A 57,160-nucleotide genomic window follows, 5' to 3' on the forward strand; every position below is an offset into this window, starting at 1 on the left:
GTGTTTCCGACAGCGAGGCCATGGCCAGAATGGTGACATCCTGGATGGCACAGACTTCCTGCGTGCGGCGTGCCACTTCGCGTTCCAGAAATCCATTTTGGTCGCGCAAAAAATCCGCCATCCTTTTCAGCCCGATCTGGGCCTTGACACGCGCGAGCACCAGTGGCGCGACAAACGGCTTGGTGATGTAGTCCACCGCCCCGCATTCGAAACCCTTGGTTTCGTCGTCCACATCGTTGCGTGCAGTCATGAAAATCACGGGAATGGCTGCGGTGCCTGCACTGTCCTTGAGCGCTGCACAGACCTGGTAGCCATCCATTTCAGGCATGCTGATGTCCAGGAGGATGATGTCGGGCGGGCTGGCGGATCGGGCAATCGCAAGGGCGCGCAGACCTGTGGTTGCCACCCTGATCTTGTATTGGTGGCGCAATATCCCGCTGATGAGTTCGAGATTGTCCGGCGTGTCGTCGACCACCATGATCGTCGGTTTTGCTGTTGCAACGTCAGTTCCCATGCTTGGCCTCTGGATCGTGTTTCTTCACAGAATCGATGAGATCCTGTGCCACTTCATAATCGAATTTCTCGAGCGACGATTCCAGCTTCGAATAGTTCTGTTCCAGCACCGGGTGCAGGCGATGGCGGTTGGCCCGGAGAAAATCGATGGCAAAGGGGTCGTCTTCCCGGATCAACTGTTCCAATTGCGCTGTGGCATTGCTGATGTCTTCCGCCGAAGCGGGAGGAAAACGGCCAGCGGCCTCCTGGGCGTGGGCGCGGCCGGATGTCTCGGTGTTCAGGAATCCATCGAGGGCGATGACCAGGCTGTCGAGGCTGGCGCGCACGGAAGACAACACAGGGAAGGCGTGCGCAGGGCCATGGCGCAACGCCGCCTCGAGTTCCGCAGACACCTGGAAGACGTCCGTGGCGTCGATGTTTCCGGCCACGCCCTTGAGCGTATGGGCGAGGCGCGCCGCCAATTCCATGTCGCCTTGCTGGATGGCCTGTTCGATCCGGTCGACGAAATCCGGGCGGTAGTTCGTCGCGAACTTGCGCAGGAGCTGGAGGTAAAGCTGTTCCTGCCCCATGAGGCGCCGGATGCCTTGCGTCACGTCCAGCCCGGGAATGACGGCACCCTGCAAGCCCGCGGCGCTGGACGGCGCCGCGGGGTCGGCCGTGGCATGGGACAAGGCCTTGCTGGTGTCCACCCAACGCACCAGCTTGGCCCGCAGGTCGTCGGGGTCGATGGGCTTGGCGACGAAATCGACCATGCCGGCGCGCAGGCAGCGCTCGCGGTCGGTGTCCATGGCATTGGCCGTCATGGCGACGATGGGCAGGCCGGCCAGTGCGTCGATCTTGCGGATTTCCACCGTCGCGGTGATGCCGTCCATCACGGGCATCTGCATGTCCATCAGCACGATGTCGTAGGAGGCGGCGCGAACCCGGTCCAGCGCCTCGAGGCCGTTGGAGGCGATGTCGACCTGCATGCCCATCGCGTTGAGCAGGCCCAGGCCGACTTCCTGGTTGATTTCGTTGTCCTCGACCAGCAGGGCCCTTCTTCCACGCAGCCGGTCGTCCTGCTGTTGCGGGTCTGCCGACGCGCGCAGCGCGCTGGTGCGTTCGCGGGGTTCGGGCGCGGCGCGCGGCCCCCCCAGGATGGTGGCGACGCAGTCGAAGAGCAGCGATTGGCTAATCGGCTTCAGCAGCACCTGCTCGATGCCCGTGGCCTTGGCCGTGCTGAGCACTTCTTCCCGGCCGTGGGCCGTCGCCATGACCAGGCGGGGAGGGCATTGCAGCGGCAGCGCCTGGATGGCGTGCGCGGCCTCGATGCCGTCCATGCCGGGCATCTGCCAATCCAGGAAGACGATCTCGAAGCCGCGTTGCTCGGCATCCGCAGCGGCGATGCGTTGGAGTGCCTCGCAACCCGAGGCGGCCACGGTGACATCGAAGCTCAAGGAGGCGAGCATGCCGCCCATCACCATGAGCGCGGATGCGTTGTCGTCCACCGCCAGGACCCTGCGGCCCCGCAGGTCGACCAAGGGGCTCGGTGGTGTCGAGGAGGGCTGCCGCGTCTGCACGCTGGCGGTGAACCAGAATGTCGAGCCCTTGCCGACTTCGCTGGACACGCCCACCGTGCCGCCCATGAGCTCGGCCAGGCGCTTGCTGATGGCCAGGCCCAGTCCCGTCCCGCCGAAGCGCCGCGTGGTGGAGGTATCGGCTTGCTCGAAGCTGTTGAACAAGCGCGCGATCTGCTCCGGCGACAGCCCGATCCCGGTGTCGCTGACGCTGAACCTGAGCACCACCCCGTCGTCGAATGCGCTGTCGATGCGAACGGCGATCTTCACCTCGCCGCGCTCGGTGAACTTGACCGCGTTGTTGGCGTAGTTGATCAAGATCTGGCCGAGCCGCAGGGGATCGCCGACCAGCGCATGCGGAATATCGGGTTGCACATCGAAGATCAGCTCCAGGCCCTTGGACTGCGCCTTCTCGGCGATCAGGACGGCCACGTTTTCCAGCACCCGGTCCAGATCGAGTTCTGCGTGCTCGATGTCGAGCTTGCCGGCTTCGATCTTCGAGAAGTCCAGCACGTCGTTGATGATGCCGAGCAGATGCTGCCCGGCCTGCTGGATCCGTTCGGCGTATTGGCTTTGCTTGGGATCGAGGCGCGATTGGCGCATCAGGTGCGACAACCCCAGGATGGCGTTCATCGGGGTACGGATCTCATGGCTCATGTTGGCCAGGAAGGACGATTTCGCTTCGGAGGCCGCCTTCGCCTCGTTCATGCTCTGCTCGAGCGCCTGCATGAGGACGTGCTGGCGCTCGTTGACGAGGCGGTATTCCTGCTCGGCCGCAATGCGCCGCTCCAGATCGTCCGACAGCCGCTGCGCGATCTTGTTGAATCCGTGGACCAGGTCTCCCAGTTCATCGGGCCGCTCGGCGGCGACCTGCGCGAGCGCCTGCTCGCCACCTTCCAGGCTGGCCTTCTGCAGGGCCTCCTGCAGGGTCTTCATGGGCTTGAGCAACAGCTTGTAGAGGCTGTAGGACAGGGTCGCGGCCAGCAGGACGACCAAGGTGCCGATCTCGACGATGCGCCGCACGACGAAATGGCGCAGGTCTTCGATGATGTAGGCCCGGCTTGCCACCACCTCGACCTGCGCTATTTCGACAACCGCTCCCCGGTCGACGAACTTCAACGGGAACTTGCGCACGATCTTGATCTTCTCGAGGGCCGGATCCAGGTCGTAGTCGGCAAACGCATAGATCGTGTTGTCCTTGAGCTGCCGGATGACGATGCGCACCACCGGCGGCTTGGATTCCGCCTCCAGTATTTGCTGGACCGAATCCCGGTCGAACCGCCACATCGGTTCGGCCAGGGTGGTGGCCAGGCGATCCTCCAGGTTGCTCAGTTCCATCTCCAGCCGGTCTTCGAGCCGCTCCTCGTTGTCCAGGTAGGAAAACCAGCCGAACGCCACGAGTGCGATCGCGACCAGTGCGATGAACGCACCGTTCAACCGGAGACTGATGCTGCGCCAGGCCATGTGATGCTCCTCCCGCGCCTGGTTCAGGTCCTGGCTTGCGGCTCAGGGAGCAGCGGCGGGATCTGCTGGCGATTCAGCGTCTCGCCGTAGTAGCGTTTCGTCAGCCCGGACGCGGCCATCTCCTGCAGCGTGGCGTCGAGCCGGGGAATCAGCGGGGCGAGCCGCTTGTGCAGGAGAAGGTGCAAGGGTTCGGATGCCCATGGATACGGCCAGCGCACCAGGCCGGGCACGTTGCCCGACTGGATCTGCACTTCCATGTCGAGATAGATGCCAGCCACGGCATCGATGCGGCCCCCGGCGAGCATGGCCGCCATGGACTCGAAGTTCTGCGCCTCCACCACGTTCATGGCGCGCGTGTGCTTGGACAGCAGGAAGACGCCGCGCACGATGCCGATGCGCAGCGAGGCGATGTCCGCCCTGGACAGCTTGTCGAACCCGGGCGACCTGCCGTACATGGCCACGTCGGCCTGGCAGATCGGCGTGGGAACCAGCCGCAGGTTGGCGTAGCGCTCCGCCACGTCCCGGATGCGGCCGATGTCGCCATCCAGCTGGCCTTCGTTGGCCATCTCCAGCAGCCGCAGCAGCGGAAGGCGCACGAACTCGTGGCGGATGCCCAGGCGCTCGAAGGCATGGGAAAGAACCAGTTCCTCGATCTCCGACAGCGGTGACCGGTAGTCCGCCCGCCCGATGCGCAAGGGGCCATCGGCCTGGCTTCGGGCCGGCAGCGCGGCGCCGGCAGCCAGCGCGAGCACGCCCTGGATCGCCCGGCGGCGGGGCAGGTCGATGCCTTGGCGGGCGATCGGTTGAGAGGCCTTGTTCAGCATTGCCGACTCCAGTTCATGCGGATCCGTCGTCGCGAGCGACCGGCCTTGGCAACGGCCCGATCTCTCGCACCTGGGGTGCGTGCGCGGCCGACCGATCCCGTTGCCGCTTGGCCGCAGTGTGGTCGAAATGCACAAAATAAACAATACATAAATTACAAACAAAACAAACAAAACAATCTTTTTGGCGTAGCATCGGGCCAGAGACGGTTCTGAGACACACACCATGGACGCCCCCATCCCCCCTTCCACCGATGGTCCGCATGTGCCGGTTTCGTTTTCCCTCGGGCTGTACCGCTGCGTGCGCGATCCCGCGCTGTACATGCGCCTGCTGATGCGCTTCCTGACCACGCGGCTGACCATGCCGCAGGACATCCATCGCCTGTGGTCGCAGGGGGAGCAGGAAGAGGCCAGGCGCGTGGTCCATTCGGCGATCTCCAGCCTGGGCACCATCGGGGCGCTGCCGCTGGCAGATGTCGCCAGGGCGCTGCACGTGGCGATGTCCAGCGACCCCGCTGGCGTGCCGGCCCAGTTGGATGCCTTCACCCGAGAGCACGCCCTGGCGGTCGCGGCGATCCGGCAGTACGTGGAACGCCAGGGGTGACCATGGCCGCGACACCCCTGTCACCGAGTTTTTTTCAGCCGCGGGCGCGGGCTGTCGGCAGGCAACAGCCAGTTGCCGCGACGGCAGTTCGCGCGACACCCACGGCGCCTTGCCACGCCTGAAATCGAGAGACCCCCCGTGCCATCCACTCCCGCACCCTCTTCCTATTCGACCGCCGAAGTTGCGCGGCGGCTCAAGGTCTCCGTTCCCACGATCCAGCGCTGGGTGGACGCCGGCCACCTCAAGGCCTGGAAGACCGTGGGCGGGCACCGCCGGATCGACGCCGCCAGCCTGGAGACCCTGATCAAGTGGCAAGCCGAGTTCGGCGCGCTGAGCCAGCCCTTTGCGCGGCCGCTGCGCGCCATGATCGTGGACGACAACATCGATGACCGCGAGGTCCTCAGCGCCCTGGTTTCCGCCGCCTTGCCCTCGGCCGAGATCACGACGGCAGAGAACGGGTTCGCAGCGCTTCTGGCCGTGCGGGAGACGCTGCCCGACCTCATCGTGACCGACATCGTGATGCCGCACATGAACGGGCTGGAGATGCTGCGCCATCTGCTGGAAGGCACGACCCACAAGCCGCGCCTGGCGATCGCGGTGTCCAGCTACTCCCCGGACCAACTGGCTTCGCTGGGCGGCTTGCCGCCCGAGGTCGCGTTCATTCCGAAGCCGGTGGATCCCCCGGTATTCCTCGGGATGTTGCGCAAATCGTTCAGCGCCGTGGTGACGCCGTGATGCCCTTCTTCCCACACAGGGACTGCGCCGTGCATCTGCGGTCCGCGAACCTCTTCCCGCGCAGGCCGCGAGGCCGCGCATCCTCCAGGAGCAACAACCGATGAAGACGATTGCGCGTAGCGTGCCGCACCGCCGAGACGGTGCACCCCGTCCGTCGCCGCTCGGGCCGCTGACGGTGGCGGCAGTGGCGGCCGCATTGGCATGCAGTGGCGGTGCGCTCGCCCAGACGCCACCGGATGCCGGCGCCCTGCGCAAGCAGATCGAGCAACCGCAGAACCTGCCGGTGCTTCCCGCCCAGCCGGCGCCAGCCACGCCGGGCGAGCCCGTGACGGCGGCGCCGGGCGGCACCCAGGTCCTGGTGCAGCGCTTCGAATTCACCGGCAACCGCGTGATGGCGACCGATGCGCTCGAGAAGGCCGTCGAACCCTGGAAGGGCCGTTCGCTGGATTTCGCGGGCCTGCAGGCGGCTGCCGCGGCCGTCGGCGACGCCTACCGCCAGCAAGGCTGGCTGGTGCGCACGCAGTTGCCACGCCAGGAGATCGTCGATGGCGTCGTGCGCATCGAGATCGTCGAGGCGCAGCCGGGGCGCGTGGCGGTCGAGGCCGGCGCGGCGGGCCGCGTTCCGTCGGCCCAGGTCGAGGCCGTGGTGCGTGGGCCGTTGCAGGACGGTGCGCCGTTGCGGCTTGCCGATGTCGACCGCGGCCTCATGCTGGCCGATGACCTGCCCGGTGTCGTCGTGGCGGGCCGCCTGCAAGCCGGCCGTGCCCCTGGGGAAACCGACATCGCGCTGACGGTGGCCGACGAACCCCTGGTGATGGGCGAGGCCACGGTCGACAACTTTGGCGGCCGATCGACCGGTGCGCTGCGCCTGTCCACGAACGTCGTGCTGGCCAGCCCGCTCGGCTTCGGCGACCTGGCCAGTGCCGCCTTGATCCACACCCGTGGCAGCGACTATGCGCGGGCCGGCTACACCGTGCCCTTGGGCTCGGACGGCCTGCGCGTCGGCGTCGACGGCTCGGTCTTCCGCTACCGGCTGGTGGGCGACGACTTCGACGCCTTGAATGCGCGCGGCCGCTCCTCCAGCGTCGGGCTCAATGCGGTCTATCCGCTGGTCCGCAGCCGCGAGCGCAACCTCTACCTCGGGGCCGCGCTGGAGCGCCGCAGCTTCGACAACTACGCCAACGGCGCGGCCTTCAGCCGCTACGAGGTCGATGGCCTCACGCTGAGCGCCAACGCGAACGCGTTCGACGGCTTCGGCGGCGGCGGCGCCAACGCCTTGAGCCTGGCGCTGGTCGGCACGCGCGTCGACCTGGGCGGTGCGGACGACGCGCAGCACGCCGCGGCCGACGCGGCCGGCCCGCGCGTGCGTGGCGGTTCCGGCAAGCTGCGCTTCGCCGCCAGCCGCCAACAGGTGCTGACGCCAAGCCTCTCGCTGTTCATGGCGACGTCGGGCCAGTTCACCGGCAGGAACCAGGATTCGTCGGAGAAGTTCTACCTGGGCGGCCCTTACGGGGTGCGCGCCTACCCGGTAGGCGAGGCCGGCGGCAGCAAGGGCGTGATGGCCAACATCGAGCTGCGCCAGAAGCTGAGCGACGGCCTGGTCGCCACTGCGTTCTACGACTGGGGGCAGGTGAGCACCAATGCCGACAACGGTTTCACCGGCGCCCCCGCGCGCAACCGCTACAGCCTGCAGGGCGCCGGACTGGGCGTGGCCTGGCAAGGGCCGCGCGACCTGTTGATCAAAACGACCTGGGCGCGCCGCATCGGCCGCAACCCGAACCCGACCGCCAGCGGCCAGGACCAGGACGGCTCGCTCGTGCGCAACCGCTTCTGGCTCAGCGCCAGCTTGCCCTTTTGAGCACCGCGCCGCACCGCGCAGCGCGTCTCGTCCCATCGACACAGACCAGGAAGGAGCAGACATGAACAAGGCTTTTCGCAGTGTCTGGAACGATGCGCTCCAGACCTTCGTGGCCGCGCCGGAGACGGCGCGTACAGCGGCCGGGGCATCCGCCGGCGGCAGCCTGCGGACGGCGCGCCCGCGGCTGGCGCGCGGGGCGCTGGCCGTGGCCATGGCCTTCGGCCCCCTCACGGCCTTCGCGGCGCCGCCCGCCGCCACGCAACTGCCCACGGGCGGCCAGGTGGCGGCCGGCAGCGCGCAGATCGGCACCAGCGGCGCCAGCATGACGGTCGACCAGGCCAGCCAGCGGGCCGTGCTCAACTGGCAGAGCTTCGACGTGGGCAGCAGCGCCAGCGTGAACTTCCGCCAGCCCGACGCCAGCAGCGTCACGCTCAACCGCGTGGTGGGCAGCGACCCGAGCCAGGTCTACGGCCGCATGACGGCCAACGGCCAAGTCTTCCTTGTGAACCCGGCTGGTATTTATTTTTCGCCCAGCGCCAGCGTCGATGTCGGCGGCCTGGTGGCGACGACGCATTCCATCTCCACGGCCGACTTCATGGCCGGCAAGAGCACGTTCTCGGCCAACGGGGCCACCGGCACCGTCGTCAACGAGGGCCGGCTCGGCGCGGCGCCGGGCGGCTACATCGCCCTGCTGGCGCCCGAGGTGCGCAACAGCGGCGCCGTCGTGGCGCGCCTGGGCACGGTGGCGCTGGCCGCGGGCGAGGCCTTCACGCTGCAGTTCGACGGCAACAGCCTGGCCGCGCTGACGGTGGCGCCCAGCCAGTGGCGCGCCCTCGTGGAGAACCGCCAAGCCGTGCAGGCCGAGGGCGGCCTCGTCGTCCTGAGCGCGCAGGCCCTCAACGCCTTGCAGGGCAGCGTGGTGAACAGCGGCAGCATCGACGCCAGCAGCCTGCAGAACGTGGGCGGGCGCATCGTGCTGGACGGCGGCCAGGTGGAACTGGCCGCCGGCAGCAGCCTGCGTGCCAACGGCCCGCGGGGCGGCGGCACGGTGCAGGTGGGCTCGCTGGCGGCGCAGCGCGTGGCGATGGCCGCGGACGCGCGCATCGAGGCCAACGCCACGGCCGCGGGCGACGGCGGCAACGTGACGCTGCTGACCGACCTGCACGACACGCAGGCGGCGACCACCGCGCACGGCAGCCTCCAGGCGCGCGGCGCGGGCGCGGGCCGCCACGGCGGCACCGTCGACACCTCGGGCGCCAACGTCGACTTCCAGGGCATCCGCGTGGACACCGGCACGCCCGGCGGCCGCGCCGGCACCTGGCTGGTCGACCCCTACGACCTGACCGTGGACAGCGCGGCCGCGGCCACCATCAGCAGCAACCTCGCCACCAGCAACGTCACGCTGCAGACCACGGCCAGCAGCAGCAGCGGGCCGGGCGTGGTCAACACCAGCGGCAACGGCGACATCACGGTCAACTCGGCCATCAACTGGAGCAGCACCAACAGCCTCACGCTGGACGCCTACCGCGACGTGGTGGTCAACGCCGGGCTGCTGGGCGGCGGCGCCATCAACCTCAAGGCGAGCCGCGAGGTGGCCGTCGGTGGCGTGACCCTGCGGACCAACGGCCGCGACATCACGCTGTGGAGCAACGCCACCAGCCCCTCGACCAGCGTGATCGGCGGCATCTACCTCAAGAACAACACCGTGCTGGACAGCCGCACCGCGGCCGACCGCGCCGCCGGCAACACCAGCACCGCCAGCGGCGGCGGCGCGATCACGCTGGGCGGCGGCAGCAACACCGCCACGCTGGCGTCCGGCACCGTGGTGCCGACCGGTTACGCCGTCAACAGCGCCTCGGGCAACCTGGGCGCGGTGCAGTTGGGCACGCAGACGGCCGGCAGCCCCGCGGTCGGGCAGAACGCGAACGTCCGGGTGTACTCGGGCGGGGGCGACATCTCCATGGCCGGCCACATCAACACAACGGCCAGGAACACGGGCTTCGGCATCGAGATCTACAGCGACGTCGTCATCGACGCCGGGACCAACGGCAACCTGAGCCTGGACGGCAGCGCCACCGTGGCCGTCCAAAGCGGCGCCGGCCTCGACGTCGGCCGCAATGCCGCCGGCTTCCTGCCCATCGTGCTGCGCACGCACGACGGCAACATCTCGATCGCGGGCACCGCCAGCGGCGCCGCGGCGTCGAACAACGGCGTGAACCTGACCGGCGACACCACCAATCTCGTCACGTTGGCCGCCACCGGCGCGGGCGCGATCGACATCACCGGTAGCGCGACCGGCGCCGGGGCGCTGGACTTCGCCATCGGCGGCACCGACATCCTGGCCGCATCCGGGCCGATCACCTTGACGGGAGAGGGCGCCGGTCCGCTGCTGACGGGCCTGCCCTACGTCAACAAACTGGGCTCCAAGCCCGGCAGCCTGGTCACCAGTTCCACCAGCCAGATCATCCTCACGGACGACAGCTTCAGCCTGCTGGCCAACAGCGGCTTTCGGGCGAACACCTCCGGGGTCGTGCTGGTCCAGCCCTTGGACGACAACTTCTCGGGCACGTTCAACCTGCTGCAGAACGGCAATGCCACGATCACGCCGGCGTCGACGGCCAGCGTGTTCCAGATCGGCCGCGACAGCGTCAGCACCCCGCGCACCGACACCGTCAACGTGAACACCGACGTGTCGATCGCCGGCCGGGTCGGCGTGATCGGGGGCACCGTCAATCTGCCCAATTCGATCACCAGCCGGGCATCGAGGTAGACCCGGCCAAGCCCGTCACGCCCGAGGAGGTCTACCGGCCGCGGGCGATGAAGGAGATCCCGCTGGGCCGCGCGGGCCACATCCGCGAGGCGGCGGACACGGTCTATTTCCTGTGCTCGCCCTTGTCGGACTACGTCACGGGCCAGGTGGTGGCGGCCAGTGGCGGCGTGGGCGGCGGGATGAGCTGAATCCGTTACTTCATACGATGTATATTATGTAAATAAACATCGGCAGGAAATGCAGGATCCTGGATCCTGCTCTTCGTCCTCTTTCTGCTGTATCTGGCCGAGCGGCCCATCAGGTCCGATGGATCAGCAGCGTTTCATAGACATAGTTCTGCAGCAGCGCCTGGTGCGTCGGCGCGATGTCGAGAAAGTTGATGCCGTACGTGTAGACGGTGTAGAACGCACCGCCGTCCGGCGCCGTACCGACTGCCTGCTGGACGCTGCGGATCGAGGCGGTCGTCGAGATGCCCACTTCCTCGTTCTGCGACTGCACGAGGATGGAAAAGTCGATCTCGATGGTGTCGCCGACCGAGCCCAGCGGATTGGGCGTCGACACCAAGGCGCCTGACAGGCTGATGTCCGAGAGCGTCGCCTCCTTCACCGATTCACGGTTCGCCGGATTGACCACGCGCACCGGGATGTTCGCCTTGACGCGCACCGCCTTGCGCAGGCCGACCTTCTGGATGTTCGTGGGAAACGACAGGAGCATGAACGGCCGCGGCTTGCTCAGCACCGCTTCGATGCGCGCATCGAAGGTGAACACCGACACGCCGGAAAACACGCGCAGGGCCACTTCGTCGCCCTCGGCCGTCTCGACTGCCTTGCCGTCTTGCTGGGGCAGTTGCAGCAACAGATAGTCGTCCGTCACGAAACCCACCAGCGACGTGTATTGCACCGTCGGGCTGCTGGCGTGCCTCGGCATGATTTGCAGACGCACACCCACCTGCAGGTTCATGTCTTCGAATTCGATCTTTGCCTTTTTACTCATCTCTGTTTGGAAATTGGGTGAAGCCGCCGGAGACTGCGTTGCACCTTCATTTGTTCATAAACCAAGCAGTTTACGCATAAGTGTCGAACAGTTCATGGTACTAGTTGGAGTGTATGCGCAATGCTTTCGGGCGCCATGCGCAAAAATCGATACTCGGTGTGCGACCACTCCTGCGACATATCCCGGTAGCGGCTGGAGAAGACGAGCCCGCTTTGCCCCGTCTGGTAGATGAACTGGCTGCGTTCCAGGTCCGACAGGTCGTAGATCGCCCGCAACGATGCCGCGTGCCGACTTGCAAACGGGACTTTTGTGTCATTGGGCCAGTACTGGCCCACGTTGACGCTGAACGTGTCACCTCCCGTGGGGACGCGCACATCGAACCACCGGGCCAACAGGTCGACGTTGCCGAAAGGCCGGTGGCTGCTCAAGGCGATGTGCGGCGTGTCCCAACGCCAGCGCGACAGATCGTCCCCATACTGCTGCGACAGGCGTTCCAGCGTGCGCGTCAACGCCTGGCCGGCCTGGTCGGCGCAGCCACGTGGTGCGCACCACCAGGCGTCGTCGGCCTCCAGCGCAATTTCGACCGTGCTGCGAAAGTGGCGCTTGCCGTAGAGCGCATCGAAGCGCTCCTGGCCCAGGCGCGGCACCAGCAGGCCGCGCGTGAGCTCATCCACCCAGACCGAGAACACCAGCGCAGCCGCGCTGTCGCCGCGCATGTCTGCGTCGAAGCCCTGCAAGACGCGCTGCGCCGCCGGCGCGAGCGGATGGCTGGACTGGGCCTTGCGCAGGAAGGGCAGCAGGCGCTGCGTGGCCAGCGAGACCGTGTCGCCCTGCAGGCGCGCCATGCTCTGCGCATCGTGGCGCGGCGTTGCGGCCAGCCGCGCGACGATGCGGTCGAAGCGGTACGGCACGGACCAGTCCTGTCCGATGAAGTACGGGTAACCGGGTGGTGTCACGCGCTGGTTGGCGTTCGCGATCCAGGCCGGTTGCTCGCCCTGCCCTTCACCCTGCCCCGGCGTGTCGGCGTAAGCCAGCCAGCCGACCCAAGCGTAGCGCGGATCCCAGCCAGGTGAGGGCGCGATGCCGCGGATGTCGTTGTCGGGGCGGCGCAGCGGCACGCGTCCCACGGCCTTGTAGGCGATGCGGCCGGCCGTGTCGGCCATCATCACGTTCTGCATCGGCGAGTGGTAGCCGGAGAATGCCGTGAGCAACTCTCCAACGTCGCGGGCCTCGTCCACGCGCTGCATGGCCAGCGCGGTGTTGTTGTCCGCTTCCAGGGCGGCCCAACGCAGCGACAGGACATAGCGCTTCATGTCGATGAGCCGGGCATGCGCGCTCTGTGCATCGCTCAGGACAGGGCCGTGGCGCGTGCTGCGCACGGTGTGCTGGACGTCGGGCTTGCCCTTGACGCGGATCGTCTCCACGCGTTGGTCGAAGCGTGCCCAGGCTGCCTGGCCTTGGACGTCGTCCACGCGGTAGGACATGGGGTCGTCCGGCTTGATCTGCTCGATGTACAGGTCCTGCACATCGGGCCCGGTGTTCGTGAAGCCCCAGGCCGCGGTGCGGGTGCGGCCCAGCACCACGAAAGGCAGACCGGGCAAGGTGGCGCCCATCACGTCCAGGGTCGGCGCCTGCAGGCGCGCGAAGTACCAGATGGCCGGCGCGCTGAGTCCAAGGTGCGGATCGTTCGCCAGCAGCGGCTTGCCGGACGCCGTGTTGCCGCCGCTGACCACCCAGGCGTTGCTGCCCTTGCCTTCCGACAGCCCCGCATCGCGCACGAAGGCCGCGGACCAGCTGCGCGCGGCGTCGTCCAGCAGGCGGCCCAAAACAGGCGTTTCGCGTGGCGCAAGCGAAGTTTTTGCGCCGGGTTCCGGCGCGCTGCGGTAGATGCCCAGCTGGCGGTACAGCGCGGCGAAATCCACCGTGGAGGCCGGCGGCTCGCCGGGGTACGGCGGGAACAGTTCCCACAGCCTGGGGGTGTCGACGACCTGGGCGGCGGACAAGCGGGCGAACTCCGTGCCCCAGTTGCCGCCCAGGTCCAGCGCCATCATCAGCGACCAGCCGACGCTGTCCACCGCCTCCCAGGCCTTGCCGCCCCGGCCCGGGCGCACACCGAGCAGCAGGAACTCGGGCTGCAGTGCCTGCGGGCGGTTCGCGTAGAACGACTGAATTCCTTCGCTGTACGCCTCGAGCGCAGCACGCGCTTCGGGCGGCATGCGGTCGAGCTGGCGCTGGGCCGCCTGCATGATGCCCAGCGTGCGCAGCAGCTTGTCGGTCTCCAGCGTGGCCTCGCCAAGAACCTCGGACAGCGTGCCGCGCATCACGCGCCGGTTGAACTCCAGCTGCCAGCCGCGCTCCTGCGCATGCACGAAACCCAGCGTGAACCAGGCGTCCCGCGCGGTAGCGGCCTTGATGTGCGTGACGTCGGAAGCATCGCGCTCGACCGTGACGGCGCCCTGCAGGCCTTGCACGCGCAGCGTGCCGTCCAGCTGCGGGAAGCTGCGCCACACGTACAGGCCCAGCACCAGCAGCCCGGCCAAGACGGCGAACAGCACGACGGCGCCCAGGCGCTTGAACCACTTCATCGAAACCCCCTCGCGGTGCAACGTCAGCGTTGCGTACTGCCGTTGATGGTGAATGCCACGGTGGGCGCGCTGACATCGCCGTGCGGCACGCCCAGTGCAATCTCGCCCGAACCATGGAGCTGGCACTCATCGCGCCGCAGCGCGATGTCCGAATCGCTGCCGGAGAAACGGACCCAGGTGCCGAAGCTGCTGAGGTCGACCAGCACGAAGCCACCACTGCGCACCTCGATGCGCGCATGCAGGCGGGAGACGCGCGGATCGTTCACGACGATCTCCGCGTGCTCGTTCCTGCCCAGGTGCACCGGCAGTTCCCGCGCGTGAAAGCTCAGGGAAAGATCCAGGTGCTGCAACTGGATGCGGCTCAGCACGGTGGCATCGCCGGCCGCCGGCCGCGCCAGCACGGCCTGCTGGGTCAGGAAATCGGACGCGATGTCTTCTTCCCACTCCACCTTGAACAGCGTGAGCGGCTCGACCTTGCCGCGCAGCGTGACCGACCCGAGGCTGCGAAAGCGAAGGCCGTGGCCGTCGTCGACGCCATCGACCACCGATTGCGTGGCCCAGATCTCGCTGCCACCGGCCAGGTCGCTCAAGCGCGCTGCCACGTTGACGGCATCGCCGTAGCAGTCGCCGTCAACCTCCACGACATCGCCGCTAGCCACGCCGGCCTTGATTTCCATGCGCAGGGGTTGCGGCCACTGCTCGAGCCGGATGCGGTGCCCGCGCTGCATCTGGATCACCGCGTCGGCGGCATCGACCGGCCGTTCGAAGACCGCCAGAACGCCATCGCCCAGCATCTTGACCACCCGGCCGCGGTGGGCCTCGCAGATCGCACCGATCCATTGTGTCAGGCGCGTGATGGTCGCCGTGGCCTTCTCGTTGCCCAGCGTCTCGAAGAACGCCGTGCTGTCCGATAGGTCTGCAAAAACAACCGTGGCCTGAACGCCCATGGTGCTGCGGGTGGGTGGCGGAAAGAAGGCGGCAGTGTAGGGGATGTCGCAGGCCGCAGGCTCAGTGCGCGTGGCCGTGCCCCTCATGCCCCTCGTGCGCGGTAGGCGCGTGCGGGGCATGGGGCACATGGCCGTGGTGGTTGCCGTCCAGGTGGCCCCAGAACAGCAGCGCCTCGCGGTTCTCCACGGCCATCTGCACCTTGGCGCCGACCGGCAGCAGCACCTTGGTGGGCACATGGCCGAACGGCAACTGGGTGAAAACCGGCACCTTGAGCTGCGTGCGCAGCCACGCCACCACGGTGGCCAGGCGGAAGTTGCGGTCGTGCGCCACCTTCTGGTAGCCCGTGAACTGGCCCAGCACCACCGCCTTCTGGCGCCCCAGGATGCCCGCGTGCAGCAGCTGCGTGAGCATGCGTTCGATGCGGTAGGGGTGCTCGTTCACGTCTTCCAGGAACAGGATGCCGCCGCGCACCTCGGGCAGGTACGGCGTGCCCACCAGGCCGCTCAGCACGGCCAGGTTGCCCCCCCACAGCACGGCCTCGCGCACGGTCCAGGACGGCGGCGGCGCTTCCTCGGGCACCGCGCTGCGGCGCGTGCGCGATGCCGGCATGGGGTCGTCGCGCCCGATGCGCCAGCCGGTACCTTCGCCCTGCCCCAGCAGCAGGTCGTCGAAGCAGGCCTGCATGATCTCGTCCGGTGCATCTTCGCCGCCGAAATCGCCGCAGAGCGCCGGGCCGGCCCAGCTGATGCCGCCGGTGCGCGCCAGCAGCGCCAGCTGCAAGGCCGTGAAGTCGCTGTGGCCGACGAAGCGCAGGCCACGGGCCGCGGCGCGCGCCAGCACGGGGTAGCGGATGCGGTCCAGGATGCGCGTCAGCCCATAGCCGCCGCGCGAGATCAGGGCGATGTCCGCGCCGCTGGCGGCCGCGCGGTGCACCGCTGCCAACCGCGTGTCGTCGTCGCCGGCAAAGCGCATGTGGCTCTTGAGCGCGGCCTCGTCGACCTCGACCGCATGGCCTTGTTCGCGCAGGCGCTGCACCGCGCGCCGGAAGGCGGCCTTGTCGCGCACTGCGCCGGCAGGAGAGTAGATGTAGATGTGCTTGGAATTCACCGGCGGGAGTATCCCACCGCGAATCCGTCGAGCAGGCGGCGCGCCAGTGTGGCCGTCGTGCCTAGCTTCGTGTCTGCGTTGGCACGCGCATCGGCATGCGCATCGGCATGCGCATCGGCACCTGCATCGGCGTCCGATGGCGGCTGCGCTGCGGGCCAGTCGGGTGCGCTGCACGCGTCCATCGCCCAGCGCTGCCATGCGCGCGGCCCGGCGCGGTGGCCGGCATCGGGAAACGGCGCGTCGTCGCTCCCCCTCGCAGGGTCGTCGTGCAGCAGTTGCACCGCCTCCAGCGCCTGGACCGGCTGCCACCCCGCGGGCCAGGGGCCAGCATCGGGCCGCAGAACGACCGCCTTCGACAGTCGGGCATCCAGGGCGGCGATGCCGCGGTAGCGTGCCGGTGCGCGCCGCGGCAGGTCCAGCGCCAGCAAGCCTCCCCTGCCCTGCAGCACGAGCACGATGTCGTGCAGGCCCAGCGACTGCACCAGTTCGTCGAGCACATCACGGTGCCAGTCAACACGGTGCGCGCCCTCCTTCTTGGGCTTGTCGCTCATGCCGAATCCCGGCATGTCCACGGCGACGACGCGGTGCCCCGCCGCGGTCCAGACCGGCAGCAGCGTGCGGAAGTCGTGGCTCCAGCCCTGCGCGCCATGCACGCACAGCAGCGTCAGCGGATCGGCGCTGCCCCGGCCACGCTCGTCCAGGTAATGCATCGACAAGCCGGCCAGGCTGGGCAGGCTGCGGATGTGCTGCCCCCGCCACGGGTAGCCGGCAAGCCCCTCGAAACGTTCTGCCGGCGTGCGCAGGGCGTCCTCGCGCAGGGGTACGCGCGCGGTAGCCTGCGCCTGCCGCTGGCGCACGAAGAAGTCGCGCAGCAAGGCGCTGCAGGGCTCGGCCAGGACGCCCCCGCGCACTGTGGTGCGGTGGTTCAAGGCGGCCTGGGCGAACAGGTCGACGACCGAACCGGCCGCGCCCGTCTTTGGGTCGGCCGCGCCGTAGACCACGCGCGACAGCCGCGCATGCAGCATCGCGCCGCTGCACATCGCACAGGGCTCCAGCGTGACGAACAGTTCGCAGTCTTCGAGCCGGTAGTTGCCCAGTGCCTGGCCCGCCGCACGCAGCGCGACGATCTCCGCGTGCGCGCTGGGATCGCACCGCGCGATCGGCGCATTGGCGCCCACGCCGACCACCCTGCCCTGGTGCAGCACGACCGCGCCGACCGGTACCTCGCCCTGCGTTGCCGCCATGCGCGCCTGCTGCAGCGCGAGGGCCATGGCCTCGTCGTCCGTCATGGGCGGAAGGTGGCGCGGATCCGGGAAGGGAGCTTGAGCATCGACGGCATGGCGGATGTCCCAAGGAGAGAAAGATGGTGGTAGGACGTACTGGGGTCGAACCAGTGACAAACGGATTAAAAGTCCGCTGCTCTACCAACTGAGCTAACGTCCCACTGCTGTACGCAGCAAAGCCAGCGATTATAGCCAGACGAATCAGGCTTTCTGAGCGCGCCTTGCGATTTGATCGAGCATCCAACCCGCGGCGCACTGGCCGAAGGTGGCCGTGACGCTGACCACGGACCCATAGCCATGGCAGTTCAGGCTGCCGTCGCCCGAAATGGCGCAGGAGGGGTCGGGCGGCGCCACAGGTTCGCGGCTGAACACGCAGGCCACGCCCATGCGTTTGCCGTCGCGCGGCGCCTGGTGGTGCTTGCGCAGGCGCTGGCGCAACTGGGCCAGTAGCGGGTCGTGCGTGACGGCGGCCAGGTCGTCGATCTGCACCTCGTGCGCCAGGCGCTTGCCGCCTGCCGCGCCCACGCCGATGAACAGCCGGCGCCCTGCAGCCGCACTGCGGGCCCAAGCCGCAATCGCGGTTTTCGCGGCCATCTGGTCGCAGGCGTCGATGACGGCGTCGGCATCGGGCGGCAGCAAGGCCGGCCAGTTGTCGGGCGTCACGAAATCGTCGACGGCGTGCACCGTGCAGCCTGGATGGATCTGCGCGATGCGCTCGCGCATGGCCAGCACCTTGGCCTGGCCCACCGTGGCTTGCAGGGCGTGGATCTGGCGGTTGATGTTCGATTCGGCGATGTGGTCCATGTCGACCAGCGTCAACTGCGCCACGCCGCTGCGCGCCAGGGCCTCGGCCGCCCACGAGCCGACGCCGCCGATGCCCACCACGACGGCATGCGCGCCGCGGATGGCTGCCGCGCCCGCCATGCCATAGAGCCGCTCCAGCCCGCCGAAGCGCCGCGCCAGGTCCGCTTCGTCCGGCGCGGTCATGCCGAGCGCTCCAGGCGCCAATGCTGGTAGCGCAATGCGGCCACGGCGCCGGCCAGGATCGCGGCCAGGGCGACGAAACTGGTCAGGCTCAGCGTGGACAGCCCCGACAAGCCCTGGCCGATGGTGCAACCCATGGCGGTGACGCCCCCCACGCCCATCAGCACGGCGCCGCAAAGGTGGTTGGCCAGATCGCCGGGGCCGCCGAAGCCCTCCCAGCGAAAGCGGTGCGAGGCCAGTGCCACCACCGCCGAGCCCGCGACCACCCCGACGACCGAGACGATGCCGAGCGTCAACACGCGGCTGTTGTCGCTGAAGAACATCAACCAGTCCAGCGCGTGGGCGTAGGGCGCGACGAAGCTCAGCGCCTCGATGCGTCCTGAGTAGGTGCCGACGAAGGCCTCCTGCAATGTTTCCGGGTGCTCTGCGACATGGCCGAGATGCCCGCTGACCCACCACATGGCGACCAGCACCGCACCGATGCCCAGCCCGGCGAGCAGATTCCCGGCGCGCACGAAGCCGTCGCCCACGAGCGCCCACCCCACCAGCGCACCGCCGACGACCAGCCCCAGCGCCAGGCTGGTGGCCGGCAAGCCCCACCCGGCCACGGGCGCCAGCAGCTGCGGCAAGGCGGCCTGCGTGCCAAGCTGCCACGACACCGGGTCGACCGTGGCCACACGCACGACCGCGGTGATGCCGCGCAGCGTCGCGCCCGCCGCGACGGCCATCACCACGAAGACGACCACGGCCTTGAGGCTGCCGCCGCCAATGCGCACGAGCGTCTTGCTGCCGCAGCCCGAGGCCAGGACCATGCCGAAGCCGAACATGCCGCCGCCCACGAGGGCCGAGAGCCACAGCCAGCGGTTCGATGCGTACAGGGTGCTGGACGGGTCGATCCGCCCGGAGAACACGAGCGCGCCGAAGCCCAGCACCGCAACGCCGGCGGCCAGGGCCCATTGCCGCATCCGCGTCCAATCGCCCATGTTCACGATGTCGCTGACAGCGCCCATGGTGCAGAAATGCGTGCGCTGGGCAACCGCACCGAACACCATGGACAGCGCCAGCGCCGCCCACAGCACCTGGTGCGTGAGCTGGGGAATGTCGGGAGACTGCATCGGCGCAATTCTAGGGAGACGGGCGCATCAGCCGGCCGCGCGGCCGCCCAGCGGCGCGACCTGCCGGATCCACGCGTGGATCTCGTGCGGTGCCAGAAGACCGGGCTCGACAGGTTTGAACGGCCTGCGCATGAAGGCCCCGATCTCGGCCGCGTCGACGCGGTCGATGACCAGCACCCGGTCGGGATCGAAGAATCTGTCGTCGCGCGCCGACGCCCGGTTGGTGACGATCTTCTTCTGCAGGAACAGGGCCTCCATGCTTCGCAGCGTGGGCCCCGACTGGTGGTGCTGGATGATCTCGACCAGGCAGGCGGCGCGCTGGCTCGCGCGCAGGTTGCGCGCGTAGGGGATCCAGTGGTCCTGCAGGTGCGCCCTGAGCGGCGGGGCGTACGCTTTCCCGCGGTCGGCGACCACATGGAAGTGGTGGTCCAGCCCCAGCTGCTCGATCGCGGCCTTGAGTTCCAGCAGCAACCCGAGCCGCCCTTTGTCGACACCGGAGAAGTAGAACGCCGGCCGGATGCCGGCATCGGCGCCTGCGAGGGCTGGCACGTGCCGGTAGGGCTGCGGTGCGATGTGCAGCCCATACGCCATGGCGTCGTCCTGGTCGAAGGTGTGGATGTCGTCGGCGATCGCCTTGAGCTGCGCCACCTGGCGCCGGCTGTGCGCCAGGCTCTGCTTGATCCTGGCGACCGGATTCCACAGGAACACATGGAGCCTGCGGGCACTGACGTACTTGGCGATGCTCGCGATGTTGTGGAGGTTCTCCATCGCGAAGAACAGCACCACGTCGGTGCTTGCGATGGTCCCGAGCCGCCGGCGCGTCGTCGCATCGGGATACAGGCCGAGCCTGGTGCCGCGCAGGCTGGACTCGATGCCCCGGCCGATGCGGCCCATCCAGCTGTCGGGCATCTCGCGGTACGCGATCAAGCGGGTGTCCTCGTCGCTGTAGCCTTCGAAAACGAAAGAAGCCAACTCGGAGTTCGAGTTGTAGACGATGTGGCGCATGAGAGAGGCAGCACGTCGGGCCCATGCACCACCGCAACCTGCCCTCAGAGCGGGCAGGCTGCGATCAGCGCATCTTGGCCAGGCGGTCCTTGGCAGCTGTGGCGGCTTCGGACTGCGGATAGACCTTGATCAGGTCTTCCAGCGTCTTGCGCGCGCCGCGCACTTCCTTGAGTTCCAACTGGCAGTTGGCGATGGAGAGCGCGGCTTCCGGCGCGCGCGGATGGTTCGCGTCCACCGTCAGCATGCTCTTGAAGTTGCCGATGGCCGCCTGGTAGTCGCGCGTGGCGTACTGCGCATTGCCCAGCCAGAACAGCGCCAGGGCGCGGTAGCCGCTTTGCGGATACCGCTTCATGAAGTCGGTGAACGCAGCGCCGGCGGCTGGAAACTCACCCTTGCGGAAGACCGCCAGGGCCGCTTCGTAGTCGCGCGTCTCGGCCGGATCGGCCAGGAACTCGCGCCCGTCGACCGTCACCTTGCCCGGCTCGAACTTGCGCAGGCGCTCGTCCACGCCCTGCGCGATGTCCTTCTGGCGCCGCTGGACTTCGGCGACATCGCGGGCCAGTTGCTCCTCCTGGCCCCGCGCCTTCGCCAGGTCGGCGCGCAAGGCGTCGATCTGGGTCTGCAGGTCCAGCAGGCTGCGCCGCATCTGGGTGTTCTCGTCGTTCACCCGGCGCAGTTCGTCGCCCGCCTTCTGCTGCGCCGCCTGCAAGGCATCGTGGCGCTGGCGCAGCTCCAGGATCGCGCGGCGCGCCTCGTCGTCGCCGAACAGCGCGTGCGCCGGCATGCTGGCCAGCAGCGCCGTGCCCAGGCACGCCGCCATGGCTGCGCGCGCGCTCGCACGCATCACTGCTGTCGTGCGCATGCGCTTCAACGGTAGGTGATTTCGGCGCGGCGGTTCTTGGCGTAGGCGGCCTCGTCGGAACCTTGCACGGCCGGCTTTTCCTTGCCGAAGCTCACGGCTTCCATCTGGCCATCGGCCACGCCCAGCAGGCCCAGTGCGCGGCGCACGGCCTCCGAACGCTTCTGGCCCAGCGCCAGGTTGTACTCGCGGCCGCCGCGCTCGTCGGTGTGGCCTTCGATCACGGTCTTGCGGTTGCGGTCGGCTCGCAGGAAGCGCGCGTTGTTCTCGATGGTGGTCTGCTCGTTGGCTTCGATGCTGTAGCTGTCATAGCCGAAGTACACGGTGCGCGCACCGGCCGGGCCACCGGCCAGGTCGTTGGACTTGCTCAGGTCCACCGGCGCCACGCTGCTCTGGCCCACGTTGCCCGAACCGGCACCTTGCGAGCCGATGGACGAGGCCGAGGTACCGGACTTGTCCTGCACCGGCACATCGTCCAGCTTCACGGGCGAACTGCAACCCGCCAGCGCGGCGGCCACGATCACGGTCAATACGAACTGCTTCATTTCACACTCCCCTTTTTGACAAAAAAAAGATGCTCAGGCCTTCAGGAACGGGCCCCAGTCGGGCTCGCGGATGTCGCCGGCCTGGCCCGCCAGGCGGGCCTTGATCTTGCCGTCCAGCGTGGTCGTCATCAATGCCTCGCGGCCATTCTGGACCGTGGCGTAGACCAGCAGCTTGCTGTTGGGCGCAAAGCTCGGGCGTTCGTCGGCCGTGGTGTCGGTGATGCCCGTCACGGTGGACGTCGCCAGTTCCATGACCTGCAGCCGGAACGCGCCACCGATGCGCGACACATAGGCCAGCCAGCGGCCATCCGGGCTCAGCGCGGGCGAGATGTTGTAGCTGCCGCTGAAGGTGACGCGCTCGGCCCCGCCGCCGGAGGCCGGCATGCGGTAGATCTGCGGCGCACCGCCGCGGTCGCTCACGAAATAGAGGCTCTTGCCGTCGGGCGAGAACGCCGGCTCGGTGTCGATGCTGTTCGACTGGGTCAGCCGGCGCGGCTCGCCGCCGTTGATGTCGATCGCATAGAGCTGCGAGCCGCCGTCGCGCGTGAGCGTGGCGGCCAGCGTGCGGCCGTCCGGCGACCAGGCTGGCGCGCTGTTGGAGCCGCGGAAATTGGCCACCAGCCGGCGCCGCCCGCTGGCCACGTCGTGCACGTAGATCACGGGCTTGCGCGACTCGAACGACACGTAGGCCAGCTGCTGGCCCGTCGGCGACCAGGCCGGCGAGATGATCGACTCGGGGCTGGCCAGTGCGGTCTGGCTGTTCTCGCCATCGGCATCGGCCACCCACAGCGTGTAGCGCTGGCCGGCCCGCGTGACGTAGGCGATGCGCGTGGAGAACACCCCGCGCTCGCCGGTGAGCTTCTCGTAGACGTAGTCCGCGATGCGGTGGGCCGACAGGCGCAGGTCGGCCTGCACCACGCTGTAGCTCTGGCCTCCGAGGTCCTGGCCGCGCACCACGTCCCACAGGCGAAAGCGCACGTCGAAGCGGCCATCGGCCAGGCGCGTCACGCTGCCAGTCAGCAGCGAATCGGCGGCGCGCTGGCGCCACTGGGCCATGTCGGGGCGCGAGGCCTCGTCGAGCGCCGCGCCGGACACATCGACGCCACGGAACTGGCCGCTGCGCTCGAGGTCGGCCTGCACGATGGCAGCGATCTTCTGGGGAGACTGGTCATCGCCGCGAAAGGTGGCGACGGCGATGGGCAGCTGGGTCAGGCCCACGCCGGTGACTTCGACACGGAACTGCGCCCACGCGGGCAAGGCACCGGCAAGCGCCAGGCCTGCGACACAGTGCCGGCGTCGGGGAGAGAACTCGAATGGCATGGAGGAAATGTAATGAACGCGAGCACTCGGGTCAGATCAACCCCAAGAAGTTCCCGATCAAGGTTTCAAAATGTTGTTGGCACGTCGAGCGCCGATGCTCGGCCGCGCAGCACACGCGCGCTATAGGACACCAGCGCAATCGCCTGCGCGACGGGGCCAGAAAACACATCACCCGTGCGCGGCAGCATCCACTTGCCGGTATCTGGCAGGCGGGGCGGTGTGGGGTGGATCAGCACGGAAAGCGGTGGCGGGGACGGTGGCGGCAGCGCCACGGTGGGCGAGGATAGCAGGTTCCGATGGCCCGATTTGGCGCGACTTCGGCCCGATAATGCCGCGCCCGCGGTCGTGCGACGCCCGCATCGGTGCGCCGTGCACCGCCTGCCTTCGATGGATCGTTCTTGAATCTTCGTCTTGTTCTTGCGTGCCTGATGGCAATGGCGGTTGGGCTTCCCAATGCGGTGATCAGCATCACCAAGGTGCTCGTCGTGGTCAGCGCGCTCGGTCTCGTGCTCGCGCCGGCCCTGCGGGGAAGCCGTGACGCGGCCGCAGCGCGGCTGCGCTCGCCACCGGTGATGCTGGCGGCCCTGGCCTTCCTGGCGCTGTCGTTGATCTGGACGACCGTGCCCAGCAGCGAGGCGCTCGGCGCGCTCGGCAAGCACGCCAAGCTGCTGCTCATTCCGATCCTAGTGCTGTTCCTGCGCACACGCCGCGAGGCGCTGACCGCGCTGGCCTGGTTCGTGGGTGCCCAGGTGTTCCTGCTGCTGAGCTCCTGGCTGCTGGTGCTGGACGTGCCCGTGCCCTGGGCCACGGCCGACACCGCCTTGATCGACCACGCGGTGTTCACCAACTACCTGGGCCAGTCCATCATGACCGCCACGCTGGCCGGCATCTGCTGGCATCTGCGCAGCTATCTTCCGCACCCGTGGATGCGGCAGGCGGCGATCGCCGTGTCCCTGCTCGCGCTCGCCAGCACGCTGTTCGTGATGCCGGGGCGGACCGGCCACCTGGTCGCCATCGCCGTGGTGTCGCTGGCCCTGCTGTGGCTGCTGCCCAGGCGGCTGCGTCTGGCGGGGGTGCTGATGCCGGTCGCCGTCGCTGCGCTGCTGCTGGTCACTTCGGAGCCCATGCGCTACCGGGCCGGCCTGGTGGTGGACGAAAGCATGGCATTCGCCGCGCGGGCCGAGACGCGGTCTTCTTCCGGCGAACGGCTGAACTTCTGGCACCGCTCGGTCCAGGCCATCTCCGAGCGGCCCTGGACGGGTTTCGGGCTGGGCAGCTTCAACCAGCAGTACAAGCGCCTGGACGCGGGACGCGGCAACCCGACCACCTTCGGCGTGCGCAATCCGCACCAGGAATTCCTGTTGTGGGGTGTGGAGGCCGGCATCGGCGCCATGCTGCTGCTGTGCGCATTGCTGTATTGCCTTTACCGCGACATGTGCCTGGGCGAGAGGCCCGCGGTGCGCGCCGGCGTCTCGGCGATGGCCGCGTTGCTGATCTCCTGCATGTTCAATTCCATCCTGTTCGACGCCGCCATCGGCGATTTCTTCTGCGTGGCCATCGGCCTGCTGATGGCGCTCAGCCTGCGCACCGCATCCGATCCCGTGCAGGCACCGGGCCGCGCTGCATGACCGAGCCGTTCACCCCGCCCAAGGCCTCCATCGGCCAGCGCCTGCGGCGCGTGTGGCCCTACTTCCGCTCCGCACGTGCCGGCTGGGTGCTGCTGGTGCTGGCCACGGCCGTGGTGGCCGCGACGGAGCCGATGATCCCGGCATTGCTCAAGCCCCTGCTGGACCGCGGCTTCCAGCGCGACACGCTGCCGTTGTGGGCCATCCCGGTGGCGCTGCTGGGCCTGTTCGGCCTGCGCGGCCTGGCGGCGTTCACGGCCAACTACGCGCTCGGGCGCATCGCCAACCAGGGGCTGCTGCAACTGCGGCGCGAGCTGTTCGCCAAGATCCTCTCGGGCGACCTGCGGCTGTTCCGCAGCCAGTCCGCCAGCTCGCTGGCCAATACCGTGGTCTACGAGGTGCAGACCGGCTCGCAGGTTCTCGTGGGTGCCATCATGGCGTTCTCGCGCGACAGCCTCACGCTGGTGGCGCTGGTCGGCTACCTGCTCTACCTGAACTGGAAGCTGACCCTCATCGTGGCGCTGCTGATCCCGGCCGTCGCCTGGGTCATGGGCGTGCTGTCGCGCCGGCTCTACAAGCTCACGCGGGCCAGCCAGAGCTCCACCGATGCGCTGGCCTACGTGGTCGAGGAAAACGTGCTGGCGCACCGCGACGTCCGGCTGCAGGCCGCGCAGGCCCTGCAGCAGCAGCGCTTCGATGCGCTCAGCGAGCGGCTGCGCCAGCTGTCGATCAAGTCGGTCGTGGCCTCGTCGACCATGTCGCCGCTCACGCAGATGCTGGTGGCGGTGGCCATGTCGGCCGTCATCACCATCGCGCTGGTGCAAAGCGCCGACGGCAGCTCCTCCGTCGGCAGCTTCGTGGCCTTCATCACCGCCATGCTGCTCCTGGTCTCGCCGATCAAGCACCTGTCGGAGGTGGCCAACCCCATCACGCGCGGGCTGGCGGCCATCGAGCGCGCGCTCGAACTCATGCAGCAGACCGAGGACGAGCGCGGCGGCAGCTTCAGCCTGCCGCGTGCGCGCGGCGACATCGCGCTGGAGGGCGTGACCGTGCGCTTCGACGGCACCGGCCAGCCGGCGCTCGATGCGCTGGACCTGCGCGTCGCTGCGGGCGAGACCGTGGCGCTGGTCGGCGCTTCCGGCGCCGGCAAGACCACGCTCGTGAACCTGCTGCCGCGCTTCCTGGAGCCCAGCAGCGGCCGCGTCGCGCTGGACGGCCATGCCGTGAGCGACTGGGACATCACCGCATTGCGCCGCCAGTTCGCGGTGGTCAGCCAGCATGTCGTCATGCTCAACGACAGCCTGGCCGCCAACGTGGCGCTCGGCCAGCCGCTGGACCGTGACCGGCTGGCGCGGTGCCTGGCCGATGCCAACCTTGACAAGCTGGTCGCCGAGCTGCCGCAGGGCATGGACACGCCCATCGGCCACAACGCCGCGCAGCTGTCCGGCGGCCAGCGCCAGCGCGTGGCCATCGCCCGCGCGCTGTACAAGGACGCGCCGGTGCTCATCCTCGACGAGGCCACCTCGGCGCTGGACACTGAGTCTGAACGCGCCGTGCAGGCCGCGCTGCAGCGGCTGATGCAGGGCCGCACCACGCTGGTCATCGCCCACCGCCTGTCCACCGTGCAGCACGCCGACCGCATCGTCGTCATGGAGGCCGGCCGCATCATCGAGACCGGTACCCATGCGGAACTGCTGGCGCGCGACGGCGCCTACGCCCGCCTGTACGGCCTGGGCCTGCCGGGTGCCTGAACGCCGGACCGACCCGGCGCTCACGGTGGTGCTGGCCGGCGTGGCTGCCGCGCTGCACGTGGGCAAGCTGCCGCCGGCGCTGCCGGTGCTGCGCGAGGCACTGGCGCTCTCGCTGGTGCAGGCCGGGTTCCTGCTCTCGCTGGTGCAGCTGGCCGGCATGGGGCTGGGGCTGGCGGTCGGCCTGGCCGGCGAAGGCCTGGGCCTCAAGCGCTGCATGGCCGCGGGGCTGGTGCTGCTGAGCGCCGCCAGCCTGGCCGGCGGCTTCGCGCAGGATGCGCCCGTCCTGCTCACCTTGCGCGCACTGGAAGGCTTCGGCTTCCTGCTGGCCGTCACGCCCGGCCCGAGCCTGATCCGCCGGGTGGCCGCGGCGGGTGAGCTCGACGCCAAGCTCGGCCTGTGGGGCGCCTACATGCCGCTGGGCACGGCCATCGCGCTGCTGGCCGGCCCCTGGCTGCTGCCGCGGCTGGGGTGGTCGGGCTGGTGGTGGCTGCTGGCCGCACCTTCGCTGGCGATGGCGCTGTGGCTCTGGCTGGCGCTGCCGGCCGACACGCGCAGCGCGGCGCCGGGCGCCGGCGCCTGGTCGTCGCGGCTGCGCAGGACACTGGCGGCACCGGGGCCCTGGCTGCTGGGCGCCAGCTTCGCGATGTATGCCGGCCAGTGGCTGGCCGTGGTGGGCTTCCTGCCCACCGTGTTCGCGCAGGCCCAGGTCGGCGCGCTCCTGGCCGGTGCGCTGACGGCATTGGTGGCGGCCGTCAACATCGGCGGCAACATCGCTGCGGGACGGCTGCTGCGCGCCGGCGCGGCGCCGCGCAGCCTGCTGCTGACGGGCTTCGCCGCCATGGCGCTGGGCGCCATGCTCGCGTTCCTGCCGGTGCTGGACGCCGGCCCCGTCGCCCGCACCGGCGGCGTGCTGCTGTTCTCGCTGGTCGGCGGCCTGGTGCCGGCGACGCTGTTCGCGCTGTGCGTGCGGCTGGCACCGGGCAGCGACACCGTGGCCACCACCGTGGGCTGGATGCAGCAGTGCTCGGCCGTCGGGCAGTTCGCGCTGCCGCCGCTGGTCGGCTGGGTCGCGCGGCTGGCGGGCGGCTGGCAATGGACCTGGGCGTTGACGGGGCTGTGCTGCGCGGCCGGCGCCGTGCTGGCCTGGCGCATGACGGCGGCCCGGCGCTGAGCAGGCCTGGCCGACAATCCGCCCATGTCTTCGCCCGCGCCCTCCCCCACCCTCAGCGTCGTCATCGCCGCCAAGAACGAGGCCCCCCACATCGCCGACTGCGTGCGCTCGGCCAGCTTTGCCGACGAGATCCTGGTGCTGGACTCCGGCAGCACCGATGCCACCGCCGCCCTGGCCGCCGAACAGGGCGCGCGTGTCGTGTCCACCGACTGGCCCGGCTACGGCCCGCAGCAGCAACGCGGCATCGAGATGGCCCGCTGCGACTGGGTGCTGTCGCTCGACGCGGACGAGCGCATCGGCCCCGAGCTGCAGGCCGAGATCCGCGCGGCCATCGCATCCGGCGCGGCCGACGGCTACCGGCTGCCCCGCCTGTCCAGCTTCTGCGGCCAGTTCATCCACCACAGCGGCTGGCGGCCCGACTACACGCTGCGCCTGGTGCGGCGCGAGAAGGCCGGCTTCACCGCGCACCTGCTGCACGCGCACATGACCGTGGACGGCACGCGGCAGGACCTGCGCCACAGCCTGGTCCACTACAGCTACCAGGACCTGGACGACGTGCTGGAGAAGCTCAACCGCTACTCCACCGTCGGCGCACGCGACCTGCAGGCGCGCGGCAAGAAGGCGTCGATGGGAGGCGCCATCGCCCATGGCCTGTGGGCCTTCGTGCGGACCTACCTGGTGCGCCAGGGCTTTCGCGACGGGCGAGAGGGCTTTCTGATCGCCGTCTACAACGCCGAGACGACGTTCTACAAGTACCTCAAGCTGATGGCGCTGAACGCGCCGGCGCCGGCCACCGGTTCGGCCAACGCGGCCGACGCCACCGCCCGGCAACCGTGACGGCGGCGCCGACGGGGCGCTGACCGACCTGCAGGCCCGCCACGGCCGCGCCGAGACCCGGCCCGCCAATGACCTGGCCATGGCGGTCCATGGACTCCAGCGCAGCACGGCCCATGCCTTCTGCCTGTCGTCAGAACTGGTAGTTCGCGCTCAGCAGCAAGCTGCGCGGTGCGCCGGGCATGGCAGCCGAACGCCAGTACTCGGTGTCGAACAGGTTGGACACGGCGGCCGTCACCGTCCACGGGGCGGCGCGCCAGCCCACCAGCGCGTCCCAGCGGCTGTAGCCTGGCACCTGCGAGGTGTTGGCTGCATTGGCCCAACGCGCGCTGGTGTGGGTCACGCCGATCTCGCCGTACCACGGCCCCTCGGGCGCATAGCGCAGGAACAGGTTGCCGTTGCGCCTGGCCGAGCCGTTCAGGTACAGGCCTTCGTTGGCCGGCACCTGGGCGTCCCCGGTCACCTTGGCGCTCATGACGCCTGCACCGCCGCGCACGTACCAGCCCTTCGCCACCTGGCCCGAGGCGCTGAACTCGACCCCGCGCGAGCGCTCCTTGCCACGGATGGCCCAGGTGAAGGGGTCGTTGACGGCATCGGGCCGGTAGCGGATGTTGTAGTGCTCCAGCGTGTAGACGGCCAGCTGCGTCGACAGCATGCCGCCCAGCCAGTCGCTCTTGATGCCGACCTCGAACTGGCGCGAATGCTGCGGCGCATCGTCGTAGACCGCGTTGGCGGCCACGTCCACCGACAGCATGCCGCGCCCGCCATACGGCGAGTAACTCTTGCTGTAGGAGGCGTACAGGCTCTGCGAGGGCACCGGCTGCCAGACCACGCCCACGCGCGGGCTCGAGGAACTGCCGTCGTAGCCACGCGCGAGCCCGCTCAGGTAGTTGGTGCTGTGGAACTTGAAGCGGTCGTGGCGCAGGCCCAGCAGCAGCTTCCATTCGGGCGTGATGCCGATCAGGTCCTGCACGTACACCGCTTCGGCCTCGCCCTCGTGGCGGTTGTGCTGCGTCGGCGTGCCCTGCGCCGGTCGTGCGGGCCAGGCCGCGGGGTTGGGGTTGAACGGGTCGTAGCCGAAGTTCTGCGTGACGGTCGCCAGGCGCGGCTGGCGCAATTCATCGCTGATCTCCAGGCCCAGCAGCAGGTCGTGCGCGATGGTGCCGGTGTGGAACTTGCCCGCCAGGTCCAGCGTGTTGGAGGTGGTCTTGTTGGAGGTCTGCTGCCAGGCGTAGTTCGGCCGGACCAGCCCGGTCGCCGCGTTGTAGGTGCCGGCGAAGTAGTGGTCGAAGTCCTGGCTGGCCTCGCGCTTGCTGGCCACCCAGCGCAGGCTCCAGGCCGGGTTGAATTCGTAGACGAGGTCCGAGCGCGCCACGCGCAGCCGGTCTTGCACGTAGTCGCCCGGGTGCTGGAAACCGGTGCGGATCGACACGCCGGCCGGCAACGTGTCGTAGGCCGGGCCGCGGTCGGGCACGCGCCAGACGTTGTCGTAGGTGTACTGCGCCGTCCAGCGCAGCCCGGTGCGCGTGTCGATCAGGATGCTCGGCGAGACCATCTCGTTCCGGTTGCGGATGCCTGCGCGAAAGCTGTGGGCCTGCTCGCGGTCGGCGGTCAGGCGCATCACCACGTTCGGGTTCACCACGTGGTTGATGTCGATGGTGCCGCCGTAGTTCTCCCACGAGCCGCCACGCAGCGTCACGCTGCTCCTGGCGTCGAAGCGCGCCTGCTTGCTGACCAGGTTGACGATGCCGCCGCCGGCGCTGCGGCCGTACAGCACCGAGGCGGGGCCTTTGAGGATCTCGATGCGTTCCACGTTGGCCGTGCTGCGGCGCACCTGGCCGCTTTCGCGCACGCCATCGCGGTAGATGTCGCCGCTGTCGGCCTGGAAACCGCGGATGTACACGCCCTCGCCGCGCATGTCGTAGGTCGTGTTCACGCCCGGGATCCCGTCCAGCATGATGGACAGGTCGTTGATGCCGTAGCTCTTGTACTTGTTGACGTCCAGCGTGTCGATGGTCTGCGGGATGTCCTTGGGCGCCAGGTAGGTCTTGGTGGCCGTGGTCACGCCCTCGGGCCGCACGTCGTCGGGGTCGTACTGGCTGGCCTTGACGTTGACGGCCGGCAGCGTGGTGGTGTCCTGCTGGGCCATGGCTTCGGCACCGAACAGCACGGTGCAGACGGCCATGGCACTGCTGCGCAGGGCGAACGGGCGGATGGCGGACGGACGGATGGCGACGCGGCGGCGCGTGGCGCGGTGGCGCATGTGGAAATTCCCCAGAAAAGCAGTCGGACCGCACGGCACGTGCCGCGCGGCGGTTCGGATGGCTGGGGAGTCCTGCGTGGGCAACCTGGCTGGTGGTGCCCCGGGCGTCGGCGCGCAACGGGCCGGCGCAAAGGCGCCGCAGTATAGCGAGGTGTGACGAAGTGTGACCGGGGCGCGCTCAGCCCGGCAACGGTTCCGGCCGCAGCCACAGCCAGCACAGCACCACGGCCATGCAGCCGCAGGCCAGTGCGGTGATCCACCACCGGCTGCCCACCCACAGCAGCAGGCCGGCGCAGGCGGACATGGCCACCGTGGCATTCCACTTGGAACGCCGGCTCACACAGCCGCCGGCCTGCCAGTCCCGGATCAGCTTGCCGAACACGCGGTGGTTCAGCAGCCAGCGGTGCAGCCGGGGGGAACTGCGCGCCGCCGCCCAGGCTGCGATCAGCAGGAACACCGTGGTGGGCAGGCCCGGCACGAACAGGCCCACGATGCCGGTGGCCAGCGACAGGCAGGCCAGCAGCAGCAACAGCCAGCGCCAGGGGGCGGGCAACGGCCGCACGGCACCGGCGCCCGCATCGGCAACGGGCGCGGCCACAGGCGGCGCAGCCGGTGCGGGGCGGTCGCTGGAGCGCGGGTCTTCGGTCGGCATGGCGGGCTGCATTCTGTCCCAGCGGCCCCTTCGCCTGGCGGGCCATCGGCGTGCGGTGGCGCTGAATTCGTTCAGAATATCGACCGACTCCGCTGAAAAATTGGTTAACTTCAAGAAATGATCTCCGCGGCCCAGCCCACCACGGCGCCCCGTCGGCGCGGCCTAGCCTACTGGATCGCCATTGCGGTGGCCTGGGCCGTGCTGGTGGCCGTGGTGGTGCTGCTGTTCTTGGTGGAGCGCTTCGCCGAACGCCATGCCACGCGGACCGCCACGGCGGCGCTGGCCCAGATCGGCTGGCAGTTGCGCGACCAGCTGGACCGCGGCATGGCCTACCGCCAGGAAGAGCTGCGCATCCTGTCGGGCCTGCAGGACATGCAGCCAGGCACGCCACTGCAGCACCGGCGCGCCGTGCTCGAGCGCGTGCAGCAGAGCTTTCCCTTGTACGCCTGGATCGGCTATGTGCACCGCGACGGCCGCGTCGAGGCGGCCACCGGCGGGCTGCTGGAGGGCCAGGACGTGTCCAAGCGGCCCTGGTTCCAGGGCGGCGTGCAGGGTGCCTTCGTCGGCGACGTGCACCCTGCCCTGTTGCTGGAGAAGCTGCTGCCGCAGCAGCAGGAACCCTGGCGCTTCGTCGACATCGCCATGCCGGTGCACGACGCGAACGGCGGCTTGCACGCGGTGCTCGGCGCCCACCTGAGCTGGGAATGGGCACGCGACCTGCAGCGCCGCCTGCTGGCGCAGGCCCAATCCGTGTACGAGGCCGAGATCTTCGTCGTCGATGCCAAGCGCGTGGTGCTGCTGGGCCCGCCCGGGACCGAAGGCAAGCCGCTGGACCTGCCTGCCATCGGCGACCTGCGCGCCGCTGCGGGCGCTGCCATGCGCGATTGGGGCGACGGACAGCACTACGCCACGGCCATCGTGCCGACCGTGGGCCAGGGCAACTACCCCGGCCTGGGCTGGGTGGTGGTGGTGCGGCAGTCCGAGAGCGTGGCCTTCGCCGACTACCACCAGCTGCAGCGCGAGATGGCCATCGGCGGCCTGGCCGTGTGCCTGCTGGCCGCGCTGTGCGCGCCGCTGGTGGCGCGGCGCCTGACGCGGCCCCTGTCCCGGCTGACGCAGGCGGTCGATGCGCGCGCCGCCGGCCAGGCCAGCCCGGTCCCGTTGCAGACCGCCTACCGCGAGGTCGACCTGCTGTCGCGTGCGCTGGCCGATGCCGACGCGCGCGAGGCGAGCGACCGCGCCGAACTCGAGCAGGTGAACGCCGGGCTGGAGCAGCGCATCGAGGAGCGCACCGCGCAGATCCGCGCCAGCCAGGCCCAGTTGCACACCATCACCGACAACATGCCGGCGCTGGTTGCGGATGTCGACCGCACGCTGCGCTACCGCTTCGCCAACCGCGCCTACCTGGACTGGTTCGGCGTGGACCCGGACGAGCTGATCGGCACGACGCTCGAATCGCTCTATGGCGAGGACGCCGTGCGCCTGTGGCAGCCCGAGCTGGCGCGCGTGCTGCAGGGCGAGCGCGTGCAGTTCGATCGCAGCATGGCGGTGCGCGGCCAACGCCAGCACAGCACCGCCATCTACCTGCCCTACCGCGACGCGCAAGGCCAGGTCGACGGCTTCCATGCATTGGTGTTCGACACCACCGCCAGCAAGGAGCTGGCGCTGCGGCTGGAGGAAGAGGCCACGCGCGATGCGCTGACCGGCCTGCCCAACCGCCGGCTGCTGCAACGCAACCTGCCGGCCGCCCTGGCGCGTTCGGACCGCCAGGGCCACAGCCTGGCCCTGCTGTTCCTGGACCTGAACGGCTTCAAGGCCGTCAACGACACGCACGGGCACGACACCGGCGATGAGCTGCTGCGCGAGGTCGGCCGGCGCCTGGTGGCTGCCGTGCGGGTCACCGACACGGTGGCGCGGCTGGCCGGCGACGAGTACGTGGTGCTGCTCGAGCCGGTCAGCGATCCGGTGGGCGACCCCGCGCTCGTGGCCGCCAAGATCGATGCCGCGATCGCCGAGCCCTTCGCGCTCGAGACGGCCACGGTGCGGGTCTCCGTCAGCATCGGCAGCGCCGTCTACCAGCCGCGCTGCGGCAAGTCGGCCGAGGAACTGCTCGCGGGCGCCGACAACGCGATGTACGCGGCCAAACGGGCCGGCAAGAAGCCGATTTGAAACAAAGCGTCGGCGGCTCTTGCGCGCACCGCGGCGGACCCCCATGTCCTGGGCAGCGGCCGCGTTGGCCGGCATGAGGAGCCCCGCCGATGTTCAAACGTGTGTCGCTGCTGTGGACCCTGGTCCGCGGCGACCTGCTCAGGTTCTGGTGGGCGCTGCGCGATCCGCGCGCGCCGCGCTGGTTCAAGCTGGCCGCCGCCGGCCTGCTGGTCTACCTGTTGAGCCCGATCGACCTGCTGCCCGATGCCATCCCGTTCCTGGGCGCGGTCGACGACCTGGTGCTGCTGCCGCTGGCCATCCGCTGGCTGCTGGCGCGCCTGCCCGCTGGCTTGCAGGCCGACCTGGCGGCGCGCTCCGGTAGAGGCTCAACGGCCTGACGGCACCAGGCGCGCCAGCGCATCGAGCACACGCGCCACCGACTGGGCGGCACGCGCATCGGCCAGTGCGCCTTCGGCATCGAAGGCCTCGTTGGCCCGCCCCAGCGCGAACTGCTGCGGCACGACCAGCATCGCAAACGCCATCTGCAGGTACTGCCGCACGAAGTTCATGGCGCGCAGGCCGCCCAGCGGCCCGGGCGATGCCGAGAGCAGGCCGACCGGCTTGTCGGCCGTGGTGGCCAGCCCCGCCGCGCGGCCGTCGCTGGCCTGGATGCGCGACAACCAGTCGAAGGCATTGACGAACAGGGGTGTGGGAAAGCCGTTGTACTCGGGCGTGACGACCAGCACGGCCGCGCTGTCGGCAACCGCCTGCTGCAGCGCCAGCGCACCGGCCGGCACGCCCTCGGCGGCCTCCAGGTCGCCGTCGTAGACCGGCAGCGCCAGCGTGCGCAGGTCCAGCAGCTGCGCCTGCCAGCCGGCGCCCTCGGCCGTGCGCGCCGCGTGGCGCGCCAGCCGCACGTTCAAGGACCCGGTGCGGGCGCTGGCGGGGATGACGAGGAGTCGGCGTGCGGACATGGATGAATTTCCGGGACAAGGACTGGGAACGCCGCCCGGCGGGTCGGCCGGGCGGCATTGTGGACCATCAGGCAGCGGTCACGCCCTGTCGGTGGCCGGCACGCCGCCGAAGCGGCCGCTGTTGAAGTCGGCGATCGCCTGGTGGATCTCGGCCTCGCTGTTCATCACGAATGGCCCATAGCCCACCACCGGTTCGTCGATGGGCGCACCGGCCAGCCACAGCACCGTGGCATCGGTGTTGGCCTCGATCTCCACCGCGCGGCCTTCGCGCGCCAGGTGCACGAGCTGGCCTTCGCGCGCGACCGCCTCGCCGTTGACCTGCACCGTGCCGTGCAGCACCACCAGCGCCAGCGTGTGGCCCGGCGTGGCCGTGAAGCGGCCGGTGCGGCCCGCGTGCAGGCGGATGTCCAGCACGTCGATGGGCGTGAAGGTGCTTGCCGGCCCCTGGCTGGCGCCGAACGCTCCCGCGATCACGCGCACGCGGCCCGCGCCGTCCGGCAGGTCGACCGAGGGGATGTCCGCGTCCAGCAGCGTCTGGTAGCCGGCCGGGCCCATCTTGTCGCGCGCCGGCAGGTTGACCCACAGCTGCACCATCTCGATGGTGCCGCCCTGGCGCGTGAACGCGGGCGAATGGAACTCCTCGTGCACGATGCCGCCGGCCGCCGTCATCCACTGCACGTCGCCAGGGCCGATCAAGCCGCCCGCGCCGGTGGAGTCGCGGTGTGCCAGCTCGCCCTGGTAGACGATGGTCACCGTCTCGAAGCCCCGGTGCGGGTGCGCGCCGACACCGCGTGGCTGCGCCGCCGGCGCGAACGGCGTGGGCGCCGCGTGGTCCAGCAGCAGGAACGGGCTCAGGTCGCGGCCCAGGCCGTCGTAGCCGAACAGCGAGCGGACCGGGAAACCGTCGCCCACCCAGTGCGGGCGCGGGGCGCTGTGTAGGCCGAGGATCTTCTTCATGGGGAACTCCAATCTTGTGCCGCAGGTGAGGCCAGCAGGCGCCGGCGGTAGGGGGCGAAACCAGGCTTCACCGTTCCATCGGAGGAACGATGCGGCCCAACCATAATCCGCGCGCACCCACAACAGGAGAAGAGATGCACAAGCGACATTTCCTGGCCGGCACTGCGCTGGCCGGCACCGCGCTGGCCACCGCGGGCATGGCCCGGGCCCAGGGCACGGCCAGGCCGGCTGCAGCCGGCCAGCCCACGCTGCTGACGGTCGGCGGCGCGATCGCCAAGGGCAACCGGGGCCCGCTGGACAAGGCGCTGGACCAGATGCTGGCCAAGCACAAGGTGCAGTTCGCCACCGCCTTCGCCTTCGACAGCGCCGCGCTGCAACGCCTGCCCCGCGTGAGCATCACGCCCACGCTGGAATACGACGGCAAGAAGCACAAGCTGACCGGGCCGCTGCTGGCCACCGTGCTGGCCGAGGCCGGCGCCGACCTCAAGGCGCCGCTGCGCCTGGGCCTGCGCGCGGTCGATGGCTACAACGCCATCGTCTCGCTGGCGGACGTCCAGGCCTACCGCATGGTGGTCGCCACGCACCTGGACGACCAGCCCATGGCATTGGGCGGCCTGGGTCCGCAATGGGCGGTCTACGACGCGGACAACCTGCCCGCATTCAAGGACAAGCCGCTGCAGGAGCGCTTTGCGCTGTGCCCCTGGGGCGTGTACTACATCGACGTGGCCGTGCAGGGCTGACCCACGCAGCACGCGCGCGGGCCATGCTGGCCGCATGGGCCCGCGCGGGCGCTACTTGTTGTCTTCGATCGCGCGGTTCAGGGCCAGCGCGCCCAGCGTGCAGGCCGCGCCCGACAGCAGATAGACGCTCACGTAGCCCAGCCCGAAGTGGGCCGACAGGCCCAGCGCCACCAGCGGTGCGAAGGCCGCGCCGATGAGCCAGGCGATGTCGGCCGTCAGCGCGGCGCCGGTGTAGCGGTAGCGCGGCGCGAAGTTGGAGGTGACCGTGCCCGACGACTGGCCGTACGACAGCCCCAGCAGGATGAAGCCCAGCAGGATAAACACGTCCTGCCCCAGCGTGCCGCCGTCCAGCAAGGTGGGCGCAAAGCCGCTGAACACCGCGATCATGGCCGCCAGCGTGCCCAGCGTGCGGCGGCGGCCGTAGCGGTCGGCCAGCCAGCCCGAGGCGACGACGCCGCCAGCGCACAGGAAGCCGCCCAGCGTCTGGATCAGCAGGAACTCGACGATGGACTGCTCGGTGTAGAGCTGGATCCACGACAGCGGGAACACCGTGATCAAGTGGAACAGCGCGTAGCTCGCCAGTGCGGCGAACGCGCCGATCACGACGTTGCCGCCCTGCGTGCGCATCAGTTCCGTGGCGGACACGGGCGCCAGTTCGCGCTGGTTGAGCTGTTCCTCGAACTCCTCGGCCACCACCAGGCGCAGGCGGGCGAACAGCGCCACCACGTTGATCGCGAAGGCGACGAAGAAGGGATAGCGCCAGCCGTAGTCCAGGAAGTCGGCGTGCGACAGGCTGCTGTACAGGTAGGCGAACAAGGCGCTGGCCAGGATGAAGCCAATGGGCGCGCCGAGCTGGCCCATCATGGCGTACCAGCCGCGCCTGCCCTTGGGGGCGTTCATGGCCAGCAGCGAGGGCAAACCGTCCCAGGAACCGCCGAGCGCCAGGCCCTGGCCGACACGCAGCGCCGCCAGCATCCACACCGCGCTGAAGCCGACGGTCGCCGTGCCCGGCAGGAAGGCGATGCCCGCCGTCGAACTGCCCAGCAGGAACAGCGCCACCGTCAGCTTGGCGGCGCGGCCCCAGCGGCGCTGGATGGCCATCGAGATCACGGTGCCGAACGGCCGCGCGACGAAGGCCAGCGCGAACAGCGCGAAGGCCCACAGCGTGCCGTCCAGCCGCTGCATGTCGGGGAAGAACACCGCCGGAAACACCAGCACCGAGGCGATGCCGTAGACGAAGAAGTCGAAATACTCCGAGGTGCGGCCGATCACCACGCCGACGGCGATGTCGCCAGGATCGACGTGGTGTTCGGTCTCGGGAAAGCGCGTGGCGGGGCGGTCGGTCATGGGTGCGGTGATGGGCGCGTGGCTGATGCTGGACATCGAGCGTTCTCCAGAAGGCACTTGGCCGGGGAAGGTCGTGAAGGCACTATATAGGTTCGCACATCGGGGGACGCTTTGACATAGGACAAAACGTCCAATGGCTTGCGTCACCGTCCGACGATACATTTCCGATTGTTCCGCAACCCGGGGCAACCCCTATGGGGGTCCTCTACAGCACCCGATCGCCCAGCATGCGCCTACTCAACTCCCTACGAGTGCCACTCGTCCTCGCCCTGGCCGGCCTGCTGGCCGGCTGCAGCAAGATGGTCGTGCTCTTCCCCGCCGGCGACGTCGCCGCCCAGCAGGGCCGGCTGGTGGTCATCGCCACCTTGCTGATGCTGCTGATCGTCGTGCCGGTGATCGTCCTGATCCTGCTGTTCGCCTGGCGCTACCGCCAGGATGGGAAACTGGCCGAGACCGACTACGACCCCGACTGGCACCACTCGACCAAGCTGGAGCTGGTGATCTGGTCGGCCCCGCTGGTCATCGTCATCGCGCTGGGTGCGCTGACCTGGATCAGCACCCACCAGCTCGATCCCTACCGCCCGCTGGACCGCATCGCCGCTGGCAAGCCGGTGCCCGAGAGCGTCACGCCGCTGGAGGTGCAGGTGGTCTCGCTCGACTGGAAGTGGCTGTTCTTCTATCCCGAGCAAGGCATCGCCACGGTCAATGAGCTGGCCGCGCCGGTGGACCGCCCGATCCGCTTCAAGCTGACCTCCAGCCACACCATGAACGCGTTCTACGTGCCCGACCTGGCCGGCATGATCTACACCATGCCCGGCATGCAGACCGAGCTCAACGCGGTGATCAACAAGCCCGGCGTCTACCACGGCATGTCCTCGCACTACAGCGGCGCGGGCTTCTCGGGCATGACCTTCAAGTTCCACGGCCTGTCCAACGCCGACTTCGACAAATGGGTCGCCAAGGCCAAGGCCGAAGGCCAGCCCCTCACGCGCGCCAGCTATGGCGAACTGGCCAAGCCCAGCGAACGCAACCCGGTCGCGCTGTTCTCCACCGTCGAGGACGGCCTGTACCAGCGCGTGCTGAACCTGTGTGTCGAGGAAGGCAAGCCCTGCATGCACGAGGTGATGGCCAAGGACGCGCAGCGCAACCAGTCCCATGTGGCAGCGCGCCGGCTTGCCGAAGCTTCGCAGGATGCGCTGTGCACCGCCGCCACGCGCACCGATCTCCAGGAATTCTGAGCCATGGCCATGACCGAACACACTGCCGCGTCCGCGCAAACCGCACATTGGCTGCTGGGGCGCATCACCTGGGACTCGATCCCGATGGCGCACGAGCCCATCCTGCTGTGGACCTTCATCGCGGTCTCGCTGGGCGGCCTGGGCGTGCTCGCGCTGCTGTCCAAGTTCCGCCTGTGGGGCCCGCTGTGGCGTGACTGGTTCTGCAGCATCGACCACAAGAGGATCGGCATCATGTACATGGTGCTGGGCATCGTGATGCTGCTGCGCGGCTTCGCCGACGCCGTGATGATGCGCCTGCAGCAGGCCATGGCCTTCGGCGACAACCTGGGCTATTTGCCGCCGCACCACTACGACCAGGTCTTCACGGCGCACGGCGTGATCATGATCTTCTTCGTGGCCATGCCGCTGGTCACGGGCCTCATGAACTACCTCGTGCCGCTGCAGATCGGCGCGCGCGACGTGGCCTTCCCGTTCCTGAACAACTTCAGCTTCTGGATGACCACCGCCGGCGCCGTGCTGGTCATGGTCTCGCTGTTCCTGGGCGAGTTCTCCACCTCGGGCTGGCTGGCGCTGTCCAACCTCGGGCACCAGAACCCGGGGGTCGGGCTGGACTACTACATCTGGGCGCTGCAGATCGCGGGGGTGGGCACCACGCTGTCGGGCATCAACCTGCTGGTGACCATCGTCAAGATGCGCGCACCGGGCATGGACCTCATGAAGATGCCGATCTTCACCTGGACGGCCCTGTGCACCAACGCGCTGATCGTGGCCTCGTTCCCGGTGCTGACGGCCGCGCTGGTGCTGATGAGCCTGGACCGCTACGTCGGCACGAACTTCTTCACCAACGAGCTGGGCGGCAACCCCATGCTGTACGTGAACCTGATCTGGATCTGGGGCCACCCGGAGGTCTACATCCTGATCCTGCCGGCCTTCGGCGTGTTCTCCGAGGTCGTGGCCACCTTCAGCCGCAAGCGCCTGTTCGGCTACACCTCGATGGTGTACGCCACGGTCTGTATCACCATCCTGTCGTACCTGGTGTGGCTGCACCACTTCTTCACGATGGGCTCGGGCGCCAGCGTGAACTCGTTCTTCGGCATCACCACCATGATCATCTCGATCCCGACCGGGGCGAAGATCTTCAACTGGCTGTTCACCATGTACCGCGGCCGCATCCGCTTCACGGTGCCCATGCTGTGGACGGTGGGCTTCATGGTCACCTTCGCCATCGGCGGCATGACGGGCGTGCTGCTGGCCGTGCCGCCGGCCGACTTCGTGCTGCACAACAGCCTGTTCCTGATCGCCCACTTCCACAACGTGATCATCGGCGGCGTGGTGTTCGCCATGTTCGCCGGCATCAACTACTGGTTCCCCAAGGCCTTCGGCTACAAGCTCGACGAGTTCTGGGGCAAGGTGTCGTTCTGGTGCTGGCTGGTCGGCTTCTGGGTGGCGTTCACGCCGCTGTACGTGCTGGGCCTGATGGGCGTCACGCGCCGTGCCAACCACTTCGAAGATCCTTCGCTGCAGATCTGGTTCGTGATCGCCGCCTGCGGCGCCGGCATCGTCGCCATGGGCATCGGCGCCTTCCTGGTCCAGCTGGGCGTGAGCTTCCTCAAGCGCGACCAGCTGCGCGACACCACGGGCGATCCGTGGGACGGCCGCACGCTGGAGTGGGCCACCTCCTCGCCCCCGCCGCAGTACAACTTCGCCTTCACCCCGGTGGTGCACGACGTGGACGCCTGGTGGGACATGAAGAAGCACGGCTACAAGCGCCCGCTGCAAGGCTTCCAGGCCATCCACATGCCGCTGAACACGGGTTCCGGCGTGGTGATCTCGGTGCTCTCGCTGATCTGGGGCTTCGCGCTGATCTGGCACATGTGGCCGCTGGCCATCGCCTCGTTCGCGGCCATCGTGCTCGCCTCCATCGTCCACACCTTCAACTACAAGCGCGACTACCACATCCCGGCGTCCGAAGTGACCGCCGCCGAGCAAGCGCGCACCCAACTGCTGGCCCGCCATGTCTGATCTCGCCCACCCTGCCGGCCACATCCCGTCGTCGGGCCCGCGCCACTCCACCGGCGCGGCCGACCCGGCCGTGCCGCGCATCTACCACCTCGAGCACGAACCGCATCCGGAGAACGGCACCGCGCTGGGCTTCTGGATGTACCTGATGAGCGACTGCCTCATCTTCGCCGCGCTGTTCGCCACCTGGGGCGTGCTGGGCCGCAGCTACGCCGGCGGGCCCGGCGGCGCCGAGCTGTTCGACCTGAAGCTGGTCGCGCTGAACACCGCCTTCCTGCTGCTGTCGTCCATCACCTTCGGCTTCGCGATGCTGCGCAAGCAGGTCAACGACAAGAGTGGCACGCTGGTCTGGCTGGCCGTGACCGGCCTGTTCGGCCTGGCCTTCCTGGCGGTGGAGCTGTACGAGTTCCACCACCTGATCCACGAAGGCGCGGGCCCGCAGAGCAGCGCCGCCATGTCGGCGTTCTTCGCGCTGGTCGGCACGCACGGATTGCACGTCACCTTCGGCAGCATCTGGCTGGTGGTGCTCATGGTGCAGATCGCCAAGCACGGCCTGATCCACGAGAACAAGCGCCGCCTCATGTGCCTGTCCATGTTCTGGCACTTCCTGGACGTCGTCTGGATCGGCGTCTTCACCTTCGTCTACCTGATGGGAGTGCTGTGATGGCCTCGTCCGACACCCACGCACCGCACGCGCACCACGCACATGACGCGCACAACGACGACCACCATGGCGACGTGGGCCCGCACAGCTCGATGCGCGAGTACGTCACCGGCTTCGTGCTGTCCGTCATCCTCACGGCCATCCCGTTCTGGCTGGTCATGAACGACGTGATCGAGAACCGCACCACCGCCGTGCTGGTGCTCGGTGGCTTTGCCGTGGTGCAGATCCTCGTGCACATGGTGTATTTCCTGCACATGAACGGCAAGGTCGAGGGCGGCTGGACCATGCTGTCCACCATCTTCACGGTGGTCTTCGTGGCGATCGCGATCGCCGGCACGCTGTGGGTCATGTTCCACATGAACACCAACATGATGCCCGCGCACGGCCAGCACCAGCACCAGCAGCAACCCGCTGCAGCGCACCAGAACCACACGCAATGACGCGTGCGCGCGGCCTGCCCTGGGTGCTGCTGGCCGCCGCCCTGCTCAGCGCTCTGTTCGCCGCGCTGGGCACCTGGCAGGTCCAGCGCCTGGGCTGGAAGAAGGCACTGATCGCGCGCACCGAGGCGCGTGTCGGCGCCGCGCCGGTGGCCCCGCCCGCGCTGCGCGCCTGGCCTGCCATCCAGGCCGCACCCCTGGAGTTCGAATACCGGCGGCTGCGCCTGCAAGGCGAGTTCCTGCACGCCGACGAAGCCCTGGTGCAGGCCAGCACCGCCCTGGGCGCCGGCTTCTGGGTGCTGACCCCGCTGCGGCTGCCGGACGGCAGCATCGTGCTCGTCAACCGCGGCTTCGTGCCGCCCGAGCGGCGCGACCCGGCCCAGCGCGGGGCCGCTGCGCCGGCGGGCACCGCCACCGTCGTCGGCCTGCTGCGCATCACCGAACCCGGCGGCGGCTTCCTGCGCGAGAACGATCCCGCCGCCGACCGGTGGCATTCGCGCGACGTCGCGGCCATCGCGGCTGCGCGCGGCCTGCCGGCCGACCGCGTGGCACCCTACTTCGTCGATGCCGAGGGCACGCCGGCGGGCCAGTGGCCCGTGGGCGGCCTGACGGTGCTGCGCTTCACCGACAACCACCTGGTCTATGCCGTCACCTGGTATGCGCTGGCGCTGATGGTCGCGGCCGCGGGCTGGTTCGTGCTGCGCACGGCACGCCGCCCGCCGGACTGACAATCCGGCCCATGCCTCTTTCCGCCACCGGCCTCGCACGCGGCACCGGCGCCACCGGTGCCGCCGGCCCCGACAAGGCCGCCGGCCTCAAGAACCTGCAGCAGCTGATCCAGCTGCGCTGGATCGCGGTCTTCGGCCAGGTGCTGACCATCGAGGTGGTGCACTACGGCCTGCGCATCGCGATCCCGATCGAGCCCATGCTGACCGTGCTGGCCGGCCTGGTGGCCTTCAACGTGCTGTCGCTGCTGCGCGCCCGCACGGGCCGGCGCGTGACCAACGTCGAGCTGCTGGTGGCGCTGCTGGTGGACGTGGCGGCGCTCACCGCCCAGCTCTACCTGTCCGGCGGTGCCACCAACCCCTTCGTCTTCCTGTATCTGCTGCAGGTGATCCTGGGCGCCGTGCTGCTGCCGGCCTGGGCCACGTGGACCATGGTGGGTGTCACCTCGGCCTGCTTCGCCGCGCTGGCGCTGTGGGCGCAGCCGCTGTCGCTGCAGCCCGACCACCACCGTGGCCTGGCCAGCCCCTACATGATGGGCCTCTTGGCCAGCTTCGCGCTGACGGCCGCGCTGCTGGTGACCTTCATCACGCGCATCGTCGGCAACCTGCGCGAGCGCGACCGGCGCCTGGCCGCGCTGCGCCAGCGTGCGGCCGAGGAAGAGCACATCGTGCGCATGGGCCTGCTCGCGTCCGGCGCCGCGCACGAACTGGGCACGCCGCTGTCCACGCTGGCCGTGATCCTGGGCGACTGGCAGCACCTGCCGCATTTCAGCTCCGAACCCGAACTGGCCGACGACGTGGCCGAGATGCAGGCCCAGGTCGCGCGCTGCAAGGCCATCGTGAGCGGCATCCTGCTGTCGGCCGGCGAGGCGCGCGGCGAATCGTCGCGCGCCACCACGCTCAATGCCTTCCTGGACGACGTGGTCGCGCGCTGGCGCCAGCGCCGGCCCTGCCCCGGCTTCGTGTTCGACAACCAGTTCGGCGACGAACTGGCGATGGTGGCGGACTCGGCCATCCAGCAGATGGTCGGCAACGTGCTGGACAACGCCGCCGAGGTCTCGCCCGACGGCGTGCACCTGCAGGCCACGCGCAGCGGCGACGCGCTGGTACTGACCGTGCGCGACCGCGGGCCGGGCTTTGCGCCGCAGATGCTGCAACAGCTGGGCAAGCCCTACCAGTCCAGCAAGGGCCAGCCCGGCCGCGGCCTGGGCCTGTTCCTGGTCGTCAACGTGGCGCGCACGCTGGGCGGCCATGTCGCCGCGCGCAACCTGGAGGGCGGCGGCGCCGAGGTCCGAATCACCCTGCCGCTGCCCGCCATCGCCCTGCTGGAGGAAGATAGCGCCGATGACCGATGAGCCCCTGCAACGCCGCCTGCTGATCGTCGAGGACGACGCCGCCTTCGCACGCACGCTGGCGCGCTCGTTCGAACGCCGCGGCTACGCCGTGCGCGTGGCCACCAGCCTGGAACAGCTGCTGCTGCAGCTCGAGGACTTCGCGCCCACCCACGCCGTGGTCGACCTCAAGCTTGCTGGCGAGGCCTCCGGCCTGGCCTGCGTGCAGGCACTGAGCGCGCGCGACGAGGCGATGCTGATCGTGGTGCTGACCGGCTTCGCCAGCATCGCCACGGCCGTGGAGGCGATCAAGCTCGGTGCCTGCCACTACCTGGCCAAGCCCTCGAACACCGACGACATCGAGGCCGCCTTCGGCCGCGCCGAGGGCACGACCGAGGTCGAGCTGACCAACCGCACCAGCTCGATCAAGACACTGGAGTGGGAGCGCATCCACGAGATGTTGGCCGAGACCGGCTTCAACATCTCCGAGACCGCGCGCCGCCTGGGCATGCACCGCCGCACGCTGGCGCGCAAGCTGGAGAAGCAGCAGGTGAAGTAGGCCGCCCGCTCAGTCGAGCTTGATGCCCAGCTCCACCGCCAGCTTGATCCAGACGGGCACCTCGGTGTCCCAGTCCTTGCGCGTGCCGGCCAGGTTCTTGGGCTTGTTCGGGATGCCGAAGTTCTCGCGCAGCTTGCTGCCGCGCTCGGTCTCCACGCAGGCCAGGGCCACCTTGTTCAGCGCCAGCAGCACGGCCTCTGGCGTGCCGCTGGGCGCCATGAGGGCCAGCCCGCCTTCGAGCCCGACCAGCGGGGTGTCGATGCCCTGCTCCACCAGCGTGGGCACGTCCGGCATCTTGGGCGAACGGTACCTGCCGGTCACGCCGATGGGCCGCACGCCGCGCCCCTGCACGGTGGCGAAGGCCTGGTAGCTGCCGATGCCGATCTGCGTGGCGTTGCCGGCCACGTCGATCCACATCGGCGACTCGCCCTTGTACTGGATGGTCTGGATCCTGGTGCCCGAATGCCGGTTCAGCTGGTCGGCCACCATGTGCGGGTACGAACCCGGCGCATAGCTGGCCATGTTGACCTGCCGCTCGCGGGCATAGGCGATGAACTCGCGCATGTTCCTGGCCGGCACGTCGGGCGCCACCGCCACGGCCAGCGGGCCGGAGGGGAACAGCGCCACCGGCGTCAGGTCGGTGTCCAGGTTGTAGGGCAGCTTGCCGTACAGCACCCGGTTCTGCCAGACCGTGCCGGAGGTGGAGACCAGCAGCGTGTAGCCATCGGCCGGCGCCTTGGCCACCTGGGAGATGCCGATGATGGCGCCGCCCCCGGGCTTGTTGTCCACCATGGCGGGCTGGCCCAGGGTCTGGCTGAACTGGTCGGCAAACAGGCGCGCGTAGGCATCCGTCAGGCCGCCCGGCGGGAACGGCACCACGACGCGCAATGGCCTGTCGGGCCAGCGCGCGGTCTGGGCTTGCAGGCCGGGCACCAGGCCGCTGGCGGCAAAGGCGGCCACGCCTTGCAGCGTGCGGCGGCGGCTGAAGTCGGTCGAAGAAGGCATGTGGCGAAGTCTCCTGTTGTGGTGGGGCCCATCATCGCCAAGCCGGGCCGGCGCCGGGATTCACGCATTCCCCGAGGTGGCGCTGCGTTTTCGGCAGCCCGTGCGGGCGCCGCGAGCCGTCAGTGCGCGGTCCGACGCCGCGCCAGGGCCCGGCCGTCGGCGCGGAACACATGCATCGCCTCGGACGGCAGGTCGATGGCAAGCACGTCGTCCGGGCGCAGGTGCTCGCGCGTGCTCTTGGCCAGCAGCAAGCCGTCACGGCCGGGCACGCGCAGGTGCAGCACCGCATACTCGCCGAGCGCCTCCATGCGCGACACCGTCGCGTGCAGCGGCCCGTGGTCGGTGCGCACATGCTCGGGGCGGATTCCCAGGGTCACGGGCTCGCCCGGCTGCAGGTCGGCCGCCTCGACGTGCGCCGTCCAGGTCTGGCGGAAGGCCTGCAGCACAACACCACGCGGGCCGGCCGAGACCACCCTGGCGTCCAGCAGGTTCATGCCGGGCGAGCCGATGAAGCGGGCCGCGAACAGGTCTGACGGGTGGTGGTACAGATCCAGCGGACGCCCGACCTGCACCACACTGCTGGCGTCGGCCGCCGCCTGGGCCAGCGGACGCAGCAACACGATGCGGTCCGCCAGCGTCATGGCTTCGGTCTGGTCGTGGGTCACGTACAGCATGCTGGCCGAGCCCGATTCGCGGTGCAGCCGCGCAATCTCCACCCGGGTTTCGGCGCGCAGCGCGGCATCCAGGTTGGACAGCGGTTCATCGAACAGGAACACCTTGGGCTTCTTGACCATGGCCCGGCCGATCGCCACGCGCTGGCGCTGTCCGCCCGACAACGCACCGGGCTTGCGCTGGAGATAGCCATCGAGCTGCAGCACCCGTGCCGCCTGGCCGACGCGTGCTTCAATGTCGGCGCGCGGGGCACCGGCGCGCTTGAGCGCAAACGCCATGTTGTCGTAGACCGACATGTGCGGATACAGCGCGTAGCCCTGGAACACCATGGCCACCTGCCGCCTGGCAGCCGGCAGGTGCGTCACAGGCACGCCGTCGATCTCGATCTCGCCGTCGGCGTCTTCGTCCAGCCCGGCGATCAGGCGCAGCAGCGTGGACTTGCCGCAACCCGATGGCCCGACGAAGACGCAGAACTCGTTGGGCTCGATGGCCAGGTCCACGCCCCGCAGGATGGGCGTGCTGCCGCGCGTGAGGTGGATGTTGCGCAATGCGACTCGGGTCATGGCATGCAGGCAGGCTACTTGGAGCCTGCGCGGGTGTCGTTGAGGGTGACGAAGTACTTGTTCAAGCCGATGTACAGCGCCAGGATGGGCAGGATCGACAGGACCGAGCCGGCCATCACCACATTCCACGCGGCGGACTTCTCGTACACCTTGGCGGCGGCGTTCAGGCCCTGGGTCAGCATGTACTTGTCGACGCTGGAGATGTACAGCAACGGCTTCATGAACTCGTTCCACACGCCCATGAAGATGAAGATCGCCTGCGTGGCCAGCGCCGGGCCGGCCATGGGCAGCACGATGCGCCACAAGGTCTCGAACGCGCCGCAACCGTCCAGCCTGGCGGCCTCCTCCACTTCGGTGGGGAAGTTGATGAAGAACTGCCGCATCATGAAGATCGAGCCGATGTGGACCAGCGAAGTGAGGACCAGCGCCAGATGGGTGTCGGCCAGGCCGAAACGCGCGATGACCAGGTAGGCGGGAATCATCGTCACCTGCGTCGGCACCATGATCAGCAGCAGCAGCATGCGAAACACGGCCTGCCGGCCGCGAAAGCGCAGCCGCGCCAGCGTGTAGCCGGCCAGGGTGTTGGTGAAGACGCCAGCCAGCGTGACCAGCACTGCCACCAGCGCCGAGTTGAAGAACCACTGGCGAAAGTCGCCCTGCAGGATCAACCGGTAGGCGCTCAGGTCCAGCGCTGCGGGCAGCAGGCTTTGCGCTTCAGCGATCTCGCGGGTGGTCTTGAGCGAGGTGATCACGGCCCACACGAACGGCACCAGCGTGGCCACCGCATACAGCACGAGCAGCCCGTGCAGCAGCCACCCGGCATGGCGACCACTGCCGCGCCGCGCATGGCGGGACACGCCCTGGCCCATCAGCGCCCCCTTCACCCGTTGGACCCTTCGGATCGGACGAACCGGTTCACCAGTGCCGTGGCAGCCATGATGATCAGCGCCAGCACCACTGCCAGGGCGCAGGCCAGCCCCATGGTGTTGTAGGTCTTGAACGCGAAGTGGTAGATCAGCAGCGTGAAGGTCAGCGTGGAATCTTCCGGGCCCCCGTCGCCACCGGACATGATGAACGCCTGGTCGAACACCTGGAAGCAGCCGATCAACCCCATGGTGACGACGTAGAAGGTGATGGGCGCCAGTTGCGGCACGCTGATGCGCCAGTGCCGCTCGATCGGACCGGCACCGTCGAGCGCCATGGCTTCGTACAGGTTGCGCGGAATGTCCTGCAGGCCGGCGAGGAACACGACCATGAAGTGCGGCACGGTGGAGAACACGTTCATTGCCATGATGACCGGCAGCGCCCAGGCCGGATCGGACAGGAAACGCACGGTCACGCCGAAGTGCTGTTCCAGCCATTGACTGACCAGGCCGTTGTTGTTGAAGAGCCACATGAAGATCATGGTCATCGCGGCCGAGGACGTGAGCGTGGGCAGGAACAGCAGCGTGACGAAGCCGCGCTTGAAGCGCACCCTGCCATTGAGCAGGCAGGCCAGCGCCAGCGCCAGGACGGTCTGCGCCGGCACCACGACCAGCACATAGCGCACGGTGTTGGCCAACGCGGCCCAGAACTTGTCGTCGTCGACCAGGTAGCCCAGGTTCCTGAGCCCCGCCCAGCTGGCGCGCCCCCCCACCACGTCCATCTTGAGCATGCTGCCAACGAGCGCGAAGGCCACCGGCAACAGCGTGAACAGCAGCACGGCCGCGAGCGTGGGCGAAAGAAAGGCCCAGGCGACGGCCGCATCGCGGTTGGCACCCCGGCGGCGGGGCGCGGCAGGCAGGTGGGCGGCCGTCATTGCTGGCGCTCGATCTCACGGTTGGCGGCGCGGTCTGCGTGTGCCATGGCCTGGGCAACAGACTTCGAGCCGTTCAGCGCCGCCAGGAACTGGTTGCCGAAGTTTGCGTTGACCACCGGCAGGGAGGTGCCGCGCGACCACACGGTGGCGTACTCGGCCCCGGCCATGTGCACCTGCAGCGCAGGGTCGACGCTGCCGGCCAGCGCGGCCTGCACGCTGCGACGCGAAGGCAGCGTGCCCGAGCGGCGCGACCATTCCTGCATGCCGGCCTGGGTCAGGTAGCGGGCCAGTTCCAGGGCCGCGGCCTTGTTGGCGGCGAAGCGCGGAATCGACAGGCCGCCCACGAAAGCCATGGTCTGCGCCCGCCCGTTGACCCGTGGCTGCTCGTGCACGGCAAAGGGCACGTCGGCATAGTCCCCGCGCAAGGCGCTGAGCACCCAGTTGCCTTCGATCATGAGCGCGGTGCGGCCGGTGCCGAACGCAGCGCCGGGCGAGTCCGCGCCCAGGTCATCGCCTGGCGAGACGATGTGGCGCTGGCGGCGACCCTGCACCCAGCCGTCCAGGTACTGCTGAGCACCGGGGATGCGGGCCAGTTGCGACCAGCCATCGGCGCTGATCGCCGGCAGGCCATAGGCTTCGATCGCGCTCAGGTGCCGGGCCAGATCCTTCCCGACGATCAGCGCGGCAACGCCCTTGGGCAGCCTGGCCTGGAGGTGCGGCAGCAACCGGAACAGCGCATCGAAATCGCGCGGCAGGTCGCCGGCCTGCATGCCGGCAGCGCGCAACCACCGGGTGTTGGAGTACAGCGCCAGCGTCGAGTAGTCCTTGGGGACGCCGTACAAGCGCCCGTTCCCGCCGCGGAAGGCCTGCAGGAACTGGGGGTAGTAGTCGGCGGCATCGTCCACCGCCGCGTCCATGGGCTCGAGCACGCCACTGCGGATCAACAGCGGCGCCTCCGACGAATCCAGGTACATCAGGTCGGGCGTGTTGCGCGCAGCGAAGCGCGAGCGGATCACGTCCATGTACTTGTCCGCGATGCGCTCCTTGCGCACCACGATGCCGGTGGCCTGGGTGAAGGCCTCGGTCAGGTGGTCCAGCGCGGCCGCTTCGGCCGGCAGCGTCACCCAGCTGGCCAGCACGACGGAAGCAGTCGCCGGGGCCGCGATGGCCGGCACCGCGCATGCGCTCGCCGCCACGGCACTGGCGCGCAGCAGCGCACGACGCCGCAGGCCGCTGCCCGCCGCGTCGCTCACGCCGCCAGCTCCGCTGGCGGCTGCACGGCCAGGTAGACCGAACTCCACAACTGCGCGACGTTGGACTCGTCGGCCGTGGCGCTGAGCGGCCCGTAGGCTTGCGGCACGAAGCGTTCGCCGTCGTGCCGCCAGGACCACAGCTCGCCGTTGGCCACCTCACGGTGGGCGAGGATGGCGCGCCACAGCGTGGCCTCGCCTTCGCGCAGCAGCGCCTGGGTAGACGGCGGCAGGTCGTCGCGGGCGCGCTGGCGCGCCAGGCCGGCCGCCGCCATGGCCTGCTGCCACGACCACACCACGGCACCGTGGTAGCGGTCGGCCGCGAACAGGGGGCGCAGCACCTTGTTGGCATACGCGGCGTTGGCCACCAGCAAGCCGGCATCGGTCATCAGGCCTGCAGGAAAGGGCCGCAGCAAGGCCTGCAGCTCGCGCTCCAGCAGCGCGGCCGACGGATCGGACAGCAGCAGCACGAACGCGAAGTCGGAATGCATGACCGGCAGCGGCCTTCCCTGGGCGTCGAGTGCAAGCGCCGAGAACACCGGCGCAGCGCCTTGCAGCGCGTGCAACGCATCCGCCTGGGCCGAAGCAGGCAGGCCGGACTCGGCGGCGTGCACGGTCACTTGCCGGGATGCCTGTGCCGGTTCGACCCGCACGTCGAACAAAGGCTGTGCCAGCGCCTCCCAGCGCGAGGCATCGGCGCCGGCGCCACCGGCGCGGGCCAGCATCTGCGGCGCCAGATAAGGCGCCAGCAGGGCCCGGCCCAAGGCGCTGGCCGCACGCAGGGCGGCGGGAACCAACGCGACGTTCACGCTGTAGGGGTAGACGCCACCGGCGAGGCCGTCGTGGCTGTCGCGCCAGTCGCCCACCACCTCGCCCGGCAGCAAGCGCACCAGGGCCAGCGGGTCGCCCGACGCCAGGAACGGCGCCGTCTTGTCGAGCACCCAGCCCAGATTGCGCGCCAGGCATGCGCCGAACGGCACGCCATCGGCCGCGGGCGCGGCCAGGAATGCGTCGGCGCGGGCGCGGCCTTCCGGTGTGTCCAGCAGATAAGCGGCAGCGACAGGCAGCAGCATGAAGTCGTCGTCGACCATCTTGTAGTCGTACACCGGCGCGGCATCCGGTGGCGCGCCCGCGGCCAGCTGCAGCAGGATCGGGAACTCGCCCACGTCTTCCTCGTGCGCCACCGCCCCCTGCCACGACAGGCGCCGCAGCACCGATGCCAGGCCGGCCTCCATCGCTTGGGGCTGCAGCACGGGCAGCAGTAGCCGCAGGGTCATCAGGGTGTCGCGGCCGAAATAGGTATGAAAGCGCCAGGACCCGGCCAGCAGCTTGCCGTGGTAGCTCAGGAACTCCAGCGTTGCGCAGGCCTCCGGCAGTGCGGCGGCAGTGGGCAGCAGCAGTTCTTCGGCATGGAGCGGGCGCTCCGGCGTGTCGCCCGTCCACGCGCCGATGCGCAGGCGCAGCGCAGCGCCGGCAGGGGCATCCAGCGCCACGCCACCGTCGTCGCCCACCGTGACCGAGCCGCCATCGAGCACCTCGACCGACAGCAGGTAGCCGGCCGCACCGTCCAGGCGATCGCGCGACCATTGCACCCGCGTCGGCGTGCTGCGCGGCGGCGTCACCCCATGGGCCGGCAGCCTGCCGTCGAATTGGTGATCGCGCAGCACGCGCACGCTGCCCACGAGCGCCTGGCGTACCACCAGCCGGGACACCGAAGACACCTCCAGCGTGGTGCACAGCCCGTGCAAGGGTCGGCCGGCGCCATCGGCGACAGACACTGCCTCGAGTGCGGACACACGGCGCCAGGCCACGGGGGCTTCGGTGGGCTGGAACCACAGGGCAGCGCCGCTGTTGCCCGCCACGAACGCGATCAGCACGCGGGGCTGCAGGCCGTCGGTGTTGAGCCATTGCGCCGCCACCGCGCCACTGCGGAACAGTTCGCTGGTGACACCTCCATCGACCACGGTGCGGCATGTGGCCGCCGCGCCGGCCGGCGATGGAGGGGCTTGGGATGGTTCGCTCATGGAAGAAGACCGCAATGGACGCGATGGACCCCACCTGCAGCGGGTGGCGGCCGGATCGTCTGAATGAAAGGGCACGGACTCCGGGCCGTGGCGCCGGTAGGCGCCGGGACCGGAGGCGTGAAAACAGGCCGCTGGCTGGCAGCCTTCAGAACGTCATGGTCAGGCTGACGCTGGCGTTCCTTCCGAGGATCGGACGGGCAAAGAAGTAATCTGAGTTGCCGGCGACCTCGCTGAAGCCGGAGCGCGGGTTGCCTTCGGTCAGCCCGACCGTGTTGGTCAGGTTCTGGATGCTGGCGTTCAGCGTGATCGCGGGCGTCAGCTCATAACGCATGGACAGATCGAACGTGCGGTATGCGGGCAGCTTCAGGGTGTTGGCCGGGTCCGAGAAGCGATCGCCCACCAGGTGGTAGGCCAGCGACAGCTCGCCCTTGCGGTTCGGGAAATACCAGGTGGGTGCGACGGTGAAGTTCAGCTCGGGCGTGCGCTTCGGGCGGTTGCCCTTGAACGCGCTCATGCCGCGCGCCTGGCTTTCTGCGGATGGGCCGGTCGCGCTCTTGGGATCGAACGCGGATTTCTGGAACACGCCCGTAAACGTCAACCCGCCCCAGCGCACCGGGCGCCAGTTGGCCTCGAGTTCCAGACCGTTCACGATGATGTCGCCCACGATGTCGGTGGACCTGGTGTCCGTCCCGAACTGGCGGGACACGCGGTAGTCCTTGAACTGCGTGCGGAACAGCGTGCCGGTGACCGAGAAGCCGCGTTGCTTGTAGCGCAGGCCCAGCTCGGCGAAGTTGATCTTGGTGACCGGGTTCTCGTTGTTGGCCTGGTAGCTGGCCGCGTAGCGGCCATAGACGGCCATGTTGTCGTTGATCAGGTAATTGGTGCCCACTGTCCACGACGGCTCGGTCCAGTTGCCCGTCACGTGCTTGAAGTTGCCGCCGAACGTGCCTGCGTACTCGTTGTTGGCGATGATGTTGTCCACGTCGTTGCCGTTCGCATCGAAGGCGCCAGGCACCTTGGTGCGGCCGATGCCCTGCCCTTGCCAGCCGTTGTAGCGGAAGTGCTCCAGCCGGGCGCCCGCGTCCACGCGCCAACGATCGTTGACCTTGTATTCGTCATTGATGTACAGCGAATTGGACATCATGGAGGCGGTGTTCACACCTTCGCCCCAGGTGCCGTATTCCAGCACGCTGCCGTCGGTGAGCGCGCCTGCGACCTGGCCGTTGGGGCCCACGGCCACGATGTCGGTGCGGCGTGCATTGCTGCGCACGTCGCTCAGGAACTTGGTCGCGCCGACATTGCTCTCCTTGTTGATCTTCGTGTCGAACATCAGCCAGCCGATGGTCAGGCTGTTGTTCGGCAAGGTCCAGGTGACGGCGGCATCGTTGACGTACTCGGTCAGGTAGCGCTTGTTCCTGGCGCTGATGTTTTCAGCCACCAGGCCATTGCCGTTCAGCGCATTGATCTGGCCGGGCGCGGTCAGAACCTCACCGGTGCCCACGATCCGCAGCCCTGGTATGCAGGCGCCGCCGCAGGCGCCCGCAAATCGGTTCAACATGCCTTGGACATCGGTGTTGCGGGATGGGTCCAGCCGGTTCACCCCCGGCTGCAGGCTCGCGTTGTCGAAGCTGAAGACCGAGTTGAAGTCGTTCTGAAAATGCGTGTAGCGGCCCTTGGAGCGCAGGCGCCATTCCTTGTCCAGCCCCTTCTCGAAGTTGTAGCCGAAGGACTGCGACCGCGTGGCCACGCCGTCGTTGACGGCGTCGTTGACCTGCGACAAGGCACCCGTCTTGGGCGAGGTCAGCACGGTCATGATGCCGTTGTCGCGGCCGAGCAGGGTGCCGTAGTTGGCGTTGATGCCGGGCAGGCCGGTCGGGCGGCTCGGGTTGCGTAGCGGAATCGGCAGCAGGAAGGTGTTGTGGTCGTCCACCAGCTTCATGTTGACGCTGAACTCGCCATCGTCGAGCTTGCGGCCCAGGTAGCCGCGGAAGATGCCGCCGTGGTCGGCCGTGAAGCCGGTGTCCCGCACCGAATCGGAGCTGCGGAAGAAGCCGCCGACGCCGCCGAACCAGTTTTCCGAGATGCGGCCACCGTAGCGGAAATCGAAGCGCTTCGTGCCGTAGTCGGACAGCGTGATGCGCGCGGCGCCTTCGGGATCGTCCTTGTTCTTGAACGTCAGGAAGTTGATGGTGGCGCCGGCGCCGTTGGCAGTCAGGATGCCCGACGTGCCGCCGCGCACCGCCTCCATGCGGTCGATGAACAGCTCCTGCTTGAGGATGGTGTCGGACAACGCGTTGGTATAGAAGACCGGCAGTCCATCCTCCTGGAACTGGATGAACTGCTGCGCGCCGCCTGCCAGGCCACGGACGGAGAAGTTGTTGGACACCTCACCGCCGGACGCTTCGACCATGATGCCCGGCACCAGTTCGAGCGCCTGCGCGGTGCTGCGCGGTGCCTTGCGGTCGAGCACCTCGCGGTCGGCCACCGTCACGGCCACGGAGCTTTCACGCACCGTGCGGCGCAGTGAGGTGCTGCCGGTCACCACGACCTTGTCCAGCTGGCTGCCGGCTTGGTCTTCCGCCGCGGCCGCTGCGGCTGCACCGTTGGGCGCGGACAAGGCTGCCGCTTCCGCCGTCGGCGCAGCTGGTTCCGCGGCTTGCGCCCATACGGCTCCCATGTGCAAGGCCGCAAGCGACGCGGCCAGCGCGCACTGCGTTGGCGTTCGCCGCGCACGACGCGCTTTGCGTGTGTGGTGCTGGGCCCTGACAGCCCAGGCGTGCATACCGTCGTTTTGAATGTTGTGCGAAATCATGCTGTCTCCTGATCGTTTCCCACGTGCCGGTCCATCTGCCGGGCACAAGGAAATTCTGTCGTTAATGCAATCGTTTGTATTCCGTGATTTCCCGTATGCAATGTTTCTTATAAATTCAAATTGCATGTTTAAAAAACACAAGTCCTCCATGCGCGGATGAACGTATGCACAGTGGAGCGATCGTCATGGTTGGCGGGCGCGCGGCCGGCATCTAGGCTGCCGGCACGCGGGCTACCAGTGGTGTCACCGCGCCATGGGGCGGGTGCGGCCGTGGGTTACTCGACCTTGAACTCGAAGTCTTGCCGGGCGATGGTCTCGTCAGGCCCGCCGATGCACTCGTATTGCTGCAGCGCGCGGCGCACCGGCGCATGGAACAGCTTGTTCCCGGACAGGATCTTCACATCCACCACACGGCCATCCCGTATGCGGGCCTCCGCCCGCACAGTGCCGCCTATGCCCTCCTCGATGGCTTTGTCCGGCATCTCCGGGCGAACCTGCTTCGGGCACACGACTGCCATGTCGCTGGCCACCGGCTTGGGTGGTGCGGGTGGAACCGGCGGCGCCGCCGGGGCCGGTGCTGCTGGCGGTGCCGGCATCGCCGGCGCAGGAGCGACAGGCTCGGCACTCTGCACGGCCGCAAGCGGCGACGGTGCCGCAACGGGCGGCGTATTCACTGGCGGCGGCACGTAGGCCGGGGGCTGTGCCGCAGGCGGTGGCGGTTGCCGCGCAACTTCCCGGGGCGGCGGAGGCGGCGGCGGCGGCGGTGGCGGCAACTGCACTTCCTGCACGATGGTGGCGTTCAGCGGCTTCTTCACGACTTCGACGACATGGCGGCCCAGTCCGTAAACAAGGCCGATGCCGATCACGACGTGCACCGCCGCCATCACCGCCAGGCCGACCGGACCAACGCGGCTACGCGGCTTGAACTCCCGGCGCGCGCGCGCCGGCATTGCAATGAGGGTCGTGCTCATTTGACGAATTGCTCCGAGCCAACGATGCCAATCTTGGTCAGGCCAATACGCTGCGCCGAAGCCAGCACGGCCGCCACGGTCTCGTAGCGCGCACGGCGATCCGGGCGCAGGTGCACTTCAGGCTGTACCGGCAGGGCCGCCACTTCAGCCATGCGGCGTTCGACCTCGCCGCGGTCGGGCAGCACTTCACCGTCCCACAGCACGGCACTCGTGGCGTCGATGTCCAGGCGCAGCACCACAGGCTTGACCTCGCTGGGCGGCGGATTGCCGGTGGGCATGTTGAGGTTGACCGAATGCAGCTGGACCGGGATCGTGATGATCAGCATGATGAGCAGCACCAGCATCACGTCGATCAACGGCGTGGTGTTGATGTCCACCACGGGCGCGGCGTCAACGACGACGCGCCGCTTCTTGCGCAGGTTGCGGTTCATGGGATTGGTTTACCGAGCCGAATGCGCATCAGCCGCCCCGGGCCGGGGGCTCGGTGATGAAACCGACCTTGACGATGCCGGCACGCTGCAACGCATAGATGATGCGGCCGACCGGTTCGTAGTCGCTCTTCCAGTCGCCGCGGATGTGGACCTCCGGCTGCGGATCGAGCTTGGCCACTTCGGACAGACGCTCGATCAGCGCGTTCCCGTCGCGCACGCGTGCATCGAACCAGTAGATGCCACCTGTGCTGTCCACCGAGATCACGATGTCCTCCGGCTTGCTCTCGCGCACTTCGTTGCGCTCTTTCGGCAACTCCACCGGCACCGAATAGTTGACCACCGGGATGGTGATCAGGAAGATGATCAGCAGCACCAGCATCACGTCCACGAGCGGCGTGGTGTTGATCGCCGAGATGATTTCCTCACCTTCCCCGCCGGAGGCGGGCAGGTTCATCGCCATGGCATCTCCCTCACTTGGCCGGCTGCGCGGTGCCGAGCAGCACGGAGTGCAGTTCGCCGGAGAAGTCGCGCACGTCGTCCATCACGGCCGTATTGCGGCGCAGCAGCCAGTTGTAGCCCAGCACCGCCGGCACCGCGACAGCCAGGCCAATGGCGGTCATGATCAACGCTTCGCCGACCGGGCCCGCCACCTTGTCGATGGACGCCTGCCCGGCCACGCCGATGGCCGTCAGCGCGTGGTAGATGCCCCAGACCGTGCCGAACAGCCCGATGAACGGCGACGTGGAGCCCACGGTGGCCAGCAGGCTCATGCCATTGGACAGGCGGCGCTGTACGCGCTCGGTGGCCCGGTGGATCGACAAGTCCACCCAATCGGCGAAATCGACCGCCGCGTGCAGGCCACTGTGCTTGCGCGTGGCGTCGAGGCCCGCCTCGGCGATAAAACGGAAGGGACTGCCATCGTTCAGCTTGGCCGCACCGGCCTGCACGCTGCCGGCATTCCAGAAATCGTTCTCAGCCACGCCGGCCTGGCGCCGCATGCGGCCCTGCTCGACCAGCTTGGTGACGATGACGTACCAGCTGGCCATGCTCATGATCGACAAGATCAGCAGCACCCCCTTGGCCACCGCATCGCTCTGCGTCCACAGCGCGAACAAGCCGTAGGGATTGTCCGTC

The 57,160-nt window shown here is 68.9% G+C and carries 50 protein-coding genes and 1 tRNA gene (2 of these 51 running past the window's edge); 19 read left to right on the forward strand and 32 right to left on the reverse strand.

The features are described from left to right. The 3 genes in view from ASF44_RS19860 to ASF44_RS32385 are tightly spaced (at most 23 nt apart) and all read right to left on the reverse strand, a layout consistent with a single transcriptional unit that may run on beyond the window. On the reverse strand, positions 1-514 hold the beginning of the coding sequence (locus ASF44_RS19860; RefSeq protein WP_056900978.1) for an HD-GYP domain-containing protein. Its footprint begins 587 nt before the window's first position; only the first 514 of its 1,101 coding nucleotides appear in the window; it begins with the start codon at positions 512-514; its stop codon lies off the left edge, out of view. After that, positions 504-3,533, reverse strand: coding sequence for a response regulator (locus ASF44_RS19865; protein WP_056900979.1), 3,030 nt, complete (start codon positions 3,531-3,533; stop codon positions 504-506). Before ASF44_RS19865 ends, ASF44_RS19860 begins: the two co-directional genes overlap by 11 nt. Positions 3,534-3,556: 23 nt before the next feature. Continuing rightward, the gene (locus ASF44_RS32385) at positions 3,557-4,357 is read right to left on the reverse strand and encodes an ABC transporter substrate-binding protein (RefSeq protein WP_056900980.1); all 801 of its coding nucleotides are present in this window, start codon (positions 4,355-4,357) and stop codon (positions 3,557-3,559) included. Positions 4,358-4,580: 223 nt separating this feature from the next. Between ASF44_RS32385 and ASF44_RS32390 the strand changes: the two genes are divergently transcribed. The 5 genes from ASF44_RS32390 (at position 4,581) to ASF44_RS31225 (ending at position 10,509) form a co-directional block, all read left to right on the forward strand. Next, positions 4,581-4,958 carry a hypothetical protein gene (locus tag ASF44_RS32390; RefSeq protein WP_162243846.1) on the forward strand — a complete coding sequence of 126 codons (378 nt, stop codon included), beginning with the start codon at positions 4,581-4,583 and terminating at the stop codon, positions 4,956-4,958. A 138-nt stretch (positions 4,959-5,096) separates the two neighbouring features. Continuing rightward, positions 5,097-5,693, forward strand: a complete 597-nt coding sequence (locus ASF44_RS19880) for a helix-turn-helix domain-containing protein (RefSeq protein WP_156374605.1) — start codon at positions 5,097-5,099, stop codon at positions 5,691-5,693. A 100-nt stretch (positions 5,694-5,793) separates the two neighbouring features. After that, a complete protein-coding gene (locus ASF44_RS19885; RefSeq protein ID WP_082524910.1) occupies positions 5,794-7,551 on the forward strand; it encodes a ShlB/FhaC/HecB family hemolysin secretion/activation protein in 1,758 nt (585 codons plus the stop codon). 61 nt (positions 7,552-7,612) lie between these two features. After that, complete coding sequence (locus ASF44_RS19890; RefSeq protein ID WP_056900984.1) at positions 7,613-10,321, forward strand: filamentous hemagglutinin N-terminal domain-containing protein; 2,709 nt, start codon at positions 7,613-7,615, stop codon at positions 10,319-10,321. Next, positions 10,312-10,509 carry an SDR family oxidoreductase gene (locus ASF44_RS31225; RefSeq protein WP_255358209.1) on the forward strand — a complete coding sequence of 66 codons (198 nt, stop codon included), beginning with the start codon at positions 10,312-10,314 and terminating at the stop codon, positions 10,507-10,509. Before ASF44_RS19890 ends, ASF44_RS31225 begins: the two co-directional genes overlap by 10 nt. 109 nt (positions 10,510-10,618) lie before the next feature. Here ASF44_RS31225 and ASF44_RS19895 read toward each other — a convergent pair whose 3' ends face one another. The 13 genes from ASF44_RS19895 to ASF44_RS31970 all read right to left on the reverse strand — a co-directional run bounded on the left by ASF44_RS19895 (position 10,619) and on the right by ASF44_RS31970 (position 23,301). Next, a complete protein-coding gene (locus ASF44_RS19895) occupies positions 10,619-11,281 on the reverse strand; it encodes a flagellar brake protein (protein WP_056900985.1) in 663 nt (220 codons plus the stop codon). A 125-nt stretch (positions 11,282-11,406) separates the two neighbouring features. Further along, complete coding sequence (locus tag ASF44_RS19900) at positions 11,407-13,899, reverse strand: penicillin acylase family protein (RefSeq protein ID WP_056900986.1); 2,493 nt, start codon at positions 13,897-13,899, stop codon at positions 11,407-11,409. Between the two features lie 23 nt (positions 13,900-13,922). Then, positions 13,923-14,846, reverse strand: coding sequence for an adenylate/guanylate cyclase domain-containing protein (locus tag ASF44_RS19905; protein WP_056901130.1), 924 nt, complete (start codon positions 14,844-14,846; stop codon positions 13,923-13,925). Between the two features lie 61 nt (positions 14,847-14,907). Further along, a complete protein-coding gene (locus ASF44_RS19910; protein ID WP_369820944.1) occupies positions 14,908-15,978 on the reverse strand; it encodes an LD-carboxypeptidase in 1,071 nt (356 codons plus the stop codon). Next, a complete protein-coding gene (gene tadA / locus ASF44_RS19915; RefSeq protein ID WP_056900987.1) occupies positions 15,951-17,243 on the reverse strand; it encodes a tRNA adenosine(34) deaminase TadA in 1,293 nt (430 codons plus the stop codon). Before tadA ends, ASF44_RS19910 begins: the two co-directional genes overlap by 28 nt. A gap of 78 nt (positions 17,244-17,321) precedes the next feature. After that, positions 17,322-17,397: transfer RNA gene (locus ASF44_RS19920), tRNA-Lys, on the reverse strand. A 41-nt stretch (positions 17,398-17,438) separates the two neighbouring features. Beyond that, positions 17,439-18,224 (reverse strand): ThiF family adenylyltransferase, encoded by a 786-nt coding sequence (locus tag ASF44_RS19925; RefSeq protein WP_056900988.1) that lies wholly within the window; start codon positions 18,222-18,224, stop codon positions 17,439-17,441. Further along, a complete protein-coding gene (locus ASF44_RS19930; protein WP_056900989.1) occupies positions 18,221-19,336 on the reverse strand; it encodes a YeeE/YedE family protein in 1,116 nt (371 codons plus the stop codon). The genes ASF44_RS19925 and ASF44_RS19930 overlap by 4 nt, the downstream gene beginning before the upstream one ends. A gap of 27 nt (positions 19,337-19,363) precedes the next feature. Further along, positions 19,364-20,308 carry a hypothetical protein gene (locus ASF44_RS19935; RefSeq protein WP_156374606.1) on the reverse strand — a complete coding sequence of 315 codons (945 nt, stop codon included), beginning with the start codon at positions 20,306-20,308 and terminating at the stop codon, positions 19,364-19,366. Between the two features lie 97 nt (positions 20,309-20,405). Next, complete coding sequence (gene ybgF / locus ASF44_RS19940) at positions 20,406-21,203, reverse strand: tol-pal system protein YbgF (protein ID WP_082524914.1); 798 nt, start codon at positions 21,201-21,203, stop codon at positions 20,406-20,408. A gap of 5 nt (positions 21,204-21,208) precedes the next feature. Then, on the reverse strand, positions 21,209-21,745 hold the full coding sequence (pal, locus tag ASF44_RS19945; protein ID WP_056900992.1) for a peptidoglycan-associated lipoprotein Pal: 537 nt from the start codon (positions 21,743-21,745) through the stop codon (positions 21,209-21,211). Between the two features lie 33 nt (positions 21,746-21,778). Beyond that, positions 21,779-23,065, reverse strand: a complete 1,287-nt coding sequence (gene tolB, locus ASF44_RS19950; protein WP_056900993.1) for a Tol-Pal system beta propeller repeat protein TolB — start codon at positions 23,063-23,065, stop codon at positions 21,779-21,781. 65 nt (positions 23,066-23,130) lie between these two features. Further along, positions 23,131-23,301: a hypothetical protein gene (locus ASF44_RS31970; RefSeq protein ID WP_156374607.1), complete on the reverse strand. Its 171-nt coding sequence runs from the start codon at positions 23,299-23,301 to the stop codon at positions 23,131-23,133. Positions 23,302-23,523: 222 nt separating this feature from the next. Between ASF44_RS31970 and ASF44_RS19955 the strand changes: the two genes are divergently transcribed. The 4 genes from ASF44_RS19955 to ASF44_RS19970 are packed head-to-tail and all read left to right on the forward strand — an operon-like array spanning position 23,524 to position 28,449. Continuing rightward, entirely contained in the window at positions 23,524-24,693 is a 1,170-nt protein-coding gene (locus ASF44_RS19955; protein WP_162243847.1) for an O-antigen ligase, read from the forward strand. After that, positions 24,690-26,441: a lipid A export permease/ATP-binding protein MsbA gene (msbA, locus tag ASF44_RS19960; RefSeq protein ID WP_056900995.1), complete on the forward strand. Its 1,752-nt coding sequence runs from the start codon at positions 24,690-24,692 to the stop codon at positions 26,439-26,441. The genes ASF44_RS19955 and msbA overlap by 4 nt, the downstream gene beginning before the upstream one ends. Next, a complete protein-coding gene (locus ASF44_RS19965; RefSeq protein ID WP_056901131.1) occupies positions 26,434-27,612 on the forward strand; it encodes a CynX/NimT family MFS transporter in 1,179 nt (392 codons plus the stop codon). Before msbA ends, ASF44_RS19965 begins: the two co-directional genes overlap by 8 nt. Before the next feature lie 24 nt (positions 27,613-27,636). Then, positions 27,637-28,449 carry a glycosyltransferase family 2 protein gene (locus ASF44_RS19970; RefSeq protein ID WP_056900996.1) on the forward strand — a complete coding sequence of 271 codons (813 nt, stop codon included), beginning with the start codon at positions 27,637-27,639 and terminating at the stop codon, positions 28,447-28,449. Between the two features lie 130 nt (positions 28,450-28,579). Here ASF44_RS19970 and ASF44_RS19975 read toward each other — a convergent pair whose 3' ends face one another. Further along, on the reverse strand, positions 28,580-30,709 hold the full coding sequence (locus ASF44_RS19975) for a TonB-dependent siderophore receptor (protein WP_056900997.1): 2,130 nt from the start codon (positions 30,707-30,709) through the stop codon (positions 28,580-28,582). A 178-nt stretch (positions 30,710-30,887) separates the two neighbouring features. Then, positions 30,888-31,361, reverse strand: coding sequence for a YbaN family protein (locus ASF44_RS19980; protein ID WP_082524917.1), 474 nt, complete (start codon positions 31,359-31,361; stop codon positions 30,888-30,890). A 117-nt stretch (positions 31,362-31,478) separates the two neighbouring features. On the opposite strand from ASF44_RS19980, the gene ASF44_RS19985 reads away from it, so the two are divergent. Then, positions 31,479-33,530, forward strand: coding sequence for a diguanylate cyclase domain-containing protein (locus ASF44_RS19985; RefSeq protein WP_056900998.1), 2,052 nt, complete (start codon positions 31,479-31,481; stop codon positions 33,528-33,530). 89 nt (positions 33,531-33,619) lie between these two features. Continuing rightward, on the forward strand, positions 33,620-33,907 hold the full coding sequence (locus tag ASF44_RS19990; protein WP_056900999.1) for a YkvA family protein: 288 nt from the start codon (positions 33,620-33,622) through the stop codon (positions 33,905-33,907). Here ASF44_RS19990 and ASF44_RS19995 read toward each other — a convergent pair. After that, the gene (locus ASF44_RS19995) at positions 33,896-34,483 is read right to left on the reverse strand and encodes an NADPH-dependent FMN reductase (RefSeq protein ID WP_056901000.1); all 588 of its coding nucleotides are present in this window, start codon (positions 34,481-34,483) and stop codon (positions 33,896-33,898) included. The two genes, ASF44_RS19990 and ASF44_RS19995, sit on opposite strands and share 12 nt — an antisense overlap. A gap of 78 nt (positions 34,484-34,561) precedes the next feature. Continuing rightward, entirely contained in the window at positions 34,562-35,440 is an 879-nt protein-coding gene (locus ASF44_RS20000; protein WP_056901001.1) for a pirin family protein, read from the reverse strand. Positions 35,441-35,574: 134 nt separating this feature from the next. On the opposite strand from ASF44_RS20000, the gene ASF44_RS20005 reads away from it, so the two are divergent. Further along, positions 35,575-36,180, forward strand: a complete 606-nt coding sequence (locus tag ASF44_RS20005) for a hypothetical protein (protein WP_056901002.1) — start codon at positions 35,575-35,577, stop codon at positions 36,178-36,180. A gap of 51 nt (positions 36,181-36,231) precedes the next feature. Here the strand turns inward: ASF44_RS20005 and ASF44_RS20010 are convergent, their stop codons facing one another. Further along, a complete protein-coding gene (locus ASF44_RS20010) occupies positions 36,232-37,563 on the reverse strand; it encodes an MFS transporter (RefSeq protein WP_056901003.1) in 1,332 nt (443 codons plus the stop codon). A 191-nt stretch (positions 37,564-37,754) separates the two neighbouring features. Between ASF44_RS20010 and cyoA the strand changes: the two genes are divergently transcribed. The 7 genes from cyoA to ASF44_RS20045 are packed head-to-tail and all read left to right on the forward strand — an operon-like array spanning position 37,755 to position 44,500. Next, a complete protein-coding gene (gene cyoA, locus ASF44_RS20015; RefSeq protein ID WP_056901004.1) occupies positions 37,755-38,765 on the forward strand; it encodes a ubiquinol oxidase subunit II in 1,011 nt (336 codons plus the stop codon). A gap of 9 nt (positions 38,766-38,774) precedes the next feature. Continuing rightward, on the forward strand, positions 38,775-40,787 hold the full coding sequence (gene cyoB, locus ASF44_RS20020) for a cytochrome o ubiquinol oxidase subunit I (protein WP_056901133.1): 2,013 nt from the start codon (positions 38,775-38,777) through the stop codon (positions 40,785-40,787). Continuing rightward, on the forward strand, positions 40,780-41,448 hold the full coding sequence (gene cyoC / locus ASF44_RS20025) for a cytochrome o ubiquinol oxidase subunit III (RefSeq protein ID WP_056901005.1): 669 nt from the start codon (positions 40,780-40,782) through the stop codon (positions 41,446-41,448). The genes cyoB and cyoC overlap by 8 nt, the downstream gene beginning before the upstream one ends. Beyond that, positions 41,448-41,888: a cytochrome o ubiquinol oxidase subunit IV gene (gene cyoD, locus ASF44_RS20030; RefSeq protein WP_056901006.1), complete on the forward strand. Its 441-nt coding sequence runs from the start codon at positions 41,448-41,450 to the stop codon at positions 41,886-41,888. Before cyoC ends, cyoD begins: the two co-directional genes overlap by 1 nt. Continuing rightward, positions 41,885-42,613, forward strand: coding sequence for an SURF1 family protein (locus ASF44_RS20035; RefSeq protein WP_056901007.1), 729 nt, complete (start codon positions 41,885-41,887; stop codon positions 42,611-42,613). The genes cyoD and ASF44_RS20035 overlap by 4 nt, the downstream gene beginning before the upstream one ends. Positions 42,614-42,624: 11 nt before the next feature. Then, positions 42,625-43,965 carry an ATP-binding protein gene (locus ASF44_RS20040; RefSeq protein ID WP_056901008.1) on the forward strand — a complete coding sequence of 447 codons (1,341 nt, stop codon included), beginning with the start codon at positions 42,625-42,627 and terminating at the stop codon, positions 43,963-43,965. Next, the gene (locus ASF44_RS20045; RefSeq protein ID WP_056901009.1) at positions 43,955-44,500 is read left to right on the forward strand and encodes a response regulator transcription factor; all 546 of its coding nucleotides are present in this window, start codon (positions 43,955-43,957) and stop codon (positions 44,498-44,500) included. The genes ASF44_RS20040 and ASF44_RS20045 overlap by 11 nt, the downstream gene beginning before the upstream one ends. Positions 44,501-44,509: 9 nt before the next feature. On the opposite strand, the gene ASF44_RS20050 is transcribed toward ASF44_RS20045, so the two are convergent. From ASF44_RS20050 to ASF44_RS20100, 11 genes are all read right to left on the reverse strand, one after another. Further along, on the reverse strand, positions 44,510-45,505 hold the full coding sequence (locus ASF44_RS20050; RefSeq protein ID WP_056901010.1) for a tripartite tricarboxylate transporter substrate binding protein: 996 nt from the start codon (positions 45,503-45,505) through the stop codon (positions 44,510-44,512). Between the two features lie 119 nt (positions 45,506-45,624). Further along, entirely contained in the window at positions 45,625-46,740 is a 1,116-nt protein-coding gene (locus ASF44_RS20055) for an ABC transporter ATP-binding protein (RefSeq protein WP_056901011.1), read from the reverse strand. Positions 46,741-46,754: 14 nt separating this feature from the next. After that, on the reverse strand, positions 46,755-47,624 hold the full coding sequence (locus ASF44_RS20060) for a carbohydrate ABC transporter permease (RefSeq protein WP_235579282.1): 870 nt from the start codon (positions 47,622-47,624) through the stop codon (positions 46,755-46,757). Continuing rightward, positions 47,621-48,538: a carbohydrate ABC transporter permease gene (locus ASF44_RS20065; RefSeq protein ID WP_082524918.1), complete on the reverse strand. Its 918-nt coding sequence runs from the start codon at positions 48,536-48,538 to the stop codon at positions 47,621-47,623. The genes ASF44_RS20060 and ASF44_RS20065 overlap by 4 nt, the downstream gene beginning before the upstream one ends. Next, positions 48,535-49,791: an extracellular solute-binding protein gene (locus ASF44_RS20070; protein WP_056901013.1), complete on the reverse strand. Its 1,257-nt coding sequence runs from the start codon at positions 49,789-49,791 to the stop codon at positions 48,535-48,537. Before ASF44_RS20070 ends, ASF44_RS20065 begins: the two co-directional genes overlap by 4 nt. Further along, a complete protein-coding gene (locus ASF44_RS32395) occupies positions 49,788-51,812 on the reverse strand; it encodes a hypothetical protein (protein WP_162243848.1) in 2,025 nt (674 codons plus the stop codon). Before ASF44_RS32395 ends, ASF44_RS20070 begins: the two co-directional genes overlap by 4 nt. 145 nt (positions 51,813-51,957) lie before the next feature. After that, complete coding sequence (locus ASF44_RS20080) at positions 51,958-54,750, reverse strand: TonB-dependent receptor domain-containing protein (protein WP_162243849.1); 2,793 nt, start codon at positions 54,748-54,750, stop codon at positions 51,958-51,960. Positions 54,751-54,899: 149 nt separating this feature from the next. Further along, a complete protein-coding gene (locus ASF44_RS32400) occupies positions 54,900-55,595 on the reverse strand; it encodes an energy transducer TonB (protein ID WP_162243850.1) in 696 nt (231 codons plus the stop codon). After that, positions 55,592-56,026 (reverse strand): biopolymer transporter ExbD, encoded by a 435-nt coding sequence (locus tag ASF44_RS20090; protein WP_056901017.1) that lies wholly within the window; start codon positions 56,024-56,026, stop codon positions 55,592-55,594. Before ASF44_RS20090 ends, ASF44_RS32400 begins: the two co-directional genes overlap by 4 nt. Positions 56,027-56,054: 28 nt before the next feature. Further along, positions 56,055-56,486 carry a biopolymer transporter ExbD gene (locus tag ASF44_RS20095; RefSeq protein WP_056901018.1) on the reverse strand — a complete coding sequence of 144 codons (432 nt, stop codon included), beginning with the start codon at positions 56,484-56,486 and terminating at the stop codon, positions 56,055-56,057. Positions 56,487-56,496: 10 nt separating this feature from the next. Continuing rightward, positions 56,497-57,160 carry the 3' portion of a MotA/TolQ/ExbB proton channel family protein gene (locus ASF44_RS20100; protein ID WP_082524938.1) on the reverse strand. It continues 107 nt past the right edge of the window, so the window shows 664 of its 771 coding nt (coding positions 108-771); its start codon lies off the right edge, out of view; its stop codon occupies positions 56,497-56,499.

The organism is Pseudorhodoferax sp. Leaf274 (assembly GCF_001422445.1).
Lineage (GTDB): Bacteria > Pseudomonadota > Gammaproteobacteria > Burkholderiales > Burkholderiaceae_C > Pseudorhodoferax.

Bases quoted from the DNA above. Each gene is read 5' to 3' on its own strand.
- ASF44_RS19865 (WP_056900979.1), bottom strand. From the start codon at position 3,533: ATGGCCTGGCGCAGCATCAGTCTCCGGTTGAACGGTGCGTTCATCGCA.
- ASF44_RS32385 (WP_056900980.1), bottom strand. From the start codon at position 4,357: ATGCTGAACAAGGCCTCTCAACCGATCGCCCGCCAAGGCATCGACCTG.
- ASF44_RS32390 (WP_162243846.1), top strand. From the start codon at position 4,581: ATGGACGCCCCCATCCCCCCTTCCACCGATGGTCCGCATGTGCCGGTT.
- ASF44_RS19885 (WP_082524910.1), top strand. From the start codon at position 5,794: ATGAAGACGATTGCGCGTAGCGTGCCGCACCGCCGAGACGGTGCACCC.
- ASF44_RS19890 (WP_056900984.1), top strand. From the start codon at position 7,613: ATGAACAAGGCTTTTCGCAGTGTCTGGAACGATGCGCTCCAGACCTTC.
- ASF44_RS19895 (WP_056900985.1), bottom strand. From the start codon at position 11,281: ATGAACCTGCAGGTGGGTGTGCGTCTGCAAATCATGCCGAGGCACGCC.
- ASF44_RS19900 (WP_056900986.1), bottom strand. From the start codon at position 13,899: ATGAAGTGGTTCAAGCGCCTGGGCGCCGTCGTGCTGTTCGCCGTCTTG.
- ASF44_RS19905 (WP_056901130.1), bottom strand. From the start codon at position 14,846: ATGGGCGTTCAGGCCACGGTTGTTTTTGCAGACCTATCGGACAGCACG.
- tadA (WP_056900987.1), bottom strand. From the start codon at position 17,243: ATGACGGACGACGAGGCCATGGCCCTCGCGCTGCAGCAGGCGCGCATG.
- ASF44_RS19925 (WP_056900988.1), bottom strand. From the start codon at position 18,224: ATGACCGCGCCGGACGAAGCGGACCTGGCGCGGCGCTTCGGCGGGCTG.
- ASF44_RS19930 (WP_056900989.1), bottom strand. From the start codon at position 19,336: ATGCAGTCTCCCGACATTCCCCAGCTCACGCACCAGGTGCTGTGGGCG.
- ybgF (WP_082524914.1), bottom strand. From the start codon at position 21,203: ATGCGCACGACAGCAGTGATGCGTGCGAGCGCGCGCGCAGCCATGGCG.
- pal (WP_056900992.1), bottom strand. From the start codon at position 21,745: ATGAAGCAGTTCGTATTGACCGTGATCGTGGCCGCCGCGCTGGCGGGT.
- tolB (WP_056900993.1), bottom strand. From the start codon at position 23,065: ATGCCATTCGAGTTCTCTCCCCGACGCCGGCACTGTGTCGCAGGCCTG.
- msbA (WP_056900995.1), top strand. From the start codon at position 24,690: ATGACCGAGCCGTTCACCCCGCCCAAGGCCTCCATCGGCCAGCGCCTG.
- ASF44_RS19970 (WP_056900996.1), top strand. From the start codon at position 27,637: ATGTCTTCGCCCGCGCCCTCCCCCACCCTCAGCGTCGTCATCGCCGCC.
- ASF44_RS19975 (WP_056900997.1), bottom strand. From the start codon at position 30,709: ATGCGCCACCGCGCCACGCGCCGCCGCGTCGCCATCCGTCCGTCCGCC.
- ASF44_RS19980 (WP_082524917.1), bottom strand. From the start codon at position 31,361: ATGCCGACCGAAGACCCGCGCTCCAGCGACCGCCCCGCACCGGCTGCG.
- ASF44_RS19985 (WP_056900998.1), top strand. From the start codon at position 31,479: ATGATCTCCGCGGCCCAGCCCACCACGGCGCCCCGTCGGCGCGGCCTA.
- ASF44_RS19990 (WP_056900999.1), top strand. From the start codon at position 33,620: ATGTTCAAACGTGTGTCGCTGCTGTGGACCCTGGTCCGCGGCGACCTG.
- ASF44_RS19995 (WP_056901000.1), bottom strand. From the start codon at position 34,483: ATGTCCGCACGCCGACTCCTCGTCATCCCCGCCAGCGCCCGCACCGGG.
- ASF44_RS20000 (WP_056901001.1), bottom strand. From the start codon at position 35,440: ATGAAGAAGATCCTCGGCCTACACAGCGCCCCGCGCCCGCACTGGGTG.
- ASF44_RS20005 (WP_056901002.1), top strand. From the start codon at position 35,575: ATGCACAAGCGACATTTCCTGGCCGGCACTGCGCTGGCCGGCACCGCG.
- ASF44_RS20010 (WP_056901003.1), bottom strand. From the start codon at position 37,563: ATGTCCAGCATCAGCCACGCGCCCATCACCGCACCCATGACCGACCGC.
- cyoA (WP_056901004.1), top strand. From the start codon at position 37,755: ATGCGCCTACTCAACTCCCTACGAGTGCCACTCGTCCTCGCCCTGGCC.
- cyoB (WP_056901133.1), top strand. From the start codon at position 38,775: ATGACCGAACACACTGCCGCGTCCGCGCAAACCGCACATTGGCTGCTG.
- cyoC (WP_056901005.1), top strand. From the start codon at position 40,780: ATGTCTGATCTCGCCCACCCTGCCGGCCACATCCCGTCGTCGGGCCCG.
- cyoD (WP_056901006.1), top strand. From the start codon at position 41,448: ATGGCCTCGTCCGACACCCACGCACCGCACGCGCACCACGCACATGAC.
- ASF44_RS20035 (WP_056901007.1), top strand. From the start codon at position 41,885: ATGACGCGTGCGCGCGGCCTGCCCTGGGTGCTGCTGGCCGCCGCCCTG.
- ASF44_RS20040 (WP_056901008.1), top strand. From the start codon at position 42,625: ATGCCTCTTTCCGCCACCGGCCTCGCACGCGGCACCGGCGCCACCGGT.
- ASF44_RS20045 (WP_056901009.1), top strand. From the start codon at position 43,955: ATGACCGATGAGCCCCTGCAACGCCGCCTGCTGATCGTCGAGGACGAC.
- ASF44_RS20050 (WP_056901010.1), bottom strand. From the start codon at position 45,505: ATGCCTTCTTCGACCGACTTCAGCCGCCGCCGCACGCTGCAAGGCGTG.
- ASF44_RS20055 (WP_056901011.1), bottom strand. From the start codon at position 46,740: ATGACCCGAGTCGCATTGCGCAACATCCACCTCACGCGCGGCAGCACG.
- ASF44_RS20065 (WP_082524918.1), bottom strand. From the start codon at position 48,538: ATGACGGCCGCCCACCTGCCTGCCGCGCCCCGCCGCCGGGGTGCCAAC.
- ASF44_RS32395 (WP_162243848.1), bottom strand. From the start codon at position 51,812: ATGAGCGAACCATCCCAAGCCCCTCCATCGCCGGCCGGCGCGGCGGCC.
- ASF44_RS20080 (WP_162243849.1), bottom strand. From the start codon at position 54,750: ATGCAATTTGAATTTATAAGAAACATTGCATACGGGAAATCACGGAAT.
- ASF44_RS32400 (WP_162243850.1), bottom strand. From the start codon at position 55,595: ATGAGCACGACCCTCATTGCAATGCCGGCGCGCGCGCGCCGGGAGTTC.
- ASF44_RS20090 (WP_056901017.1), bottom strand. From the start codon at position 56,026: ATGAACCGCAACCTGCGCAAGAAGCGGCGCGTCGTCGTTGACGCCGCG.
- ASF44_RS20095 (WP_056901018.1), bottom strand. From the start codon at position 56,486: ATGGCGATGAACCTGCCCGCCTCCGGCGGGGAAGGTGAGGAAATCATC.